The sequence below is a fragment of the Aliirhizobium sp. YIM B11859 genome, assembly GCF_057163345.1.
Genome location: NZ_JBXHAY010000006.1, coordinates 228356 through 284612, shown reverse-complemented (window position 1 = coordinate 284612; position 56257 = coordinate 228356). Strand labels below are relative to the sequence as shown.

The 56257-nt window shown below is 59.1% G+C and carries 56 protein-coding genes and 3 pseudogenes (2 of these 59 cut by a window edge); 27 read left to right on the top strand and 32 right to left on the bottom strand.

Features of this window, described 5'->3' with window-relative positions:
• Positions 1 to 1413, top strand: partial view of an HWE histidine kinase domain-containing protein gene (locus AC2GXZ_RS22810; protein WP_483761500.1) — the 3' portion only. The gene continues 72 nt to the left of window position 1, outside the view; the window shows 1413 of its 1485 coding nt (coding positions 73-1485); the start codon falls outside the window, past its left edge; its stop codon occupies positions 1411 to 1413.
• Between the two features lie 283 nt (positions 1414 to 1696).
• Here AC2GXZ_RS22810 and AC2GXZ_RS22805 read toward each other — a convergent pair whose 3' ends face one another.
• Positions 1697 to 2092 (bottom strand): DUF1236 domain-containing protein, encoded by a 396-nt coding sequence (locus tag AC2GXZ_RS22805; RefSeq protein ID WP_483761499.1) that lies wholly within the window; start codon positions 2090 to 2092, stop codon positions 1697 to 1699.
• A 222-nt stretch (positions 2093 to 2314) separates the two neighbouring features.
• On the opposite strand from AC2GXZ_RS22805, the gene AC2GXZ_RS22800 reads away from it, so the two are divergent.
• The 4 genes from AC2GXZ_RS22800 (at position 2315) to AC2GXZ_RS22785 (ending at position 4525) form a co-directional block, all read left to right on the top strand.
• Entirely contained in the window at positions 2315 to 2602 is a 288-nt protein-coding gene (locus AC2GXZ_RS22800) for a hypothetical protein (RefSeq protein WP_483761498.1), read from the top strand.
• A 32-nt stretch (positions 2603 to 2634) separates the two neighbouring features.
• On the top strand, positions 2635 to 2817 hold the full coding sequence (locus AC2GXZ_RS22795; protein WP_483761497.1) for a hypothetical protein: 183 nt from the start codon (positions 2635 to 2637) through the stop codon (positions 2815 to 2817).
• Positions 2818 to 2927: 110 nt separating this feature from the next.
• On the top strand, positions 2928 to 3908 hold the full coding sequence (locus AC2GXZ_RS22790) for a L,D-transpeptidase family protein (protein ID WP_483761626.1): 981 nt from the start codon (positions 2928 to 2930) through the stop codon (positions 3906 to 3908).
• 437 nt (positions 3909 to 4345) lie between these two features.
• Entirely contained in the window at positions 4346 to 4525 is a 180-nt protein-coding gene (locus AC2GXZ_RS22785; RefSeq protein ID WP_483761496.1) for a hypothetical protein, read from the top strand.
• A gap of 191 nt (positions 4526 to 4716) precedes the next feature.
• On the opposite strand, the gene AC2GXZ_RS22780 is transcribed toward AC2GXZ_RS22785, so the two are convergent.
• The 11 genes from AC2GXZ_RS22780 to AC2GXZ_RS22730 all read right to left on the bottom strand — a co-directional run bounded on the left by AC2GXZ_RS22780 (position 4717) and on the right by AC2GXZ_RS22730 (position 13906).
• On the bottom strand, positions 4717 to 4875 hold the full coding sequence (locus AC2GXZ_RS22780; protein WP_483761495.1) for a type II toxin-antitoxin system RelE/ParE family toxin: 159 nt from the start codon (positions 4873 to 4875) through the stop codon (positions 4717 to 4719).
• Positions 4872 to 5189, bottom strand: coding sequence for a type II toxin-antitoxin system RelB/DinJ family antitoxin (locus AC2GXZ_RS22775; RefSeq protein ID WP_483761494.1), 318 nt, complete (start codon positions 5187 to 5189; stop codon positions 4872 to 4874). Before AC2GXZ_RS22775 ends, AC2GXZ_RS22780 begins: the two co-directional genes overlap by 4 nt.
• On the bottom strand, positions 5110 to 5598 hold the full coding sequence (locus AC2GXZ_RS22770; RefSeq protein ID WP_483761493.1) for a LysR substrate-binding domain-containing protein: 489 nt from the start codon (positions 5596 to 5598) through the stop codon (positions 5110 to 5112). Before AC2GXZ_RS22770 ends, AC2GXZ_RS22775 begins: the two co-directional genes overlap by 80 nt.
• Positions 5586 to 6284, bottom strand: a complete 699-nt coding sequence (locus tag AC2GXZ_RS22765) for a D-lyxose/D-mannose family sugar isomerase (RefSeq protein ID WP_483761492.1) — start codon at positions 6282 to 6284, stop codon at positions 5586 to 5588. Before AC2GXZ_RS22765 ends, AC2GXZ_RS22770 begins: the two co-directional genes overlap by 13 nt.
• Positions 6285 to 6303: 19 nt before the next feature.
• The gene (locus AC2GXZ_RS22760) at positions 6304 to 7089 is read right to left on the bottom strand and encodes an SDR family NAD(P)-dependent oxidoreductase (protein WP_483761491.1); all 786 of its coding nucleotides are present in this window, start codon (positions 7087 to 7089) and stop codon (positions 6304 to 6306) included.
• 62 nt (positions 7090 to 7151) lie between these two features.
• Positions 7152 to 8045, bottom strand: coding sequence for a sugar phosphate isomerase/epimerase family protein (locus AC2GXZ_RS22755; protein ID WP_483761490.1), 894 nt, complete (start codon positions 8043 to 8045; stop codon positions 7152 to 7154).
• An 84-nt stretch (positions 8046 to 8129) separates the two neighbouring features.
• Complete coding sequence (locus AC2GXZ_RS22750) at positions 8130 to 9068, bottom strand: ABC transporter substrate-binding protein (RefSeq protein WP_483761489.1); 939 nt, start codon at positions 9066 to 9068, stop codon at positions 8130 to 8132.
• 84 nt (positions 9069 to 9152) lie between these two features.
• A complete protein-coding gene (locus AC2GXZ_RS22745) occupies positions 9153 to 10148 on the bottom strand; it encodes an ABC transporter permease subunit (protein WP_483761488.1) in 996 nt (331 codons plus the stop codon).
• Positions 10149 to 10152: 4 nt separating this feature from the next.
• Positions 10153 to 11718 carry a sugar ABC transporter ATP-binding protein gene (locus AC2GXZ_RS22740; RefSeq protein ID WP_483761487.1) on the bottom strand — a complete coding sequence of 522 codons (1566 nt, stop codon included), beginning with the start codon at positions 11716 to 11718 and terminating at the stop codon, positions 10153 to 10155.
• A complete protein-coding gene (locus AC2GXZ_RS22735; RefSeq protein WP_483761486.1) occupies positions 11715 to 13115 on the bottom strand; it encodes an FGGY-family carbohydrate kinase in 1401 nt (466 codons plus the stop codon). Before AC2GXZ_RS22735 ends, AC2GXZ_RS22740 begins: the two co-directional genes overlap by 4 nt.
• Positions 13112 to 13906: a DeoR/GlpR family DNA-binding transcription regulator gene (locus AC2GXZ_RS22730; RefSeq protein WP_483761485.1), complete on the bottom strand. Its 795-nt coding sequence runs from the start codon at positions 13904 to 13906 to the stop codon at positions 13112 to 13114. The genes AC2GXZ_RS22735 and AC2GXZ_RS22730 overlap by 4 nt, the downstream gene beginning before the upstream one ends.
• Positions 13907 to 14107: 201 nt before the next feature.
• Here AC2GXZ_RS22730 and AC2GXZ_RS22725 point away from each other — a divergent pair, with 201 nt between their 5' ends.
• The 9 genes and pseudogenes from AC2GXZ_RS22725 to AC2GXZ_RS22685 all read left to right on the top strand — a co-directional run.
• Positions 14108 to 15181, top strand: coding sequence for a class II aldolase/adducin family protein (locus tag AC2GXZ_RS22725; RefSeq protein ID WP_483761484.1), 1074 nt, complete (start codon positions 14108 to 14110; stop codon positions 15179 to 15181).
• A 3-nt stretch (positions 15182 to 15184) separates the two neighbouring features.
• Positions 15185 to 16450: an FGGY-family carbohydrate kinase gene (locus AC2GXZ_RS22720; protein WP_483761483.1), complete on the top strand. Its 1266-nt coding sequence runs from the start codon at positions 15185 to 15187 to the stop codon at positions 16448 to 16450.
• Entirely contained in the window at positions 16447 to 17280 is an 834-nt protein-coding gene (locus AC2GXZ_RS22715; RefSeq protein ID WP_483761482.1) for a TIGR01459 family HAD-type hydrolase, read from the top strand. The genes AC2GXZ_RS22720 and AC2GXZ_RS22715 overlap by 4 nt, the downstream gene beginning before the upstream one ends.
• A 321-nt stretch (positions 17281 to 17601) precedes the next feature.
• Positions 17602 to 18492, top strand: a complete 891-nt coding sequence (locus tag AC2GXZ_RS22710) for an N-formylglutamate amidohydrolase (RefSeq protein ID WP_483761481.1) — start codon at positions 17602 to 17604, stop codon at positions 18490 to 18492.
• Positions 18489 to 20378 (top strand): flavohemoglobin expression-modulating QEGLA motif protein, encoded by a 1890-nt coding sequence (locus AC2GXZ_RS22705; protein ID WP_483761480.1) that lies wholly within the window; start codon positions 18489 to 18491, stop codon positions 20376 to 20378. Before AC2GXZ_RS22710 ends, AC2GXZ_RS22705 begins: the two co-directional genes overlap by 4 nt.
• Entirely contained in the window at positions 20378 to 21424 is a 1047-nt protein-coding gene (locus AC2GXZ_RS22700; protein ID WP_483761625.1) for a glutathione synthase, read from the top strand. Before AC2GXZ_RS22705 ends, AC2GXZ_RS22700 begins: the two co-directional genes overlap by 1 nt.
• Positions 21425 to 21836: 412 nt before the next feature.
• The gene (locus AC2GXZ_RS22695) at positions 21837 to 22424 is read left to right on the top strand and encodes a DUF6088 family protein (RefSeq protein ID WP_483761479.1); all 588 of its coding nucleotides are present in this window, start codon (positions 21837 to 21839) and stop codon (positions 22422 to 22424) included.
• Between the two features lie 96 nt (positions 22425 to 22520).
• Positions 22521 to 23345, top strand: coding sequence for a nucleotidyl transferase AbiEii/AbiGii toxin family protein (locus AC2GXZ_RS22690; protein WP_483761478.1), 825 nt, complete (start codon positions 22521 to 22523; stop codon positions 23343 to 23345).
• A 411-nt stretch (positions 23346 to 23756) separates the two neighbouring features.
• Positions 23757 to 23840, top strand: a pseudogene (locus AC2GXZ_RS22685) (IS6 family transposase); the annotation flags it as partial.
• A 53-nt stretch (positions 23841 to 23893) separates the two neighbouring features.
• Here AC2GXZ_RS22685 and AC2GXZ_RS22680 read toward each other — a convergent pair.
• Positions 23894 to 24907, bottom strand: coding sequence for a 2-keto-3-deoxygluconate permease (locus AC2GXZ_RS22680; RefSeq protein WP_483761477.1), 1014 nt, complete (start codon positions 24905 to 24907; stop codon positions 23894 to 23896).
• 367 nt (positions 24908 to 25274) lie between these two features.
• Between AC2GXZ_RS22680 and AC2GXZ_RS22675 the strand changes: the two genes are divergently transcribed.
• The 7 genes and pseudogenes from AC2GXZ_RS22675 (at position 25275) to AC2GXZ_RS22645 (ending at position 28922) form a co-directional block, all read left to right on the top strand.
• The gene (locus AC2GXZ_RS22675) at positions 25275 to 26138 is read left to right on the top strand and encodes a GntR family transcriptional regulator (protein WP_483761476.1); all 864 of its coding nucleotides are present in this window, start codon (positions 25275 to 25277) and stop codon (positions 26136 to 26138) included.
• An 83-nt stretch (positions 26139 to 26221) separates the two neighbouring features.
• Positions 26222 to 26347 (top strand): annotated as a pseudogene (locus tag AC2GXZ_RS22670) (IS6 family transposase); the annotation flags it as partial.
• Between the two features lie 338 nt (positions 26348 to 26685).
• Positions 26686 to 27219 carry a hypothetical protein gene (locus AC2GXZ_RS22665; protein ID WP_483761475.1) on the top strand — a complete coding sequence of 178 codons (534 nt, stop codon included), beginning with the start codon at positions 26686 to 26688 and terminating at the stop codon, positions 27217 to 27219.
• Between the two features lie 36 nt (positions 27220 to 27255).
• Positions 27256 to 27900: a GGDEF domain-containing protein gene (locus AC2GXZ_RS22660; RefSeq protein ID WP_483761474.1), complete on the top strand. Its 645-nt coding sequence runs from the start codon at positions 27256 to 27258 to the stop codon at positions 27898 to 27900.
• 31 nt (positions 27901 to 27931) lie between these two features.
• Positions 27932 to 28216, top strand: a complete 285-nt coding sequence (locus AC2GXZ_RS22655; RefSeq protein WP_483761473.1) for a hypothetical protein — start codon at positions 27932 to 27934, stop codon at positions 28214 to 28216.
• A 125-nt stretch (positions 28217 to 28341) separates the two neighbouring features.
• Positions 28342 to 28542 (top strand): type II toxin-antitoxin system VapB family antitoxin, encoded by a 201-nt coding sequence (locus tag AC2GXZ_RS22650; protein WP_119944977.1) that lies wholly within the window; start codon positions 28342 to 28344, stop codon positions 28540 to 28542.
• Positions 28539 to 28922: a type II toxin-antitoxin system VapC family toxin gene (locus AC2GXZ_RS22645; RefSeq protein ID WP_483761472.1), complete on the top strand. Its 384-nt coding sequence runs from the start codon at positions 28539 to 28541 to the stop codon at positions 28920 to 28922. Before AC2GXZ_RS22650 ends, AC2GXZ_RS22645 begins: the two co-directional genes overlap by 4 nt.
• 448 nt (positions 28923 to 29370) lie before the next feature.
• On the opposite strand, the gene ssuE is transcribed toward AC2GXZ_RS22645, so the two are convergent.
• Positions 29371 to 29919 carry an NADPH-dependent FMN reductase gene (ssuE, locus tag AC2GXZ_RS22640; RefSeq protein WP_483761471.1) on the bottom strand — a complete coding sequence of 183 codons (549 nt, stop codon included), beginning with the start codon at positions 29917 to 29919 and terminating at the stop codon, positions 29371 to 29373.
• 271 nt (positions 29920 to 30190) lie between these two features.
• On the opposite strand from ssuE, the gene AC2GXZ_RS22635 reads away from it, so the two are divergent.
• From AC2GXZ_RS22635 to AC2GXZ_RS22625, 3 genes are read left to right on the top strand one after another with little or no spacing between them, the layout of a single operon-like run.
• Positions 30191 to 31519 (top strand): Bcr/CflA family efflux MFS transporter, encoded by a 1329-nt coding sequence (locus AC2GXZ_RS22635; RefSeq protein ID WP_483761470.1) that lies wholly within the window; start codon positions 30191 to 30193, stop codon positions 31517 to 31519.
• The gene (locus tag AC2GXZ_RS22630) at positions 31516 to 31902 is read left to right on the top strand and encodes a RidA family protein (RefSeq protein WP_483761469.1); all 387 of its coding nucleotides are present in this window, start codon (positions 31516 to 31518) and stop codon (positions 31900 to 31902) included. The genes AC2GXZ_RS22635 and AC2GXZ_RS22630 overlap by 4 nt, the downstream gene beginning before the upstream one ends.
• Positions 31903 to 31959: 57 nt before the next feature.
• A complete protein-coding gene (locus tag AC2GXZ_RS22625) occupies positions 31960 to 34272 on the top strand; it encodes a molybdopterin-dependent oxidoreductase (RefSeq protein WP_483761468.1) in 2313 nt (770 codons plus the stop codon).
• A 22-nt stretch (positions 34273 to 34294) separates the two neighbouring features.
• Here the strand turns inward: AC2GXZ_RS22625 and AC2GXZ_RS22620 are convergent, their stop codons facing one another.
• The 16 genes and pseudogenes from AC2GXZ_RS22620 to AC2GXZ_RS22545 form a co-directional block, all read right to left on the bottom strand.
• Entirely contained in the window at positions 34295 to 35299 is a 1005-nt protein-coding gene (locus AC2GXZ_RS22620) for a LysR substrate-binding domain-containing protein (protein ID WP_483761467.1), read from the bottom strand.
• The gene (locus AC2GXZ_RS22615) at positions 35299 to 36366 is read right to left on the bottom strand and encodes an LLM class flavin-dependent oxidoreductase (RefSeq protein ID WP_483761466.1); all 1068 of its coding nucleotides are present in this window, start codon (positions 36364 to 36366) and stop codon (positions 35299 to 35301) included. Before AC2GXZ_RS22615 ends, AC2GXZ_RS22620 begins: the two co-directional genes overlap by 1 nt.
• 28 nt (positions 36367 to 36394) lie before the next feature.
• Positions 36395 to 37795, bottom strand: coding sequence for an aminotransferase (locus tag AC2GXZ_RS22610; protein ID WP_483761465.1), 1401 nt, complete (start codon positions 37793 to 37795; stop codon positions 36395 to 36397).
• 9 nt (positions 37796 to 37804) lie between these two features.
• Positions 37805 to 39511, bottom strand: a complete 1707-nt coding sequence (nikE, locus tag AC2GXZ_RS22605; RefSeq protein ID WP_483761464.1) for a nickel ABC transporter ATP-binding protein NikE — start codon at positions 39509 to 39511, stop codon at positions 37805 to 37807.
• Positions 39508 to 40311 carry an ABC transporter permease gene (locus AC2GXZ_RS22600; protein ID WP_483761624.1) on the bottom strand — a complete coding sequence of 268 codons (804 nt, stop codon included), beginning with the start codon at positions 40309 to 40311 and terminating at the stop codon, positions 39508 to 39510. Before AC2GXZ_RS22600 ends, nikE begins: the two co-directional genes overlap by 4 nt.
• Positions 40312 to 40370: 59 nt before the next feature.
• Positions 40371 to 41399 carry an ABC transporter permease gene (locus AC2GXZ_RS22595; protein WP_483761463.1) on the bottom strand — a complete coding sequence of 343 codons (1029 nt, stop codon included), beginning with the start codon at positions 41397 to 41399 and terminating at the stop codon, positions 40371 to 40373.
• A gap of 27 nt (positions 41400 to 41426) precedes the next feature.
• The gene (locus AC2GXZ_RS22590) at positions 41427 to 43037 is read right to left on the bottom strand and encodes an ABC transporter substrate-binding protein (RefSeq protein ID WP_483761462.1); all 1611 of its coding nucleotides are present in this window, start codon (positions 43035 to 43037) and stop codon (positions 41427 to 41429) included.
• 23 nt (positions 43038 to 43060) lie between these two features.
• Positions 43061 to 44797 carry a hydantoinase B/oxoprolinase family protein gene (locus AC2GXZ_RS22585; RefSeq protein WP_483761461.1) on the bottom strand — a complete coding sequence of 579 codons (1737 nt, stop codon included), beginning with the start codon at positions 44795 to 44797 and terminating at the stop codon, positions 43061 to 43063.
• On the bottom strand, positions 44790 to 46874 hold the full coding sequence (locus AC2GXZ_RS22580; protein ID WP_483761460.1) for a hydantoinase/oxoprolinase family protein: 2085 nt from the start codon (positions 46872 to 46874) through the stop codon (positions 44790 to 44792). Before AC2GXZ_RS22580 ends, AC2GXZ_RS22585 begins: the two co-directional genes overlap by 8 nt.
• A 53-nt stretch (positions 46875 to 46927) precedes the next feature.
• Positions 46928 to 48031 (bottom strand): LLM class flavin-dependent oxidoreductase, encoded by a 1104-nt coding sequence (locus tag AC2GXZ_RS22575; RefSeq protein WP_483761459.1) that lies wholly within the window; start codon positions 48029 to 48031, stop codon positions 46928 to 46930.
• 434 nt (positions 48032 to 48465) lie between these two features.
• Positions 48466 to 48987 carry a DUF2569 family protein gene (locus AC2GXZ_RS22570; protein WP_483761458.1) on the bottom strand — a complete coding sequence of 174 codons (522 nt, stop codon included), beginning with the start codon at positions 48985 to 48987 and terminating at the stop codon, positions 48466 to 48468.
• Between the two features lie 38 nt (positions 48988 to 49025).
• Positions 49026 to 49346, bottom strand: a pseudogene (locus AC2GXZ_RS22565) (HipA domain-containing protein); the annotation flags it as partial.
• 131 nt (positions 49347 to 49477) lie between these two features.
• The gene (locus AC2GXZ_RS22560; protein ID WP_483761457.1) at positions 49478 to 49846 is read right to left on the bottom strand and encodes a DUF6481 family protein; all 369 of its coding nucleotides are present in this window, start codon (positions 49844 to 49846) and stop codon (positions 49478 to 49480) included.
• Between the two features lie 31 nt (positions 49847 to 49877).
• On the bottom strand, positions 49878 to 50102 hold the full coding sequence (locus AC2GXZ_RS22555) for a hypothetical protein (protein ID WP_483761623.1): 225 nt from the start codon (positions 50100 to 50102) through the stop codon (positions 49878 to 49880).
• 133 nt (positions 50103 to 50235) lie between these two features.
• Entirely contained in the window at positions 50236 to 50445 is a 210-nt protein-coding gene (locus tag AC2GXZ_RS22550; protein WP_483761456.1) for a cold-shock protein, read from the bottom strand.
• 620 nt (positions 50446 to 51065) lie between these two features.
• Positions 51066 to 51875 carry an alpha/beta hydrolase gene (locus tag AC2GXZ_RS22545; protein WP_483761455.1) on the bottom strand — a complete coding sequence of 270 codons (810 nt, stop codon included), beginning with the start codon at positions 51873 to 51875 and terminating at the stop codon, positions 51066 to 51068.
• A 284-nt stretch (positions 51876 to 52159) separates the two neighbouring features.
• Here AC2GXZ_RS22545 and AC2GXZ_RS22540 point away from each other — a divergent pair, with 284 nt between their 5' ends.
• The gene (locus AC2GXZ_RS22540; protein WP_483761454.1) at positions 52160 to 52405 is read left to right on the top strand and encodes a hypothetical protein; all 246 of its coding nucleotides are present in this window, start codon (positions 52160 to 52162) and stop codon (positions 52403 to 52405) included.
• A 25-nt stretch (positions 52406 to 52430) separates the two neighbouring features.
• Here AC2GXZ_RS22540 and AC2GXZ_RS22535 read toward each other — a convergent pair whose 3' ends face one another.
• Both AC2GXZ_RS22535 and AC2GXZ_RS22530 read right to left on the bottom strand, forming a co-directional pair.
• Positions 52431 to 53420, bottom strand: a complete 990-nt coding sequence (locus AC2GXZ_RS22535; protein ID WP_483761453.1) for a TIGR03571 family LLM class oxidoreductase — start codon at positions 53418 to 53420, stop codon at positions 52431 to 52433.
• A 3-nt stretch (positions 53421 to 53423) separates the two neighbouring features.
• Entirely contained in the window at positions 53424 to 54416 is a 993-nt protein-coding gene (locus tag AC2GXZ_RS22530) for a LysR family transcriptional regulator (RefSeq protein WP_483761452.1), read from the bottom strand.
• A gap of 128 nt (positions 54417 to 54544) precedes the next feature.
• On the opposite strand from AC2GXZ_RS22530, the gene AC2GXZ_RS22525 reads away from it, so the two are divergent.
• Together AC2GXZ_RS22525 and AC2GXZ_RS22520 are read left to right on the top strand one after the other, a co-directional pair.
• A complete protein-coding gene (locus AC2GXZ_RS22525; RefSeq protein ID WP_483761451.1) occupies positions 54545 to 55201 on the top strand; it encodes a DsbA family oxidoreductase in 657 nt (218 codons plus the stop codon).
• A 23-nt stretch (positions 55202 to 55224) separates the two neighbouring features.
• Positions 55225 to 56257, top strand: the 5' portion of a protein-coding gene (locus tag AC2GXZ_RS22520; RefSeq protein WP_483761450.1) for an FAD binding domain-containing protein. Its footprint extends 140 nt past the window's final position; only the first 1033 of its 1173 coding nucleotides appear in the window; the start codon lies at positions 55225 to 55227; its stop codon lies beyond the right edge, outside the window.

Sequence of the window (56257 nt, the reverse complement as noted above, 5' to 3'; positions counted from 1 at the left end):
CGCGAGCAGGATTTCGATGATCTCGCCAAGGTCGCGTCGGAGTTTTGCGCAGCGCCGATTGCAGTGGTCAATCTTGTCGATAGTACCCGCCAGTTCTTCAAGGCGGAAGTCGGGCTCGGGGTTCGCGAGACGCCACTCGAAACAGGCTTCTGTCAGCACGCTATTTTGTCTGAAGATATCCTCGTCATTCCCGACGCCACCAAAGACCACCGTTTCGATTGCAATCCGCTGGTCACCGGCGAGCCGGGGCTGAGGGCCTATGCCGGCGCTCTGCTGAAATCACCTGAAGGCTTGCCGATCGGTACGGTCTGTGTCCTGGACTACCAGCCGCGCGAGTTCACGCAGGCCCAAGTGGAAATGCTGCGCTTCCTGGCACGCCAGGCAATGGCCCAACTCGAGCTGCGCAGAACCGTCGCCCAGCAGAGACAGCTGTTGCGCCGTGCTCGCTCAGCCGAGCGCGAAAAGGCTAATTTCGAGCGCGTTGTCCGGCAGGCCTCGGATTTTATAGGCATGGCGGATGCGCATGGTCACGTGCTGTTCTTAAATGATGCCGCACGCGCTTTGGTGGGGCTGGCCGCTGACGAGGTGCTCCGCACCTCGATCTGGGACTATATTGCCGAAGAACATCACCAGATCTTCAGAGAAGAAGTAATCCCGTTGATCCGCGCTGGTGATAGCTGTGAGCGGGAATTAAGGCTTCGCCATTTCGGGTCAGGTGCCAGCGTTCCCGCGCTTTACTCGATATTTCCGATGCGTGACGAAATCGGCGATCTCTTAGGCTATGGTTTCGTCAGCAAGGATATCTCGGAACGGAAGGTCGAAGAGCAGCGCCGAGCAGAGGTCATGGGCGAAGCGGCCCATCGCATCAAGAATACCCTTGCGGTCGTCCAGGCAATCGTCTCCCAAACGTTGAAAACGGCGACGTCACTTGATCAGGGGCGGGAAAACATCTCAAAACGTGTTGCAGCACTGGCAAGCGCGCAGGATATCCTGACAGCCGCAGAGGGCTCTGTGGTCGACATCGTCGACTTGATTGCCAGCGCCATGGCACCGCACGACGGAGGTTCCGGCCGCGTCACAATGGGCGGACCGTCGCGCCTCCTGGCTGCATCCCAGGCATTGGGCCTGTCGCTCGCACTTCACGAGCTTGCGACAAATGCCGCAAAATATGGCGCTTTGTCGGGCGACAGCGGGAATGTCGGCATCGAATGGACCGTATCTCCGGAGGGTGCGTTCATTCTCGAATGGATAGAGAGTGGTGGACCGGCGGTTGCTACGCCCTCTGGCACGGGCTTTGGGTCGAAACTGATCAAGAAAATGGTTGCGCCTTATTTCCAGGGTGCCGCGACCTTGGACTTCCACGCAGAAGGCGTTCGGTTTCGCCTGGAAGGCAAGCTATCCGAAATGGTGTGATTGCGCTTGGTCCGACCGCAGTTCACCTTGAGGGGCATCGAACCTTCGAGCTAACTAGGGCGAAACCTGTCCAACTTATACAGATGGTCAGGGAAACAAAAAGGCCGGGGCGAGACCGCACCGACCTTCCTGACCATCGCTTGTTCACCCCTGCCAGTACATCCGTGGTCAGAAGCTGGTAAGCAACACGACGCCGCAAGATGCACCTCTTGAGCAGTCTTCGGCGCGGGTCTCTACCCCAAAGCCGTGTAGCGGCCGGGCCAAAGCCCGGCCATCGATCAAATCACTCGATGACCTGCACGACCCGGCGGGACGAAGGTTCGACGATGACCCGCTGTTGGTTCACGACAGCGTAGCCATATTTCGGATCCTCTGGAATCTGCTGCACGACAACTGTCTGTGGGAGAGGTTCGCCGACAACAACTCTTTCCTGTACGACCACGCGTTCGACCGGCGCCGGGGCCTGGCGGACGTAGGTAACGACGCGCTCCGGCGGAGGATCAATTGCGGTACCAGCAATGGCGCCGACAACGCCGCCAACGGCAGCTCCGATCGGTCCGCCAACCACAGCACCAGTCACCGCACCGCCGGCAGCACCGGTCACGGTCGAGTTCTGAGCAAAAGCCGAACCTGCGGCAAGAACGGCCGCCATAACGAGCACAAGACGTTTAACTGACATAAATCTCTCCCTTGGCGCTTTAAGCGCGCTCAACAACGCGGCTCCGACAAGTCGGTTCCGGTATCGGCCGAATGGGCGCTGCTTTTTCCAGGAGCGGGAGGTTGTGGTGTCGACCCCGTTCCGCACGGTCGTATGCGGCGGGAAACACGGGGAACCGGATGAGGCTCGGAGCATTAGAGCTCCATTCTGCGATACTTTTATTCCTGGAAGTTGAGGCATTGAATGACAGCACCCCCTTCGTTCATCGACTTCGTAGAGGAGGTCGTCGACAGCCTGCGTGATATGACGCCCCGGTCTAGCGTCGAGCTTGGCGTCCTGCATGGATTTTGCATTGATGCTGCCCAAGAGAGTCGAAAGAACTTCGTGGATTTCCTGACGAGCCCCGCAGGGCTAACCGCGCTGTCTGCAGCCCTTGGGCAGATGCCCGACAAAGTGCTTCAGGCCGATATCGAGGGAAAGACCTGGAAATTCGTCCGTGAGCGATCAACGGGCGACGCTGGAGAAGGCTAGCGAAAGCATTTCTCAGCGGCAGCAATCAACTGATGTTCGTCACGGCCGCAATCTCGGACGACGCGCATCAACAGCTTGCCGAGGCCGATGTCGCCGTGCTGTTCATGACCAGCAATCCCGGCGCGCTGTGTGGCGGCTTTCCAGGTGCGCTGGGTGTGATGAGAAAGCCGGTCTTGGATCTGGAGCTGGTTGAAGCAATCCAAATATGTGGCTGATCGCCGAAGCGATCGTGGCAGGTCCCCGCTCCAAAATTACTGATCAGTTTGGCTGCCCCAGCAACCTGACGCCCGCCGGAACAAGTCGAGGTCTGGCGGGTTCAGCGTCCATGAAAAAGCACAGCCTCGTCGCCCTCGCCTTTGCCTTCAGCAGCACATTAGCTTACGGGCAGGATATCACTGCCGACATGATCAATTCAGCTGATTTAGAGGCGATATCTGCTGAGCGCCCGGCTCAAGCCCCTAAGGATCCCAATCCCGCAATCATTCGGCTTCAGGTTCTGCTCGACCGGGCCGGGTCTTCACCAGGGGTGATTGACGGCTTCTACGGCGAGAATGTCAGCAAGGCTATCGCTGGTGTCGAGGCGATGAGCGGGCTACAGGTCGACGGTAAGCTCGATCCCGAAGTCGTTGCCCGAATTGAGAATGGCCAGCCTCTCGTCGGGAGCTATGAGATCACCGCAGACGACGGCAAGGACATTGTGAAATCCATTCCTGCGGATTACGCCGAGCAAGCCGCAATGGACCATCTTGGTTTTACCAGTGTGGCCGAAAAGCTGTCGGAACGCTTCCACATGGATATAGATCTGCTGAAGAGACTCAATCCAGGGTCTCTGTATGCTGCGGGTGATACCGTTTTCGTCACGGCGCCAGATCGTCCGCGAGAAGGTAAGGTGAAGCGTATCGAAGCCCATGTCAGATCAGGCCAGGTCTTCGCCTATGACGAGGCTGACAAGATTATCGCCGTATACCCGGCGACCATCGGCAGCGATGACAATCCATCGCCCTCGGGCACCCACAAGGTCAACGGCGTTGCACGGATGCCGAAGTATACCTACAACCCGAAGCTCAATTTCCAGCAGGGGCAGAACAAGAAAATCCTCAACCTGCCAAGCGGGCCGAACAATCCGGTCGGCACCGTCTGGATCGACCTTTCCGAGCCGACTTATGGCATCCATGGTACGCCGGAGCCCAACAAGATCGACAAGGCCGGATCACATGGTTGCATCCGCCTTTCGAATTGGGATGTGGAAGAGCTGGCCGCCATGGTGAAGCCTGGCGTCATGGTCGATATTGTGCCGCAGGAATGATGCTCAGGTATCGCCCAAAAGGAACCCGCGCCATAAATCGCGAATTATTGGTCAATGAAAAGTATTGCAGCCCTCAGTTGTCCCAAGCCATTCAGAGTGCAGACGTCGATGTAGGAAGCCATGACGCGCGCCTGCGAAGCAATTACGCGGGGGATAGTTTCAAGGCAAAAACGGCTCGAGCGGTAACGTTGCTCCTCAAGTTCCCTAACGAATCGATTGCCGGGATTGGACGGTACTTTCCAGATCAGGACGGGGTGAAAAGCGTGTCGGAAAAGCGAGATTGCAGCCACTTTTCCAAAGCCGACCGCTTGAAGGTTATCAGCACTCTGACGGCCGGGCAGCGACAACTATTGCTTTTTAGAATGATTCCACATTACTCAAGGCGCGACCATGAACCGCTTATGCGGTCAAATCCGATAATATATCCGGAGCAAGAAATGAGCGATGATCAGCTACAAACTGACCGGGTACAGCAGGCGCTGAACCAAGCCGCTGAAAAGAAGCGGGATAAACTGGCCAGCCGCGGCAAAGGCCGGGGATCGCGGTCTTCTAAGAACCAGGCCATCGACCGAAAGGCGCAGACTGTTCGTAAGAGCTCCGAGGACAGCGATCAGTAGATTTATAGCTAAGGTTTTGATGGGAATCGAACCGTCGCACGCCGCGCGAACGCAGTCTTCAGCCGAGCCGCAGATCTTCTGGCCATTCCTGCGCGCCTTGGAGTACGCGAAGAATTCGAACGGTCGCCTCGGTAATGGCGTCGGCGGCAACGTAAGGCGTCCTATTGAGGATGAGTGCGTGTCCTGGCAATTCAACCCACGCGCCCACTGGCAGGAAGATCGAGCAAGCGGCGGGCGGCGGCTGCGATCCGTTCATTGATCAGGACGGCGGCGGCGAGATTATCTGCCTCGATGTATGTGAAAATGGCGTCACGGTCCGACAAAGCAAAGTCAGACCAAGTGAATTTCACGATTCTGGCACACCAGCTTTAAGGCGGGCCGCCGCTCGACGTTTGGCAAAGTCCGCCTCGGCCTCGTCGTCCGATAAATCCGGTCGAGTATCTTTTAACGCTTCGAGCACCGTGGTCCGAAGCCAGGCATCATGCGCTTCAATGCCAGAAAGAAGCTCAAGACGCCGCGCCACCTCGTTAGCAGTCCGGGTGAGCATGATACGAACCGCATCAGATACAGTAAGGCTCATGCCTTCAAGCACGGCGGAAGCACGGTTCGTCCTGCAATAAGTCTGTAAAAATGCGGTCGATGCGTGATCGTGGCCTGCGGGCATCGATCGCCAGGCTCACTGTCTGCGGCTCGGCACCCTTGTCGCGTAAGGGCAGTAGACCGAGCAAGTCCTCGACGATTTCCGGAGCGGAATCGAGCTCCGATGTGAAGGCAATGTAGTGACCGCTGCGGGCGAGCTGCAGCAAGTTGATGACAACCGCCTTCTGGGGTTCGGCGAACAGCCGTCCGTATCGCGCATCGAGATAACCGCGGATGAACAGCGCCTTGCTCTGCAACGCGATCGGGTGCTGCATCGCTTCCTGCAAGGTGGTAGTCTTGCCGCGCGCCAGCTCGTGCTCTGGCCACACCACGCTGCCGAGCGGCAGCTCGGCGCTACACAGGACATGTACATCTCGCCGCGGCAACAGCTCGAAGGCCGCGATGGAGCGGCCTACGCTTATCACGAAAGCCACTCCGCATAATCCGCCACAAGAAGGCGGAAAGGCTCTTCATCCTCCTCGATACCGGAAAACCGGGTAACATTTGCATCCTCGAAAAGATTGTCTGTTGTGTCGTCATTGACGGTGGAGACTTCGGCCACAAAAACGTCGGCGTCTTCCGCCCAGAACGAGTGCCAATCTCCGGGCATAAGCGTAACGCTTTCGCCTGGCCGCAACCGCACCCGGCCACCGGGTGGCAGTTTTCTCTCCAGGCCATCGCAAACGACTGTCGTGCCTTTGTTACGGTCGCATCTGCCATCGCTGTCGCCGAAGAGTTCGATGACGAGCGTACCACCTCCGCGGTTGATGATATCTTCTGTCTTCAGAACATGGGTATGGTTGGGGGTGACCTGGTTAAGCCGGGAAATCATAGCCTTCTCAGCATAGAGCATACCGCCACCGAGTTTCAGGTGCTCCAGTCGGCCGTTTCGAGTGGTAAAAAGCAGCAGTCCGGTTTTGCCGATATCGCCGAGACCGAAATCGGTGAGATCCCAGCCGAGATTGGCACGGGTGATATTGGCGATTTCACTTCTCCGGGCCTGCATTTCGCCTGGTGTCCAATTGGCGAAGGGCGGCAGGATATAACCAAATGAAGCCATGAAAGCCTGCGCCTCACGCAAGGTCCGGTTAACATCGCTTCTCAACATCTTGGTTGTCATTCTGCCTCTCCCTTCAGTCTCAGCGAACGCCGATGCCGGCGGTCAGGCCGCCATCGATGCGGTGGTCTGTTCCGGTGATGAAGCCGGCTTTGTCGGAGGCAAGAAACGCGACGAGGCTGGCCACCTCCTCGGGTTCGCCGATCCGCCCCAGCGGATGGGCCGCGCCGAAACGCTGGAATACGGCCTCGATATCCACATCCGGTCCTTCGAAAGTTCGTGCCGCCAGCTCGAGAATCGGTGTGCGCACCGAACCGGGGCTTACCGACACGACCCGGATCCGGTCTGCCGCAAAATCAAGCGCCATGGCGCGGGTCATTGCATGGATCGCGCCTTTTGATGCGACATAGGCCGATACGCCGCTCTGGCAGGCATGGCCCTGAACGCTTGAAATATTGACGATGACGCCGCCGCCGCGTTTGCGCATCTCGGGCACTCCGAATTGCGCCGTTAGATGGATGGAACCGACATTGACGGCCATGCAGTGCAGGAATGTGTCGAAGGGTGTCTCCGTCGCGTCACCATAGGGATGCACCGCCGCCGAGTTGACGATGATATCGATCCCGCCGTCAAGCGCCGCCGCCTTGCCAATGGAGATGCGGACAGCTTCGGGATTGGACACATCGGTCTCCAGAACCGAGACCTGCAGGTCCTCGGTCTCGGCAAATCCTTCAAGTTCGGCATTGGCCGCCACATCGATGCCAAGTGCGACGACGCGTGCGCCCTGCCGGGCCAGATTGAGCGCCACGGCGCGGCCGATACCGGTCGTGCCGGTCACGACCGCTATTTTATCGGTAAAATCACCCACGATCTCTATCCCTTGTCAGTCCGTTGAGAGGCCTGCCCTTTTCCATGCGGCTCAGGCCCACCTCATGGCAAATGGGCCTTCCTTGTCAATTCGGCTTTCAATTTTGCCGTTTCCAGGCCAAGGGCGATAAATGCTCTTGCATGGCGCGCCAGCGATACATTGTCTGTCCATAGGTCGCGCCAAATGCCGGTCTTCAGCGAAAGGTCGCGATCGACGATGGCCGAGGAGAAGGATTCAAAAGTCACGTAATCCTGCCACCCGATCGCCACCAGTGCATCGAAGATCGCAGCAAAGTCGATATTGCCTGTGCCGAGATACCCGCGATGGCTCTCGCCGATATGGACGTAACCGATCTTTTCGGCGGCGTGCCGAATGGCCAGTCCGACATCCGCCTCCTCAATATTCATATGGAACGTGTCGAGATGCAGGAAGACGTTCGAGGCGCCGACATCGGCAATATAGGCCATGCCCTGCGCCGCCGTGTTCAGCATGTTGCTTTCGAAGCGATTGACGATCTCGAGGTTGAGCGTCACGCCTGCCGATTTCGCTGTCTGGGCGGTTTTGGTAAAAGCGGTGACGCTGGTGTCCCAGGCTTTTTTGGTGAGCGCTGTTTCCTGCTTGCCGTGAGCGGACGAGAGGATGCCCGCAAGTTTGGTTCCACCGAGATCGCGGGTGAGCGCGATTGCCTTTTCGAGGATCTGGCCACCATTTGCGACGGTCGACGGATCATCGCTCGAAATGTCGCCAGCAGGCGGAAGGCCCATGCTGATCGCAACGTCGAGCTTCAGTTCCTGGAGCCGGCTGGCCAGCCATTTCACATCGACCTGGGCCGGATCGAGATAGGAAAACTCGATCAAATCGAATCCCAGCTGGTGAGAATTGACCAGGGCCTTTTCGATCTCGTCCTTCGACGAGCCGGCGCTCCAGACATAGGAGTGAACACCAATTCCAGACATGGAAAATACCGTTTCTTGAAAATCTAAACAGGTAGGATGGTCCCGGGCCGATATTGTCCGGCCCGGGGTCAAACGAGGCAAGGATCAGCGAGCGGCCGTCCAGCCCTTGTAGTCCTTGATGTTGTCGGCAGTGATCAGCTGCGGATCGAGCAGCACGACCGGTTCCGACGGCTTCTTGCCGTTGAGGACGTCGACGCCAAGCTGCAGCGCTTGGCCGGCCATCGTATAGGGATCCTGCGACGCGGAAGCCTTGATCAAGCCCTTACCGCCGGACAGCGCCTTTTCGATGTCAGGAGCGCCATCGACAGCGGTGATGATGAACTCGTTGCGGTTCAGCTGTTTGGCGGCAAGATCCGCACCGATACCGGTCGGGTCGTTGATGGCGAACACGCCGTCGATCTTCGGGAAGCGGGTCAGCAGGCCCTGCATCACGGCAAGACCGCCGTCGCGCGAACCCTGGCCGTTCTGGTCATCTGACAAGATCTTGATGCCGGATGCCTTGCCGAGCGCATCCTTGCAGCCCTTGACCCGGTCAACGATCGAGGACGAGGCCGGGCCGTTGATGATCACAACGTCACCCTTGCCGCCGAGCTTGTCTACGAGATACTGGCAGGCCTCTTCGCCAGCCTTGACGTTGTTGGTCATGACGGTAACGTCGGCGCCGGGTGCAGATACGTCGAAAGCCGCGACGACGACGCCGGCAGCGGTCGCCTTCTTGACGGCCGGTGCGATTGCCTTGGCATCGACGGCATTAAGCATGATGATGTCGACGCCGGCGGCGATGAAGCTGTCGATCTGGGAAACCTGCTTGTTGAGGTCATAATCCGCCGACACCGAGGTCACCTGGACCTTCGGGTTGATCTTCTTGGCCGCGTCCTCGATACCCTTGATGGTCGCAACGAAAAACGGGTTGCCAAGCAGGCCGACGGAGATGCCGATCTTGTTCAGGTCCTTTGCCGAAGCCGGCATGGCGAGAGCCGCCGCGACTGCCGTGCCGAGCATGAGTTTCGAAAGCATGCGCATGTTAACTCCTCCTTGTTCATGACGCTCCCCGCGTCACCGTTGCCGAAAATTTCGGGTCGAAACTCCGGATTTCTTCATGTCCGCTCAGGTGCGGCTCAGCCCCTTCAGCCGATAGCGATCGAGCCCGACCGCGACGATGATGACGAGACCTTTGATGATGTATTGCCAGATGTCGGAGACACCGACGAGAATGAGGCCATTGGACAGGACGGCGATGATCAGCGCGCCGATCAGAGTGCCCCAGATCGATCCGACACCACCGACGAAGCTTGTGCCACCAAGAATGACCGCCGCGATAGCGTCCAGCTCATAGGCCTGACCAAGCTGCAGGCCGTTGGCCGCATAGAGGCGGGCGGCTGACATGGCGCCGCCGAGACCCGACAACAGGCCCGACATGGCGTAGACGAAGAGCAGCACAAGCGGCACCTTGATGCCGGTCAATCTTGCTGCCTCGACATTGCCGCCGACTGCATAGATCCAGGTGCCAAGCACCGTGCGCTTCAGAATGAACCATGACACCAAAATCGTGACGATTGCGATGATCGCCAGCCATGGAATGCCGAACAGGCTGCCATTGCCGATGAAATCGAAGGGCAGATCCGGGTTGAACACCGTCGTATCGCCACCGAGCAGGCGGGCGATGCCGCGCATGGCGGTGAGCGAGCCGAGCGTTACGATGAAGGGCGGCAGCTTCAGGAAAGCGATGATGATGCCGTTGGCCAAGCCGCAGAGCAGGCCGACGCCGACAGCCGCGGGCACGCCAAGCATGCCGATCTCGGGATATAGCGAGACGATCACGCCAACCATGGCGGAGGCTGCCAGGATTGAGCCGACCGACAAGTCGATGCCGCCCGTGAGGATGACAAAGGTCATACCGGCCGCCAGAACCGTGTTGATCGATGCCTGCTGCATGACGATCGACAGATTGTTAACGGACAGAAAACGTCCGCTGAGAAGATGGAAGCCGATCGCCAAAATGATCAAAACCGGCAGCATTCCAAGTGCGGTGAAGGTGGAACGCAGCTTCGTCCTGTCCTTCGACTTGTCCGCGGGCGTGTTTTCGGTCTGGGTCGTTGCCATGATCTCAGGCCTCCTCCTGCCCTGTTTGTTCAGCGACTGCGCCGGTCGATAAGGTCATGATCGCCTCCTGGGCGATCGGTGCGCCAGGCGCAGCCTTGACCTCGCCGGCAAAACGTCCCTCGCGCATCACGAGGGCACGATCGGCAATGCCGACGATTTCCGGCAGGTCGCTCGATATCACAACGATGGCAATCCCCTCGCCGGCTAGTTCATCGATGATCCGGTAGATTTCCGACTTGGCGCCGACATCGACACCGCGCGTCGGCTCGTCGAGAATGATGACTTTAGGGGTCGTTTCGAGCAGGCGGGCGATCAGCGCCTTCTGCTGGTTTCCGCCCGACAGAGCGCCGACATTGATGCTGGTCGACTTGGTGCGGATCGACAGATCCGAGACCGCCTTGTCGGCCCGCTTGCGGGCCCTGGCGAAATCCAGCACGCCGCCGGAGCGGGCGTCGTTGCCAATCACCGCAACATTGATATTTTCGCTGATCGACATGTCGAGGAAGAGGCCGAGCCCCTTCCGGTCCTCGGTCAGATAGGCGATGCCGGCATCCATCGCATCGCGCGGCCCGCGGATCGACAGTTCGCGGCCTTCCAGCGTTACGCTCCCCGTCAATTTTTGGTCGGCTCCAAAGATAAGACGCGCAAGTTCCGTGCGGCCCGAGCCCACCAGACCGGCAATGCCGAGAACCTCGCCGGCATGAACGTCGAACGAGCATCCATGCACGCGCCTGTTATCGCCGATATCGCGCACCGACAGCACGATCTTCTGTTCGCCGGCCGATGCGCGGTGTTCCTTCTTGTAGAAAGAAGACAGGTCGCGACCGACCATCATCGACACGAGCTTGGAGGCGGAGAGTTCCGCCCGTTCGAGCGTACCCACATAGGTGCTGTCGCGCAGCACGCTTACCCGGTCGGCCAGGTGGTAGATCTCTTCCATCCGATGGCTGATATAGATGATCGCGATGCCTTGCGCTTTGAGGCCGGCAATCACCTGGAACAGCCGGTCGGTTTCACGCGTCGTCAGCGATGTCGTCGGTTCATCCATCACGATGATACGAGCATTGGTGGTAAGAGCCCGCGCAATCTCCACCATTTGACGCTCGCCGAGCGACAGTGTCGCGACCAGCTGGCTGGAATCGAAGCCGAGGCCGAGCTGCTTCAGGATCGGCTCCGCCCGCTTACGGGTGGCGGCGCGGTCGAGTATGCCGAAACGTGACGGTTCGGCACCGAGGAACATGTTCTGCCCGACTGTAAGGTTGGGTGCGAGCGACAATTCCTGATAAATCACGGCGATGCCGTTTTCCTTGGCCTTGATCGGATCGCCGGTAACGACGGCATGACCGTCGATCAGCACCTCGCCGCCCGGATCAGCGCGATAGGCGCCCGACAAGACCTTCATCAGAGTCGATTTACCGGCACCGTTTTCGCCCATCAGAGCATGTACTTCGCCGGCGTGAACCGTCAGCGAGACATTTGCCAACGCGCGGATCGTGCCGAAAGTCTTCGAGATGTTGCGCATCTCCAGAACAGGCGCGCCAATTGTCTTTGCTTGTGCCTGTGCCGTCATCCCCTCGCCTCCCGATATGCTGGTTGAGAGATACCGCCGCGCCTGCTCTCAGCAAGTGCCAGCCAGCGATGGCGATAGTCGTCCAGCGCCGCGATCAGCAGCGGCTCGGCCGGCCGGCATTCGCTGGAGAATGGCGAGGGCCCGTTCTCGTCGAAGACGAGTGCTGCGGCGCCGAAGGCGCTTCCCTCGGCGTTGGCACTGGTCAGCACGGTCTGTCCCGGCCGAAGGGCAGCGAGCAGGCCGGCATAAAGCCCGGTGCGAACCAGACCGCCGTCGATGACGATGTCATTGGTCGAGCGGATCAGGCCAAGCGACAGGTCTGTCATCAGCGTCACGTAGAGAAGCGCGGCCGCGGCGCGCTCCTCGTCGCTCGGCGCCGGGCCGACGAAAGCGCCGTCGGCCCCCGGCATCGGGCCGCCGGGCGCAAAGGATGGCAGCGCGAAAATCCCCTTGACGATCACCGCCTCGATAGCCTCGATCGGCACCGGCTTTACCCAGCCGCCGCTGGCGAGCTCGTATTCGCGGCCCCCCATGAAGCGAATGGTCGCGGCCGGCTGATGATCGACCGTGACATTGGCAAGCATGTCGCGGTCGCGGTCCAGCGCATCGAGTGGGCAGGCCGAATTGAAGACGATGACCCAGGTGCCGGTGGAGACCAGCGTGAAATCGGAAAAGCCGACCGAACGATAATAATAGAGCGCCGAATTGCTGTCATGCACGCCGTTATAGACGGTTATGTCCCGACCGGCCTTCGTTTGCCATGTGCCGATCGCCGCACCGGCCCGAGCGAGGTTCGGCATTTTCTTGCGCCAGCCTCGATCATCAACGAGGCTGCTGTAGTCGTCGGCAAGCGGTGCCCAAAGATGAGAATGACAACCGAGATAGGAGACTTCCGAGACCGCGACGCCGGAAAAACGCCAGGACCAGAATTGCGGATAGGCAAGGATCGTATCGACGCTGTCGAGAAGCGCCGGATCACGATCCTCAAGCCAGAGAATATGCCGGCCGTAGTTGAAGCCGAGCGGCAGGCGGGGCGAAAAGGTTTCGGAAAAATCCGGGATCAGTGCATCGATCCTGGCCGCGGCATCGGCCGGCGGTTCCTGCTCGTAGTCGAGGATCGGGGTTGCCAGCCGGCCATCACGAAGAAGCGCGAAGGTGCAGCCGTGCCCCGAAAACATCACACCGGATATGTCGTGCGTTTCGACAAATTCCTCCAGCTTTTCCTGCATCCAGGCCAAAAGACGCCGGTCATCGAGCACGCGCAGCCCATTCTCTTCCTGCCACTCGGGTTTCGTCCGGGCCTCGGCGACGATCCGGCCGTCGGCCGAGAAGACCACAAGCTTGGAGTTGGTCTTGCCAAGATCGAAGATGGCTATGGCCTTGGGAGCAAAGGTCAATTTGCGCCTCCACTGCCAGAGGTACCCGCATGCGCGATCATGATGGTGACGCCGGCATCCTCCAGCATCTTGGCATTGGCATCAGACAGACCGTCATCGGTGACGATGGTGCCGATGCGCGACAGGGGCAGGACGAGATTACGCGGCTGAATCGACATCTTGCGGCTGTCGGCAAGCAGGACGATCTCGTCCGCGCAGGCGGCAAGCTCCGAGATCACCTTGGCCAGGAGCGGATGCGATTCCAGAAGTCCGTCGGCAGCGATACCCTGGGTGCCGACGAAAAACCGTGAGGCGAAAAAATTGGGCGACCCCGCAGTCGGATCATGGATGATCCGCGGCTCGCGGTAGAGTTCCCCGCCGGCAACCGTCAGCTGGCAGGTGCCGTTTTCACCGAGATAGGCGGCAAGCGGCATGGAATTGGTATAGAGCCGGACATTGCGGCGGGCCAAAAGCAGGCCCAGCTGGAAGCAGGTCGATCCGGCATGCACGATGATGCTATCGCCATCGCGCACCAGACCTGCCGCCATTTCGGCAATCGCCCGCTTGGCTTCCACGGCGATGTCGCGGTTTTCGTCATAGGAGCGTGCGGCGATACGGCTGGGGCTGCTGCCGTCGCTGGCGGAAATGCCGCCATAGACTTTCCGGGCCTTGCCGATCTCGTCCAGCTTGTCGATGTCGCGGCGGATCGTGGCCGCCGAAACGCCGAGGCGCTCCTGCAGATCGCGCACCGAGGCAAAGGGGCGTTCCCTCAGCAGGTCCGTGATGATCTTGTGCCGATCCGCGTCACTCAAGTGATAACCCTCCCCCAATGTTCCTCATGCATCGGTGAGTGACTATAATCATATGATTTTACCATCGACAAGCGTGGCGACGTAAAAACATCAAGATTGACGTCATTCAATCATCGAACTAGGTTTCAAGCTAAAGTTACATCATGCACTGCAGCATTTCTGGGTCTTGGATACGCTGCCGCATGGACACGGGAGGATGGAATGCCAGCTGTGATCTCTCGGCCGGAGGACTTCGAGCAGTTTCTCGATCTGTCCCGCCGCATCGGTACCGACATCCTGAAGACGCAGGGCGCGGGCGGCAACAGCTCGATCAAACAGGATGGCGTGATGTGGGTAAAGGCGTCCGGTACATGGCTATCGGAGGCCGGATCCAAGGAGATCATGGTGCCGGTCGAGGTCGCACCATTGGTCGAAGCCCTGCGCGCCGGCGATCCGCGGGCCGAAAAAGCGACCGACTTCGTCGTCGGCTCGCTCAATACCGGCAATCTGCGCCCGTCGATAGAGGCCAGTTTTCATGCGGCGCTGCAAAATCGCGTCGTGGCCCATTATCACTGCGTCAATACGCTGGCACATGCCGTGCTTGAAGACCGCAAGGAGCGGCTGAAGGCGCGCATGGCAAGCGTTCCCGACCTCACCTGGGCGACCATTCCCTACCGTCGCCCGGGCGTGCCGCTGGCGATTGAAATCGAGAAGGTCACCGACAGCGGCCCTGACGTATTGGTCTTGTTCAATCATGGCATCATCGTCTGCGGCGACACCGTCGAGCAGGTGGCGGAGCGCATCGAGCGGGTCACGGCAGCGCTTGAGATCGAGCCGCGACAGGGCGCGCTGCCGGATATGCGGGCGCTTAGCAGGCTTGCCGAAGGGTCGGGCTTCAAGCCGGCCAAGGATCCCGTCAGTCACCGTGCCGCACTCGATCCGATCTCGGCGAAGATCGCCACCGGCGGTTCGCTTTATCCCGACCATGTGATCTTTTTAGGCACGCAGATCGGCATCCTTGCCGATGGCCGCGGATTTCCCGACCTTGTGCGCGATTGCGAGCAGCGAAAGATGCCGTTGCCGAAAATGGTGATCGTGCCCGGCAAGGGTGTGCTGATGTCTGAAACGCTGACGCCGGGCGGCGAGGTCATGGCCCGCTGTCTCGCCGACGTCGTGACCCGGATCGGCGAGGATGCAAGCGTCGCCTATATCGGTTCCGACGCCGAATACGAACTCACGCACTGGGAGGCGGAGCAATACCGCCAAGCGCTGGATCGCAAGGCTGCGGGGCTCTGACGCATGAGCCATCCTGAGCCAGCCATTGCGGTCGGCATTGATCTTGGCACGTCAGGCGTACGCGCCGCCGCACTTTCGGCAGCTGGCGAGGTCGTCGGCTTTGCCGAGGCGCCCTTTGCCGATCCCGGCCAGACCCGCGATCCGGCGGCTTGGTGGAACCGCGTCTGCAACTGCCTGTCCACACTCGGCAAGACCACCTCACTTTCCGCCGTTGTAGGCCTCGCCGTCGATGGCACGTCCGGCACGGTTCTGTCCGTCGATGGCGCGGGACGGCCGCTGGGCGGCGTGCTGATGTATAACGACCCCTGCCCCGATGCCGCGATCGTCGCGCGGATTGCAGCGGTCGCCCCTGCCGACAGCCCGGCGCGCGGCGCCAATTCCGGACTGGCGAGGGCGATCCATCTTTCGACGATATCGCCTGGTGCAACCGTCCTGCACCAGGCCGACTGGATTGCCATGCAGCTGGGCCTTACCAACCCTGCCAGCGACGAGAACAATGCGCTGAAATCCGGTTACGATCTTGCGTCCGAGTGCTGGCCCGACTGGATCGTCGCGGCCGGAATGCCGATCGAACACTTGCCGCAAGTATACCGGGCCGGCGCGCCGGTCGGCCTTGTCGGCCCATCCGCGATCGCCTTCGGCCTTCCAGACACCTGCCGCATCCATGCCGGCACCACGGATGGTTGCGCCTCCTTTTTGGCAACGGGTGCAAGCGAGATTGGCGACGGCGTCACGGCGCTCGGCTCGACCATGGTGCTGAAGCTTGCCTCGCACCACCCGGTCAATGCGGCGGAATACGGCATCTACGCGCATCGCGTCCTCGGATTCTGGCTGGTCGGCGGCGCCTCGAATACGGGCGGCGCCGTCATCCGGGCGCTGATCGGCGACGATAGGCTGCAAGAGTTGACGGCACGTCTGGGACAGGATGCAACCGGTCTCGATTATTATCCCTTGCTCAAGCCGGGCGAACGGTTTCCGATCAACGATCCGGCCTATCCGCCACGGCTCACCCCAAGGCCCAGCGATGACGCGGTCTTTTTCCGGGCCATTCTCGAAGGCATGACGGCAATCGAGAAACTCGGTTATGCCCGGCTTCAGACACTGGGTGCCCCGTCACTGAAATCGGTCAGGACGGTCGGCGGCGGCTCTCGCAACCCGGTATGGACGTCGATGCGCCAGGCAATGCTTGGCGTCGATTTTCCGCCCGCACGTTCGGTCGAAGCAGCCGTTGGTGCCGCGACATTGGTTTTGGCAAGGAGACAGGCGTGACCGACATACCAACCATCAGCCTGACCGAGCTGATTGCTCGTTACGACGTGTTTTTCGTCGACCAGTTCGGCGTGCTCCGGGACGACGAGCGGGCTTATCCGGGTGCATTCGAGGCCCTGCTGAAACTTAAGGATGCCGGAAAGACGGTCGTCATCCTTTCCAATTCCGGGCGCAGCGGCGAATACAATGCCGAGCGTTTCACAAGGCTCGGTTTTTCCCGACAGAGTTTCGATTTTTTTGTCACCTCGGGCGATACCGCCTATGCGGTTCTTTCGCAGCAGGCGTCTTATCCAAAACCCGGATCGCGTTGCCTGACGATATCGAGCGGCAATGACCGCAATCTTGCCGACCGGTTACGGATGCGAAGTGTCGACACCGGCGAAGAGGCGGATCTGGTCATCATCTCGGGAAGCGAGGCAGAACATATCCCGATGGATACCTATCGCGATCTCTTAAAGCCCGCGGCGGCACGCAATATTCCTGCAATATGCACCAATCCCGACACCCACAAGCTTTCCCATGGCGCGACAGTTCCAGGCGCGGGAAGCATTGCCCGACTTTACGAAACACTCGGTGGGGAGGTACGTTGGTTCGGTAAACCCTTTAGTGATATCTACGAACAGGCGCTGCAACGCACAGGCAATCCCATCGCGAATGCGGTTATCTGCGTTGGCGACAGCATCGATCATGATATCCTTGGGGCAAGCAATGCGTGTCTGGATTCAGTCCTTGTCCGGACCGGGATCCTTGCCAATCTGCCTGAGGCTGTGATCGGCGACATGATAACTGTCGATCGAAGGCCGAGTTTTCTGATGGCACACTTCGGATAACTGATGTGGACTTCACGTTGTCGGGTCACAGGCCCTTGAGGTGCGTTTCATGAACAAAAACGGGCTGGCGAGGAGGTGATCCAATGACTTTGTTTTGGTTACCAACAGAGAGCGTTTTTCACTGGTTCGAACCCAGCAATCCGCCTCGCGCGAACCCAATCTGAAGCAATCGCCAGGTTTAGCTGTTGAACGGAATCGAACCACCGACATCGTCGATATCTGGTTAAAGTGCCACCAAATCGCTTCGGCGATCAATTTCTGACTGTCGTTCGTAACAAACGATGGGCGTGCGCGTTCTCCAGTCGCACTGGAGAACTCACTATGCAATCCGCAAGGTCTGCCGATCAATTCAAGACTGCGTCGACAACTGAAGTCGAGATCGAACGGGCGTTCTCGCAGAAGACTCTGATCATACCCCCAGTTGCCCCTACAGCGCTGTGGACCGTCGAACGGGGCATGTCGCCTGTTATCGCGACCGCAATCCATGAGGGACACTCTACGCGACTGAACCTACAGTCTATATTCAGCTTGGATCATCACGAGCGTTTACGTGAGGAAGATCCCTTCACCGAGTTCACCATACGCGATGTTCCCAATCGCATCGTCTTTCATCGCTCGCGCTTCGAGGTGGACATCAACCGCAATCGCGAGGGCGCCATATATCTGACGCCCGAGCAGGCATGGGGTTTGAATGTGTGGGCGGGAGCACTTGCGGACGACCAGATAGAAGCCTCCCTACGAACCCATGACGCCTATTACGATATGCTGCTGGCTTTCCTGAAGGGTATCGAGCGCCAATTCGGCCGATTTGTCGTTCTCGACATCCACAGCTACAATCATCGCCGTGACGGGCCAACGGCTCGGCCTACGCCGCCGTCGCAGGCACCGGACATCAATATAGGCACATTCTCAATGGACCGCGGTCGCTGGGCGCCGGTAGTCGATGCACTCATCGCTCATTTCCGATCGCATACGATCAATGGCAGCCCTCTGGACGTGCGCGAAAACGTCGCCTTCCAGGGCCAGGGCGAGCAGACGCGGTTCATCCACGAACATTTTCCCGAAACGGGCTGCGCAATCGCGGTCGAATTTAAGAAGTTTTTCATGGATGAATGGACAGGCGAACCAGACAAAGGTGTCCTCGATCAGCTTCGTCAGATCGTTGCAACAGCGATCCCGATGCTGGAGATGACGCTCGCGAGGCAGCCATGACCAATGCTTCGTCGCAGACTCGCAGCAATGACGATAGCTGGCTCGACGAGATCGTATCCTGCCTTGCCGATGGCAAGTCGATCCGACGCGACCTGCCCGGCGGAGGGCGGCTGCATATCGATCGGCCACTCCCCTTCCTGTGCGTCCATATCGCCGAGGACGGAGCAGAGCCGGCCGCCCGCGACATCGCACAAGCGAACGCGTCCTATCTCATAACTGCTCATGCGGCATCCGCGATCATGGTGATCGAGGCTATAGAGGTTCCGTTACGTAAACGGTTTGGAGCGTTCATCCTTTTCGATATCGGCGAATTGAAGCAGGATCGCTTCCTGACCGACGACGCGCCTTTCCTACCGCCATTCGAGATCGCCACATGGGCGAGTGCCGACATGGCGGAAGCGGCTGAAATCTTCTCCGCCGCGATCAGCGACAGCGAGACAAAGTTTCGAACGCCGCGCGTCGAACGCGCGGCAGCGCCTCCGGCGCGAGAAGACAAGGCGTTGGGGCGTGACCTCGGCTGTTCGACACTCGCCGTCAGGTTTGCCCCCATCTACCGGCAACCCGGCAGCGACCAAAGCTATCCGGAACTGCACGATCAATTGGTGTCGATCCTTTTCGACGCCGGTCTGCGAGCAATCGGGCGTTTCGTCGAAGCCGGAAAAATTCTCCAGCCGAAGACGCATCGGGCACTCGGACGCAGGGCCTTCGTGGATGCGGTCTCACGTGTCGACCGAAGCATTGACGAAGTGGCCTCGACATTCGATTTCCTGCTGGCAGTCACGCCGATCAATGCCGAGGCGGCCTTCGAAGCGTTCAAGCAAGAAGGCCGTCAACCCGTCTTTCTGTACCGTCCTCTAACCCTGCAGGCCGAGGCGGCAAAACGGAAGCTTTTTTCGATCTCCTTCGACCATCTCGAAGACCCGGTTCTGCACAAGCTTTACCGCGAAAAACAACAGGAACTCGATCTACAGCTCTCGCTCCTTTCCTCTCGCGAGAAATCGCAGTTCGTCGAATTCGGGCGGGCGCTATACGGTCCGGTTGAACCCCATCTGCTGCGCGAGGCGCAGATTATTCTGTCGCAGCTCACCATTACTGAACCAGGCGGTGATGACGATGGCAGTTCACGGGGTCCGATGGCCGACTGTTTTCAGGTGGAACGACATGCTCGCACGATGATTGCAGCCTATAACCGTCGGCTGAAGGACTTTGACGTCTCCGTCGAGCTTCGCGACGACCTTCCGTCCGGCCTCATGGTATCTGGCCATCGGTTGTTGATCGCACGCAGCACGGTGATGGACGAGAGCCGGATCGAGCCGCTGCTGTCGCATGAGATCGGTGTCCACTTGCTGACCTACTTCAACGGATCGGCACAGGGCCTGCGGCTGTTTCGCTCCGGTCTTGCAGGATATGAGGGCATGCAGGAAGGTCTGGCCGTTTTTGCCGAATACCTGTCGGGCGGCATGACCCCGGCGCGGTTGAAGCTGATTGCTGGACGGGTGGTCGGATGTGCGTCCATGTTGGACGGAGCGACCTTTTCTGAAACCTATTCTCTTCTTGTCGAGCAACATAATTTCACGCCTTCGGCCGCGTTCAATCTCGTTCTGCGGCTCTATCGCGGCGGCGGCCTTGCAAAGGATGCGATCTATTTGCGCGGTCTGCTCGCCCTGCTCGATCACCTGCGCACCGGTGGCGCACTCGAACCCTTCTGGATGGGAAAGATAGCGGCCTCGCATTTCGGGGTGATGCAGGAGCTGGCGGAGCGTGGCCTGCTGCGCCTGCCGGCGGTTCGTCCCCTCTTTCTCGAAAGCGAAGAAGGTCGCACCCGACTGGCACGCGCCCGAGACGGCATGCGCCCTCTCGATATGGTTCAACAACAGGAGACGTGATGCGGATTGCATTATTTGTGAACTCGATTGCTGATGAGGCGGCATTCTATACGACCACCGCGCTTGCGCTTGCCGCAATCGCCCGCGGCCACGAGGTGTGCTACCTGACACCCGGCGATTTCGTATTACGCCCTGATGATAGCCTGATGGTGCGCGCGACCACTGTCAAAAAAGGCAAAACCAGGAAGCCGGATGCATTTATAGCAGCGCTGCAGGGCGAGCAGGCTGAGGTCCAGACGATCCCAATTGAGGACATTGACGTCCTGTTCCTGCGGAATGACCCTTCGCAGGACGCTGATGAGCGGCCTTGGGCAGCCCATGCAGGCATCATCTTCGGTCGTTTGGCTGCCGAACGCGGCGTGCTTACGCTCAATGACCCTGACGGCCTGGCCCGCGCGCAGAACAAGCTCTATTTCCAAGGCTTCCCTGAGGCCGTTCGCCCAACAACCCTTATCTCGAAAAGCATCGAGGAGATCCGCGCCTTTATCGACGAGCAGAAGCAGGGCGCCATCCTCAAGCCGCTGCAAGGTTCCGGCGGAAAAAACGTTTTCAAGATCGCTTCCAGCAAGGAAGCCAATCTCAACCAGATATTCGAGGCCGTCAGCGGCGAAGGGTACCTGATCGCGCAAGGCTATCTTCCGGACGCGACGGCCGGCGACATTCGTCTTTTCCTGATGAATGGTCGCCCGTTGCAGCGGGACGGCGCCTACGCGGCGCTGCGTCGTGTGCCGGCGAAAGGCGAGGTGCGCTCCAACATGCATGCCGCTGGCACTGCGGCAACCGCCGAGATCACCCCCGAAATTCTTGCGGTGGCGGAAATGGTTCGCCCTAAACTCATAGAGGACGGCATGTTTCTCGTCGGGCTAGACATCGTCGGTGACAAGATTCTCGAGATCAACGTTTTCACTCCGGGCGGCCTTCCGGATATTGCCGGGCTTCACGGAGTGGACCTTTCGGTCGACGTCATCATTGCGCTGGAACAGAAGGTCGAGATCCGGAAAAATTATGCAGGTCAGATCAAAAACTGTGCTCTCGCCACGCTGTAAGGTGCCTGAATTCTTTCGTAGATCGGGTACTGGGGTCTTGAACGGACACGAACCTATGACCCTTCTTGGATAGAACAACGCGCTGATTATCCATCATGATAGCGTAGCACAGATGCAGTGGGGTCTCAGACTTACATCAAATCGAGAATGCGGGAGGTGATAGGCACGTGCCAAACTGTACTTTGCTTTGACGAGGACACGTCATATCGGCGCTATCGTCCGTGACCTTCCGGAGGGCAAGTCAGTTCCGGGATTTTCGGTATTCGAGTAGTAGAAACCTCCGGAACGGCCTCTTATATAATTCAACTATTTCATTAATCTAGATGCTGATCCGCCGCCGCAATTTGCATGACTTTTGGAAAAAATTGCATTCACGACAATAGGTCGCTATAGTGAGTGCAGGAGCTAATCCATGACGAAGTTACAGGAATTGAAAAAGCATCTGCGGTCCGGCAAGGTCTACCGTCGGGAGGATCTCGCCCAATGGTCGTCGTCTGTCGATCGGCATCTTCAGCAGTTGCTGGCAGAAGGATACTTGACCAAGCTATCGACCGGCGTCTATCACCGGCCGAAGCAGACCGCATTCGGCAAAGCCCCCGCCGAGGATGGCGCGCTCGTCGAGGCTTTCCTGAAGGATGACCGTTACCTCGTCACCTCGCCCAATGCCTATAACAGCCTGGGTGTCGGCGCGACGCAGCTCTATAACAAGACCGTCATCTATAACCATAAGCGCCACGGCAACTTCATGCTGGGGGGTCGAGAGTTCGAGTTCCGCAAAAAGCCAGCCTTCCCCAAAACCCTGACCAAAGAATTCCTACTGGTCGACCTGGTCAACAATCTCGACCAGCTGGCCGAGGACCGCGATCAGGTGCTGGCCCGCGTGAAAGAACGTGCCCTGCAGAGCAATCACGGTGCCCTCGCCCGTGCCGCCAAGGATTACGGCATGGTGCGCACCCGCAAATTCTTCAACGGTCTCGTAGCGGGTGCTCATGCCAACTGATTTCCTGCATAACCATAAGGATTTCGGGGCACTCCTGCGCATCGTCGCCGAGGAGATGACAGTAGCGCCAGTGCTGGTCGAAAAGACTACTGGATCATGCACTGCCTCTACGGCCTGCAGCAGCTGGAGATGCAGTTTGAGCTGAAGGGCGGCACCTCGCTCTCCAAAGGCTACCGCTTCTCGGAAGATATCGATATCCGCATCGAGCCTCCCGAGGTGATGGGCGTCAAGACCGGTCCAAATCACGACAAGCCCGCGCATCGTGAAGGCCGCAAGGCCTTCTATGATTGGTTGGCCGAGACGATCACGATCGACGGCATCAAGAGCATCGAGCGCGATACCAAATTCGACAACGAGAGTTACCGCAGCGGCGGCGTCCGCCTCTATTATCCGGAGACGATAGGCGTATGGTCGGATCTGAAGAACGGGGTGCTGCTTGAAGCCGGGTTCGACACAGTGGCTCCCAATATCGACAAGGATATCAGCTCCTGGGCCTATGATTACGCTGCATCGCGCGTCGAGCTGATCGATAATCGCGCACTAGCCGTTCCCTGTTACGAGCCCGGCTACACGCTGGTCGAGAAGCTCCAGACCATCTCCACCAAATATCGCAAGCAGCAGGAAACCGGCCAGTTTCCCGCCAACTTCCTCCGGCATTATCACGACGTTTACTGCCTGCTGGACCAACCAGACGTGCAAGCTTTCCTCGGCTCGGACGCGTATGGTGCCCACAAGCAGAAGCGCTTCCCGAAGGACGACAATCAGGAAATCGGCAGCAATCCCGCTTTCAGCCTATCCGACCCAGAGACTCTCGGACTTTACGAGCGCGCATACGAGCGGACGTCGGCGCTCTATTATCATGGCCGGCCCACCCTGAAAGAGATCCTTGGCCGCATCACCTCCTACGCAGATCGACTTTGACGACCCAGTTCCATTTGGGCTGATCGTAAGCGGATCAACTGGTACACGCGTCAAAGGGATGGCTTGGTTGTCCGGTGCACGGCCGAGTTCATATCGCAAATCCACAGCGGAACACAGGTCACAACTCAGATCGACGCCATTGCCAAGCGGCCTTTTGCCTAGCTCTTGATGGGAGAATAACCAGTGGCCCGTTGTTAAATTTCAAATCTCACTGAAAATTCCTACTTTTCACCTACAACGTATCGATATGCAATTCCTCACAAACATATCCCGACGGGCTAAAACCGACCTCTACTTATCCTTCGGATCGGGGCCGCCACCATGGGCAGACTCATCCCCCCTGCCCGCCGGGAGTTTAAATTCCGCGTCCCGATCGGCCATCCTGAAAATCAGCTTTCCATCTTCATCGAACATCTGACCGCCGCCGATCATCGCCAACTCCGGGCTCACGCCTGCGCCATCTGGCGTGAGATCGCCCTGTCGATCGAAGAGTGAAATTCTCGCCGAAGCAACGATCGCGTGTTCTGCTCGGTTAAGGCGACGCTCGGTCAATCAGAGAAGCTTAATCGTTCTGCGGAGTAGTCATTGGCATCCCTATTGTGTTCAGCCGCGTTGTCGCCGAATTTCCGATACCACAGCCCGGTAATGATCGGAACGACAAGGGACGTGACGATGATGCAGATCGCCACTAGTACGGTGGCACTGCCGACGGCCGGGGCGAATTGTGGCGCCACGGCTGCAATGGCGATCGGGTTGGCTGCGGCCGCGCCGGCAGTAGACGAGGCAGCCAGTCCGGCGGTCCCGTTGCCGCCACCGATATATTTGTCGGCAAGTATGAGCGGAATCCCAGTCAGTATGATTACTGTCAGTGCAAGCGCGACGCCCAATCCGGCAAGCGGTGACAGCAAAGTGCTGAGATCAATCGTATTGCCGAGAGAGAAGGCAAAGAAGGGAATCATCATCAAACTTCCCGGTGCAAACAGTGCCCGCAATTTGGGATCCAGGTTTCCCAGCGCGAAACCGACGATGAAGGGAAGAATAGCTCCGACGAAGATTTGCGGCTCGAAATGAGCAACGCCCGAAGCGCCGAGGATGATCATACTCATCAATGGCCCGGATTCGATGGAAGTCAGGACGAAGGCACCTGCCTCTTCTTTCGTTCCGTAGCTTTGCATCAGCGAGGCGTAGAGGCCTCCATTGGTCATATCCATGGCACATACAACGGCAAGCACGGACAGGCCGGCGAAAATGCCTGTCTGGATGCCCTCCGGCGGAAGGAACAGCGATGCGATCACGGTGATAACCCAGGCCGTCACGAATTTGGTGACGACAATGGTGCCAGATTTCCGCAAAACAGTCCCGGTAGAGCTGAACTTGATTGATGCGCCCATACAGAAGAACCACACGGCGAGGATGGGGACAACGCCGGTCATGATCCCCTGCGTGAAGCCTTTGAAATACGCCGGCGCGTCCGGCGCAAACGTCTTGCACATGGCCCCTAACAGCAGCGGCACGAGCATCAATCCGCCGGGAATGCGGTCGAGAGTATCCTTGATTTTCATGTAATCTCCTCCCCTGAGTGCCATGCGCCCAGGTCATCGTTCCAATCCGGTTTCCGACAGCGCAAGCTCCTCCCGCGCTCGTCGATACTGTTCATGCAGGCAACAAATTCCTATTTCGATTCCCTATGTGATAACGGCATCCTGGTTTTGCGCTTCAAGCTCGGAGGCTGGGTTGCCAGCGCAGGCCATCCGAAGCGTGGTGAGCAGCCGGTAAAAGCGATAGAGATACCGGCTACCAACCTTAGATCTTCCCAAATTCTCTAAGCGGACATGTGGCAATGGCCGAAGTCAACCAGAGTCGGAATGCGCAAGGCTTAAGCGGGACAGGACGTCACCGAAATCATTATAATCATTGAAAGAGGCGTGAATGCCCGGAATTCGAGCGCATCAGCGTCAGGTTACTCCTCCATTCGTGCGACTGGATGGCGGGCAGTTTGCGTCGAAAGGACATGTGTTAAGCTCGTACCTGAAAATCGAAATGTCAAATATTTTCGAAAATTTTACGATTTTCGAAAATCGGAAGGCACGGATGGCCATTCGTTCAAAACCCTCAACCTTGGCGGATGATGCCTACGACATCATCCACACCGCCATTATCGACGGTACCCTTTCCCCTGGGCAACGCCTACGCTCTGCAAATCTTCAAGCAATCTGCGGGATGAGTGTTTCTCCTGTGAGAGAGGCCCTGGTGCGCCTTACCGCCGAGGGATTCGTAGAGGGCGACAATCACCGTGGTGCACGCGTTGCCCCGGTTTCAACCGAAGAACTCTTTGACATCGTTCGAAACCGGCAGATGCTTGAAGGTGAAGCGCTTCGCCTCTCCATCCTGAACGGCACACCGGATTGGGAGGGCCGACTGGTTGGCGCGCACCATCTTCTTCTCCGAATACCTCGCGAACGTGATGACATCCCCTCGGCGATGCGCGACGATTGGGAACAAGCGCATCTCGCATTTCACCGGGCTTTGATCGCCAATTGTGGATCCCCCACTCTGCTTGGTCTTTGCCGAACTTTGCAGGCACGGTCTGAACGCTACCGTCGATTGTCAGTCGGCAATACCGGAGAACAGCGTGATGTGATAACCGAGCACCGAGACATTCTTGATGCAGCCATCGCTCGCAAGGTTGATGCTGCTGTAGAGGCATTGAGGGTTCATTATCAGATCACGGCCGATATGGTCGCAAGGCTGCTGCATGCTCCCGTCCAACGCAGGCCTGACGAAACGACGTAAAACGCACGCAATCCGTGCAGAGCTTCTTGTCAGCAATCCCGGTGGTCCTGGTCTGGCATCTTAAACTCAACGAAGCTGGGACCTTGATTTGCCGCAATACGCTATTTCGACGTCATCGCTTTCCGGCTGAAGTTATTGCTCGCGCCGCGTGGCTGTATCCCCGGTTCCTTCTCAGCCTGCGGATGGTCGAGGATTTGCTGGCGGCCCGTATCCAGGAATTTGTTCCCCTCTCAAGATGGTATCATCGCCTATATTCGGTCGTGCCTACAGACGTTGTGAACCGCGACATGGCCCGTTGCTTGTGAATACTGTTTATAAAAATGCGATAGCGTGTGAGCGACAGAGATGCGCTTCCAGACCTTGAACGGCTGCAGCTACCGTCGCATTCGATCGGTCGGCACGCCCTTTCGCGGAACGCACCCCAGATTTAACGCCGGCACTCAACAGCACGCTTAAGGTTACGCCAACCATATCGGCGACATCAGAGGCGACGTAAAGGATCTTATAAAGACCACCCTGTAGGCTTTGACGTAAGGCAGGCAGAGCAATGCAGATCGATTTACAAACCCTTTGGTACTTAACCGTCGGAACGCTGCTGGTGTCAGCGTCGCTTCTCCTTTGGGAAAGGCAGGCACATCCAGGTCGCGCACGTGTGCTCGGTGTTCTGGCCGCGGCACTCTTCGCTTTCGTTGTCGGTTGCGTGCTTGCAATGAACCGCAGCCACTTTCCGGTCGCGCTCGGCATGGGGGCGGTCAACATCCTAATGATGTTGGGCTACCTTCTTGTCCTTAACGCTATCGCCGGCCTCGACGGTCACCGGTATATTTGGTCGTCCGTCGCAGCCCTAAGCTTCCTAGCCATCGCCTGGGCGATCGCTGGCACGCACTTCCCGGCCGCCTTCTGGAACCATATCTCGTCTATCCCCATCGCGCTGACCTGCGGCCTGACAGCATGGATACTTCTGCGCAGCCGCACGGCCCAGCGATTGCGCTCACGTCCGATCGCAGTATCGATCTCGGCCGTCCATGCTGTGTTCTACCTCGGCCGAGCGTTCATCGCCCCTGTTCTCCTTCAGCGGTAAGGGCAAGATATTATCTCCATCGTCGGGAAGGCGACGATGTACGAGGCCGTCTTGTACTCGGTAGCGATGCCGATGTCCTTTCTGATGATTATTCGAGAGGAGGAAAAGCTCCATTTGCTCCGCATGTCACAAACCGATCAGTTGACCGGGCTTGCAAACCGTCACGCCTTTTTTGAGCAGGCATCTCGGATTCTCCGGGAGCGGCATGGTTACCCCGTCTCCCTGCTCGCCTTCGACCTCGACCACTTCAAGGCGATCAACGACCGTCATGGACATTCAACCGGAGATAAGGTTTTGCAGCTGTTCGCCGAAACCGCCCGCGACCAAGCGGGGCCAGACGCGCTTATTGTCCGGCTGGGCGGTGAGGAATTCGCTGCGCTTCTGCCACGGTGCGACCATTCCCAAGCTCTCAGTCGCGGCTCGGCGATCGCAAGCCGGTTCGCCAAAGCAGCCGCTCGGGCAGAGGGCTTGAAAACCGGGGCCACCGTCAGTATCGGCCTTGCTGCACCGGACTGCCACGACCTCGCCGGGATGCTTGCAAGCGCCGATGGCGCGCTGTACCGGGCGAAAGCCCTTGGACGGAATCGCGTTGAGACTGCACGGCCAAACGAATTGCTGCTGCACTCCTCAGCCGATCACTTGCCTCATCAGTTGCGGGTAGTGGCGATGGGGGCGTCCTGATTCGATGTAGCGTTTTTGGACGAGAGCGCTCTTGATCGGTCTTGACCGATCAGGCTCGATCTCCCATATCGGCGCCGCAAAGCAGGGGAAGACTATGCGCGCGTTTCTGGAAACGGCATTCGGACCAAAAGAGCTCGACAAAATTGATGAGGCTTTCCAAAATTGGCTGGACGCGCACCGAGTTCTAAAAGGCAGCCCGGAAGCCGAGCTCGCCGCAGCAATCATTATAACCCTTTATCGAGAGGGCCATGATACCCTCGCTGCGCTGGAGACTGCCATGTCCAAGCATCGCGGGCTAAGTGATCTTGCCGTTTAGCACCTAAGGTCTTGATGGGAATGGAACCGGCGACCCGCGATAGGCATGGTGGCAATGGTCTGCTTGAGAGGCGTAGATTATTGCACCAATTGGTGCTATGTGCGTTTCAACATCTGGAGCTACCTATGCGATCTACTATTAGTCTCGACGACAACCTCATGGAACGGGCCAAGTCCCTTACAGGCACAAAGGAGACGGCGGCTCTTGTGCGTCAAGCACTCGAGACTTTGGTACGAGTCGAATCCGGCAAACGGCTGATCGCCCTTGGCGGGACTATGCCCGAAGCCGAGGTAGCACCTCGCCGCCGGAGCGAAGTGAGCAAGTGATCCTTGTCGATAGCTCGATCTGGATTGATCATTTTCGACACGGCGACTCGGAGCTGACCAAAATCATCGGAGATGATCGGTTGCTTTGCCACCCTTTCGTTATCGGCGAACTGGCCCTAGGCAGTCTACGAGATCGGGATGCGGTATTAGCGTTTCTTGCAGCTCAGCGTGAGGCAGTGGTCGCGACCCATGCTGAGGTAATGACCGTCATTGACCGCTATTCGGTATTCAGCATGGGGATCGGCTATACCGATGCACATCTGTTGACTTCAACCCTCCTCGATCGACGATCAAGCTTGTGGACGAGGGATCAACGCCTGTTGGCTGCGGCTCAGAAGGTTGGCGCGGCGGTTTATCCTTCTGCGAATATTCCTCACTAGACATCCAGCGAGGAGCTTTCGAGCGGTGATAGCTTAAGCTCTTGAACGGATTGGAACCTATGACTCGTAAATATGAGCGAAGCTCCTGCTGACGATCCTACGCCTTCACTGTCTGCGTATCGATATGCGATTCACTTACGACCATTTCTCTCTGCTTTAGGCTTGGCCCGCCGCCACTGTGAAATCATGGCCTGTGTGTTCATGCGAAAGCGCGACTTGTAGCTCTGTTCAAGATGATCCAAGTGCCGCATCTGGGCGGACAGTCGTTGAAGAAGACCAATCCCGGCGTTCGATAGCCAAGGCGATTGGGTGGCATTGGGTTTATCGGACGTCGCGCCATCGAGCCATTACCCCAGCTTTGCAACGTACCACGATCGAACAACATTGCACTTTAGGCTCGTATACTTCGCAGTCATTATACTTTCACCTCGATAAATGTCGAAGAGCGTTAAACCCTATGGCGCCGTTTGACCCGCGCGAAAGCATCAAGCCCATCGCGAAACGCAGTGACGCAGATATCGAGGTTTTCGCGGGCGCGGGCGTCCGTCAGCGCCGCTTCGCTGTCCATCCAGTCTTGCCAGACGAAGAAGCCCTGGGAGACATGTGTGCATCCCATCGACTGCAGCACCGGCCGCAATCCGTAGTCGAGAGCCAGGACATGTGCGAGGCTTCCGCCTGTGGCGATCGGCAGTGCAACCTTTCCGGCAAGGGCAAATTGCGGAAGGACGTCGATAAATGTTTTGAGCAGGCCGGAAAACGAAGCCTTGAAGATCGGCGTCGCAAAGATGACGCCCTGAGCGTTCATCACCAAATCGATCGCCGAGGCCAGAGCGGGATGGCCGTTATCGGCCTTCAAAAGCGCGTCCGGCGGAAGGCTCGCCAGTGACAAGGCGGTGACGTCATAGCCTGCATCGCGCAATGTCGTATTGATGCGCGCGCAGAGTTTTTCCGTTCGCGAAACTGGCGATGGACTGCTGGATATCGAGACAATTCGCATGGAGCACACTTCCATTCGTGGGTATGTACCAAGTGTCATCAAGGCTTCGCCTCGCACAAACGCCAATTTCTTCAAGATCGATTATTGCAGCTAATGCGCGCCCACGGCGCTTTCGGCCATATGGGGGCTACGGACCACGAGCGGTAGCGAAGCGGATATGCGACGCACCGATTGGCTGGATTCCCCGCAATACGATTAAGCTGAGCTAATCGTCCGAACCGTGATTATCTGGATTTACGCATGCAGGAGAAATGGTGGTTTGTGACGGCTGTTGGCAAGCACGTATCCTGCGGCGCAGACATTCCCGATCAAGCGCCACATCCGCGCCGGCTTTCACATCAACGGCCTTACCATGCGTTCCGACATCGAAGCCCTTAAGACCCGCGGCTCCACCACGCAAATGTCACATCGACGCGTCACCTTGTGTGGGGCGCTTTTCGTCTCCCTAGGTCCCGTTTCGCTGGGACTTTTTACCCCGGCAATGACTTCGATTGCAACGGATTTCTCCGTCGACAAGGCCTGGGTTCAGGCATCGCTGATCCTCTATGTTGCAGGTTTTTCCTTTGCACAATTGGTCAGCGGCCCGCTTTCGGATGGCTTTGGACGACGCCGGGTTCTGATCGCCTTCATCGGCATCTATCTGCTCGGTTCTGTCATGGGGGCGCTGTCGCCATCGATCGAGATGGTCCTGATTGGCCGACTGGCACAGGGCATCGGCGCGGCGGCGGGAGTTACCATCCTGCGTGCGGTCGTACGCGACCTGTTCACGGGCAAGGCTGCCGCCGAAATTCTGGGCTCGATCGGAACGATGCTTGCGATCAGCCCCGCCATTGCGCCGGTGGTCGGCGCGCTCTCCGTCGAGGCTCTGGGATGGCGCGGCGTCTTTATGGCGATGAGCCTTGTGGGCATCGTCCTCATTGCCGTTGCGGCCGTCGTGCTTGCCGAAACCCATCCTCGAAGCCACCGTCGGCGTCCTTCGCCGCTCCATGTGGCACGTGTCTATGTCGAGCTTCTGACGACATCCAGGGTGTTTGTCGCCGCGGTGACGGCTGCATGCTCGATCGGCGGCATCTATATGTTCGCAGCATTCATGCCCTTTGTGCTGATCCAGTATGCGGGACTAAGTACGCTGCAATTCGGTCTTGTCATGCTGATACCATCCAGTTTCTACGTCGTGGCAGCATTGATCACCAAAAGACTGTTGCACACGAGAGCCCATGAGACGCTGATCCTGCCGGGTCTCGGCATATTGCTGCTGGCGTCTTCAGGCCTCTCCCTCGTCCTGCTTCTCGGCCCACCGAATGCTTTGCTGATCATTGTCCCGACCGCGTTCTTTTCGTTCGCGCTGCCTTTGATAACACCCGCCATCACCGTTCAGGCGATGGAAGGCCGGGCGGAACAGGGCGGTGCAGCGGCAGCGGTTCTCGGGTTCTTTCAATTCGGCGGCGGCTTTGCGTTTGCCGTCCTAGGCATGGGCTTTCCCTCACCGGTCATGGCCGTGGCCGTCCTGCCGGTCGTCATGTCGCTGATCGCGATCCTGGCGCAGATCCTCATGTCACGCCGCCGCCTGCAAACCATCACCCCCCTGGAGATCGCATGAAAACCGTACACAACCCGTCCAACAAACCGCAGCCGGCTGGCTACAGCCACGGTATCGAAGTCTCTCCTCCGGCAAGGACGCTTTATATCGCCGGCCAATTGGGCCTTGCGGCAGACGGAATTATTCCGGACGATATGGCAGCCCAAACCGCGCTGGTCTTCCAGAATATGAACGATGTGCTCTCCGCAGCAGGCATGACGTTTGAAGATATCGTCAAGACCACCGTCTTTCTGGTCGATCCGGCAGATCGCGCGGAATATGTGCGCGTCAGGCGGGAAGCGGTTGGTGAGATCACGCCTGCCTCAACGCTGGTCTACGTCAAGCAGCTGGCCCGGCCCGAGTTCAAGCTGGAAGTCGAAGCCATTGCCGTGCAGGCAATCTGATCGCGTCTCAAAGGGCGTGTCGGCGCAACAAGGAACCAGCGGCATGATGAATCGGCGATGAGCATCCGCAGAGTTTCGCATTGCAGCCATTGGGGCGCCTATACGATTCTGGTCGAAGATGACCGGATCGTCGGCGTCGAGCCGTCGCCCCATGATCCACACCCATCGCCGATCATCCACTCGGTGCGCAACTGGGCCGATCCCGCCCGTCGGGTGCTTGCACCGATGGTGCGGGAAAATTGGCTCAGGCATCGTGATGGCAGCGATACGACAAGGCGCGGCACGGACCGGTTCGTCGAGGTGAGCTGGGACGAGGCCAGCGAACTTGTGGCAAGCGAGATCGACCGGGTGCGGTCAGATTTCGGAAACCGCTCCATTTTTGCAGGCTCCTATGGCTGGGCAAGTTCCGGCCGCTTCCACCACCCTTCCACGCTCTTGAAGCGCACGCTCAACCTTGTCGGCGGGTTTACCGGACATGTCGATACCTACAGCTATGCCGCAGGCCCCGTCATCCTGAAACATGTGCTGGGCAGCGACGACGCGCTCAAGGGCAAGGCGAGCACGCTCGACACGATCGCCGAAAACACAGAGACCTTGCTCGTTTTCGGCTCCCTCAGCCCGAAAACGGCACAAAACGAAGCGGGCGGCATTACCCGCCGATCCTTCGAGACCAGTCTTAGCAAGATCGTAGAGCGTGGCATCAAGATCATCCATTTCTCGCCGCTGCAGGACGACATGCCCGCATGGGCCAATGCGGAGTGGATCCCACTGCGGCCCAACACCGACACCGCGGTGTTGCTGGCCATGGCTTGCGAGATCGTCAACGCCGATGAGCACGACAAGGACTTTCTCGACCGGCACTGCAGCGGCAGCGAAACGTTACTCGCCTATCTTGCAGGGAAGACCGACGGCATCGTCAAGGACGCATCCTGGGCGGCACGGATTGCGGATGTCGATGCGGACGTGCTGGTGAAATGCGCGCGGCTGGCTGTTTCCAGCCGCTGCATGATCACCATGAGCTGGAGCCTGCAGCGCGCCCATCACGGAGAGCAGCCCTATTGGGCCGGCATCGCGCTTGCGTCGATTGCCGGACAGATCGGGCGTCCAGGCGGAGGGATCGGTTTCGGCTACGGCTCGACCGCCGGCATCGGCGGCCCGATCGGCATCGGCACCAATCCCGCCATCAAGGCCGGCAAGGCAGCTCTCGACAGTTTCATCCCCGTTGCCCGCGTCGCCGACATGCTGCTTCAGCCAGGCGCTGAATATAGCTACAGGGGTGAACGCCGCACCTATCCGGATGCGAGGCTCATCTACTGGGCGGGAGGCAATCCCTTCCATCATCACCAGGATCTCAACCGGCTGCAGCAAGCTTGGACGCGGCCCGAGACCATCATCGTCCAGGATCCCTATTTTACCGCGACGGCAAAACGGGCGGATATCGTCCTGCCCGCCTCCACCTCGATCGAGCGGAACGACATGGCGGCAAACAGCCATTCCGAATTCGTTGTCGCCATGCAGCAAGCCATACGCCCGCTCGGTAAGGCCCGTTCCGACTTCGATATTTTCCGCGACATCTCCTCCCATCTTGGCGTCGAACACGGTTTTGCGGAAGGCCGCGACGAGATGGCCTGGCTTCGCCACCTCTATGAGACCGCCCGCGCCGCAAACCTGGCACAGCACGATTTCGACATGCCGGATTTCGACGAATTCTGGCAGCGTGGCTGGACGGAAATGCCCGTCAAACGACACTTCACCTATCTGCAGGACTACCGAGCCGATCCGCATAGCAATTCGCTGAAAACCGAAAGCGGCCGCATCGTGCTGGGTAGCCTCGAACTGGAGCGCCTGAATTACGATAGCTGCAAGGCGCATGCGGCCTGGCTGGAGCCGGCGGAATGGCTCGGCCGCCAATCGACAGGCGACCTTTTCCATCTTCTGTCGCACCAGCCCGCCGGTCGGCTGCACAGCCAGGTGGAGACGGAGGACAGCCGAAAAGCCCGGAAACAGGGCCGCGAAACGGCAATTCTCAGCCCGGCCGACGCGGAACACCTGACGATCACCGAAGGACAGACCATCCGGCTGTGGAACACCCGCGGTGCATGCCTTGCGACGGCGTCCATCTCGCCGAATGTTCGCCGCGGTGTCGTGGTCCTTCCGACCGGCGCTTGGTTCATGCCCGTCGCAGACGGCATGGACATTTCGGGAAATCCCAACATTCTCACCCCGGACATTCCGACATCGGAATTCGGCCAGGGCTGCGCTGCCCATACCTGTCTCGTCTCTGTCGAACGATATGAAGGCAGCGCCGACGATGCCGCCATCCGTTACGCGTCCGACCTCGCATCGCTGACGGCAGGCGAAAGAGCCTAGCCGGTTTGCATTCGGAACTGCTCTAGTCCCGGCGGATGTCGGATATGAATGCGGCTGTCGTCTTTCGTGCCTCCGCCTGCAGCCAGTCGCGCACCTTCGCGACGGCGGGCTTGTTTCCCAGCGCTTCACTGGACAGGACGTGAAAGCTTTCTTCCAGCACGACATCGGTATCGAAGAGCCGTTGAAGGCGACCGCCGCGAATGTCGTTTTCAGCCAGCAAGGCGCTTGCCAGAACGACGCCCTGCCCGAAGACGGCAGCCTCTAGCATCAGCGACGTGTCGTTGAAATAGACGATATTGCGGGTTGGAAAAGCCCCCTGCCAATTGCTCGCCTTGAACCATGTCGTCCAGGGAATGCCCTGTTGCAGCTGGAGAAGCGGGACATTTGCAAGATCGGCGGGGCTTGCGACACGCTGTGCCAGTTCCAGATTGCAGACCGGAAAGATGATGTCTTCCAGCCGTTCGGATCGCATGCCAGGAAAATCGTCTATCCCCCAGCGGATCCCGATATCGACATCCTGCCGCTCGAAGTCGAGCGGATCCGTGGAGGCAAGCAGCGAAACCCGGATGTCCTTGTTGGTGTCGGAAAAATTCTTGAGCTTCGATACCAGCCAGCGCACAGCCAAGCTCGTCTGAGCATTCAGACAGACGACGACTGGAGTGGAGGGATCGCGCATGTTGTCGCACGCGGTTGCCAGCATGGCGAGCACTTCATGAACCGTCGCGGAAAGTTCTATCCCCTCTTTGGTCAGCTCAACCTTGCGGGTGAGACGCCGAAAAAGTCGGGTATCGAGAAACTCTTCGAGCTGCCGAATCTGCTGACTGACGGCGGAGGGCGTGACGCAAAGCTCATCGGCGGCGAGCTTGAACGTGCTATGACGGGCCGCCGCACTGAACGTGCGGAAAAGGCCAAGCGGAGGAAGGCGAGCTGCTGCACGCGAAATCGTCGCATGCGCTTTGTCCTCGAATTTCACGCCGCTTTCTTCAGGGTTGGATCGCTGAAACGACGACGCATTTCTATCGACCATCAGGCCTCCTCTAAAACATTCGGAGCCTCCAACACCTCCGATAGTTTTGGCATTACTTCAGACCCGAATCGTTCGAGAGACGCCAAAGTCTCGCTTCGCCCGATCCCGGCCGGCCCCATCAAGCAGCAAAGATGCGAAGGGCGCAACACAGAAATCTCCTCAAGCAGCTTTTCTGCGCAGTAGTCCGCAGGACCGATAACGGCGCTGCTGAGGAAGTCCTCCAGCGGCCGTTCGTCATTAAGCGGCATCAGCCGGACGAAAGGTCCGTTTCGAGGAACATCCTCATCCTGAAGGGTGATCCACGCACGCGCCAGGTTGCGAACACAGCGCGCCGCGTGCTCGGCATCGTTCTTGTCTTCGGTGATATAGATAAAGCGTTGAATGGCGAGCGGCATGCAATCGGGATCGCCGCCGCCATTGCGCCAGGACGCTGCGATCGATTGACGGGTCGACAGGGCGGAAGCGAGATCGCGATTGCCGAAACTGTAAAACGGCGTATGCCCGCCGCGCACGCATCTTGCGACCATGTCCGGATTTCGGCTGGTGATGAAGAATTCGGGCGGTTTGGGGCTAAAGGCGCGCAGCGGAATATGGGTTTCCGGGATCTGGTAGAACTCACCAGAATATTCGATCCGGCCTTCACGCATGCCCTGTTCGAGAATGTCCCAGATCTCCATGGTGCGCTGGACCTTGGTCGAGGCATCGATGCCGAAACGGCTGAATTCGTAGGGCTGGTAGCCGGTGCCAAGCCCGACGACCAGACGGCCGCTCGTCAGAAGATCTGCAAAAACGACCTCCTGAACGAGCCGAAGCGGATCATGAAACGGCGCCGCGATCACCGCGGTACCCAGCTTGATGCGCGTCGTCACCGGCGCGCAATGGGCGATCATCATCAACGAGGCAGGGCATATCGAATGGTTGGTGAAGTGATGTTCGGCAAACCATGCGGTATCGAAGCCGAAATCCTCAGCCATTCTGACCATGTCGACCGTCGTCCGCAACACCGATGCGGGCGACGTGTTTCTATCGTGCAGGCCCATGAGGCTGAACAGTCCAAGCGTCGTCATGGCGTCTCCCTTGCGTGGCTGATCGATGTCAGGCAGCGGCCTCCGACATGCTTTCGGCTGCAGTCACCGTTTCGATCGATGTCCGCAGCAGGCCAACGAGTTCACGGATTTCATCCGGCGTGATGATTAACGGCGGCACGAGCGCGATCCGGTCGCCGATCGCGCGGACGATCAGTCCGTTGCGGGTGCATTCGTCCTGAACGCGAACGCCAAACTTCAGGTCCGGATCGAAGAATGTCCGCGTTCTCTTGTCTTTCATCAGCTGGATGCCAGCAAAAAGACCGACGCTGCGCACGTCGGCGACCACGGCCAAATCGAGCAGCGATCCGAGCTCCTTTTCGAAAACCGGAACGACGGAACGGACATGGTCGATCGTCCTGTCCTTCTCGTAGATGTTCAGCGTTTCCAGCGCGACGGCGCATGCGACCGGGTGTGCCGCGAACGTGAAACCATGCGAGAACATACCGATCTTTTCGCTCTGGCTGACAAGGGCATCGTAGATGTGCTGGCGGAACATCAGTGCCGAGATCGGCTGGTAGGAGGCCGACAGCGCCTTGCCGCAGGAAATGAAGTCGGGCTGCAGCTTGTAGGTCTCGCAGCCCCACATATTGCCGGTGCGACCAAAGCCGCAGATCACCTCGTCGGCCACGAACAGGATCTCGTATTTGCGCAGGATTTTCTGGATCTTCTCGAAATACCCAGCCGGCGGCGTGATTGCGCCACCGCCGCCCTGAACCGGTTCGGCGAAGAAGGCACCGATGGTTTCCGGCCCCTCAGAAAGGATCATGGCTTCGAGATTGGCGGCCATGCGGTCGGAAAATTGCTCCTCCGTCTCGCCGTCCTCGTGGAAACGGTAATAGTCCGGGTTGTCGGCATGCAGGAAGCGTGGCAGGGGCAGATCGAAATCGGTATGCATCATCGCATTGCCGGAAAGGCTGGCCGTCGCGATCGTGCTGCCGTGATAACCGCGCAGACGACCGATGATCTTCTTCTTTTCCGGCTTGCCGATGGCATTGTGATAATACCAGACCAGCTTGATCGCGGTATCGTTGACTTCCGAACCCGAGTTGAAGAACAACACCTTCGCCATCTTGCCGTCTTCGGTACCCGACACGTTGGGCGCGATTGACAGCAATTTTTCAGCCAGATCGACGCTTGGAATGTGACCGCGGGCATTGAAGATGTGGTAGAAAGGCAATTCCTTCATTTGCTTGTAGGCCGCTTCCGCCAGACGCATCTCGCTGAAGCCGAGCGATGCGGACCACATGCCGGCCATCGCTTCCAGATAGCGCTTGCCGTCCTCGTCATAGACATAGACGCCATCGCCCTTGGTCATGATCGTTCCACCGTTCTCATCGAACGATTTCAGGTCGGTCATCTGGTGAACGACATAGGCCCGGTCACGGCCGCGCACGGAATTGTGGTGCATGGTTCTCTCCTATTGACGATGAATGGCAGGGCGCTGGCCCGCCGAAACGTTGGATTGGGCGTCGCCAGCCTCAGCCACCAGATCGAAGTCGAAATGGGCAACGGCTGCGAGCAGCTCGCGCGTATAGGGTTGTTGCGGATTGACGAAGATTTCCTCGGTCGGCGCGTTTTCGACGATCGCCCCGGCCCGCAGCACAATCGTCTGGTCGCACATCATCTTCACGACGTTGAGGTCATGGCTGACGAACAGGTAGCTGAGGCCGATCTCCCGCTTCAGCCGTTCCAGCAAGGTCAGGATGATCGCCTGGACCGAGACGTCGAGAGCCGCCGTCGGCTCGTCGAGGATCAGCAGCCGCGGTTCGACCGCAAGCGCCCGAGCAATCCCGACACGCGCCTTCTGTCCGCCGGACAGGTGATGCGGCAAGCGGTCGAGCAGGTCGCGCGGAAACTCCACCTGGTCGGCCAGTTGCTCGACCCGCTCGCGCAGCGCCCGTCGACGCAGCGGCGTCAGCCGCTTCAGCGGATCGGCGATCGATTGGAGCGCGGTGAAGCGCGGATTGAGGCTGTCGGTCGGGTCCTGAAAGACGATCTGGATTTCGCGCCGCAGCGGTGATTTGTAGAAGTCGCGCGCCTCGATGCCGCCGATATCCTGGCCGTCGAAGAGGATCTCACCCGATGTCTGGTCGATCAGCCGGCTCAACAGGCGCGAGGTGGTGCTCTTGCCCGAACCGGATTCCCCGACCAGACCCAGGCTTTGTCCCCTCTGCATCACGAAGGACACGTCGTTGACGACGGTCATTCCGTCATAGACCTTGGTGAGATTGCGCACGTCGAGGATCGGTGCGGTACCGGGCGGGATCCTGCCCTCCGGTTTTGCCGGCAGCGCCGCACGCCCGTCGATCGACGCAAGCTGCTCGATGCTGCCGCCGCTCAAAGGCGTCGCGGCGATCAGCTTGCGGGTATAATCATGGACCGGCTGCAGGAAAAGCTGCCGGGGTGCCGCCGTCTCGACAACCTCGCCGCGTTGCATGACGGCGATGCGGTCGCAATATTCCGCCGCAAGACCGAGATCGTGGGTAATCAGGATCAGCGACATGCCACGGCTTGCGGTCAGTTCCGCAAGCACGTCCATGACCGCTTTCTGCGTCGTCGCGTCGAGGCCGGTCGTCGGCTCGTCGGCGATCAGCAGCTGTGGTTCGCAGGCGATCGCGATCGCGATCATCGCCCGCTGGCACATGCCGCCGGACAATTCGTGCGGATAGGCATGGATGCGCCGTTCCGGTTCGCGGAAACGGACCGCATTCAGAAGATCGAGCGCCTGCGCCAAAGCCTGCTTGCGACCGACCTTCTTATGCGCACGGATCGCATCGACGATCTGGTCACCGATCCGACGGATCGGGTTGAGGGCCGCACGGGAATTCTGGAACACCATCGCCATCGACGTGCCGCGCACGCTGCGCAGCGTCGCCTCGCTGGCATGGGTGATATCCTTGCCCTGAAGCAGAATGCGGCCGTTTGCGACTTTTGCATTGTCGGGTAACAGCCCGATCGCCGCCATCACGCCGGTGGTCTTTCCAGACCCGCTCTCGCCGACGATGCCGAGCGTCTCGCCACGCCGGACGTCGAGACTGACTTTGCGCAGCGCGGCGACGGGGCCGTTTTTGGTGTCGAAGGATATGGACAGGTCGTGGAATGCAAGGATCGGCTCTTCCATCATTTGCCCCTCGGGTCGAAAATATCGCGAAGGCTGTCGCCAAGCAGGTTGAAGCAAAGCACGGCGAACATCAGGGTCAGGCCGGGAAACGCCACCAGCCACCACCGGCCGCTGGAAATGTAGCCGGCACCCTCCGCCACCATGATCCCCCATTCCGGGGTCGGCGGCTGGATGCCGAGCCCGATGAAGGACAGGCCGGCAGCATTGAGGATCGCCCAGCCGAGATTGAGCGATATCTGCACCATCATCACCGGAATGATGTTCGGCAGAAGAAAGAACAGGACGATGCGTGCATGGCTGTTGCCGGAAAGCCGGGCAGCCTCGACCCAGCCGGCGCCCCTTCGTGCATTCACCTCGGCGCGAGCAAGCCGGATATAGAACGGCAGATTGATGATCGCTGTCGCGTATATGATGTTGATATAACTGTTGCCGAGTGCGGCGATCAGCGCCATTGCCAGGATGAACAGCGGAAACGCCATCAGCACATCGACCAGCCGCCCGATGACCATGTCGATCTTGCCGCCGATATAACCGGTAAACGCCCCGACCACCGAGCCGATGGCGAAGGAAAGTGCCACCGAGGCGACCGCGATCATCAGGTCGAGCCGGCTGGCGACGATCAGGCGGGAAAAGATGTCCCGGCCGAGCTGGTCGGTACCGGCCCAATGCGCGGCACTTGGCGGCTGCAGCGACTGCGCAGCATCGGTGGCCAGCGGATCATAGGGCGCGAGGTAAGGCGCGAAGATGGCTGCCGCGGCGAGCAGCATGACGCCGGTTGCCGACAATACTGCCGCCGGCCTCATGGTTCGTATGCGCTTGTTCCATCCGCCACGGTGCGTTTCGCCCGCTGCTGCGCTCTGCGTCATAGGCTGACCCTCGGATCAAAAATTCGGTACAGGATGTCTATGGCAAGGTTCACGAACACGTAGATCGTCGCCATGAACAGCACGAAGCCCTGGACAGGAGCGAAATCGCCGGATGCGAGCGCATCGGCTGCATAAGAGGCAATGCCGGGCCAGGCGAAAACCTTCTCCACCAGCACGCTTGCGCCCAGCAATGTCGAGATCACCGCACCCGAGACCGTCAGCACCGGCAGCATCGCGTTCTTCAGCGCGTAGGTGACGATCACCGAGTGGTTGCTCAAGCCAAGCGAACGCGCCGTGCGGACGAAATCGCTGTTGAGCACGCCAAGCATCGACGCCCGCGTCACCCGCGCCAGAGGCGCAAGCACGAAGAGTGCGAGCGTCGCAGCTGGCAGGACGAGCTGCGACAGCGCAGCGACGAAGGTCTCCATGTCGCCGGCAATCAGCGTATCAAACAGTAGGAAACCCGTCACGGTCGGCGGCGGAAGCGCAAAGACATCCAGCCGTCCTGTCGGATCAGGCGCCCAGCCCAGCTCGAAATAGAAAATATAGACGAGCAGCAGGCCGGAGACGAAAGTCGGGATCGACACGCCGATCGTGCAGATGATGCGCACGAGATGATCGAAGGCAGACCCGACCCGCAGCGCTGCGATGACACCCAGCGGCAAGGCCAGGACCAGCGCCACCAGAAGCGCCAAGCCGACCAGTTCCAGCGAAGCCGGCAGGCGCTGCATGAGATCGGAGAGAACCGGCTGACCGGTTCCACTTGACGTGCCGAAATCGCCCTGTGCGACGTCCTTCAGATAGATCCACAATTGCTGCGGCAGGCTCTTGTCGAGGCCGAGATGCTGGCGGATTTCGCTCAGCTCCGCCTCGCCTGCGGAGGGCGAGGAGAGCAGCATGCTGGCAGGATCACCGGGCAGGACCCGCATCAGCAAGAAGGTGATAACCAATATGCCGAACAGGACAGGCAATGCCGAAAGCAGGCGCTTCGGCACGTCCCGGAAAAACAGGTGTGTCAGGTTCATCCGGTGAACTCCCCTCTGCAGACGGCGCTATTCGCGGGACAATTCCCGGAAGTCGGCGCTGCGGTGATACCAGAGAGTGAAGCCCTTGAGGCTTGGCGACATCGCAATATTCAGTGTCGGCGCCCAGAGCAGAACCATCGGCTCTTCCTCGGCCATGATGCCGATCAGACGCTTGGCCTCGGCATCGTATTTCGCCGCATCCGGCTCGTAGCGCAGAACCGGAAGGCTCTTGTCGACATCCGGATTGGCCCAGCTCGAAAAATTCCAGCGTGACGGACCGGACAGGAAGACGCGGAAGAAATATTCGGTCGACGGGAAATACGCGAGCGACTGCTGGAAGGTCAAAGGCTTGGTCTTCTGCGTCATCGCCTCGGCAAACTGCGGCGCCGGCATTTTCTCGATCTTCACCTTGACGCCGATCTTGGCCAGCGCCTCCTGGATCAGCGGAGCGGCAAGGTCGGCGAGTTCGGCGCGGTCGGCACCGTAGGAGAGTGTCGTCTCGAACCCGTTAGGGAAGCCCGCTTCGGTCAGCTTCCGCTTGGCAAGGTCGAGATCGAGCCTGTTCGGCATCGGTTGCGGGAATGCGGCATTGTCGGGCTGGTTGGTCCAGCTTGCATCATAGAGTTTTCCGCCTCGACCGTTGACGACGCCCTTGATCAGAGCGTCATAGGGCATAGCCGCCGCAAGCGCCTGACGGACGAGCACGTTGTCGAACGGCGCCATCTTGGTGTTGAATACGAGCGCCGTAAAGGCTGTCGGCATCGGCAGTGCCGCGACCTTCGCCTTACCGCCCTTTTCCAGCGATTCGAAATCGGCGGTCTGGACGGCAAGCGTCAGATCCGCATCGCCGCGTTCGATCAGGTTGCGACGCGTCGATGCATCGGGCACGGTCTGCAGGATGATCCGCTCCATGGCCGGCTTCTTGCCGCTGACCCAGTCTTCGTAACGCTTGAGGCTGACCTGCTGGCCGGGAACATAACGCTCCACGGTGTAGGCGCCGCCGCCGGCCGTGTTGGCCTGCAGCCAGGCATTCGCCCAGGGATCTTCCGGCGTCGCATGCTGCTTGGCAAGCGTGCTGTTGTAGATCGGCGCATAGATGGTGGCGAGGTTTGCCAATGCCAGACGGTCGGCGCGCGCCAGCGTCATGCGGAATGTCAGCGTGTCGATGACCTCGAATTTCGCGTCGGCGGTGATCGATCCGGTCTCCATCTGCGCCTTGGACAGGTTGCCGCCGGAGACCGCACGTTTGAGCGACCATTTGACGTCATCCGCAGACACGCTGGTGCCGTCATGGAACTTGGCGTTCTGGCGCAGGTGGAAGGTGAACACGAGACCGTCGGCAGAGACCTCGTAGCTTTCAGCAAGCTCGCCCTTGATCTTGTTGAAGTCGAAAACGCCGTAATCACCCTTCTGGATGCGGTCGAATACCAGCAAGCGGTCATAGGTGTTGACGCTGAGTGCCACCGATTCCTGCGTTGCCGTCAGCATCACCGGATCGAGCGTGTTCACCTGGTTCGGCGTGACGTAGCGGATGACGGAACGGCGGTCCTGTGCGGATGCGCCGTTGACACCGGTTGCCAGGACAGTGGCGGCAGCAGCCGTCCCTGCCAGGAATTGCCGTTTCGTGATTTCGAGCATGCGAGTTCCCCTTATTTTATGGTTTATTCTGCTGCAACTCTTGTCGTTCTCAATTCCCAGTCCACGCCGTAATCACGGGCCGCCGCCTCCGGCGTGACATATCCCCAGTCGATATCACGCCGGATCGAGACCGGATCGCGTTCCATCGGATTGCCATAACCACCGGAACCCGCAACCTTAAACACGATCTGGGATTCAGCCGGCGCGATGAATGCGCCCTTGCCCAGAAGCGGCCTGACGGTTCCATCCGCCAGTTCGAGGCTGAGCTCGGAAGCGGCACCATTGAGGCCGCCGGCCAATCCGTTCGGTGGCGTCATGGTGCGCTCTGCGCAGGTGGCGCAATGGGTATCGTTCTTCAGCACCCGCCAGACGCGTTTTGCGCCCAGCCCGCCGCGCCATTTGCCAGCACCGCCGGTATCGGGCAGCAGGCAGAATTCCTCGACCCGCAACGGAAAACTCATTTCCAGCATTTCGACCGGTGTATTCAGCATATTGCCGACCGGGTTCGAGACAGCGTTGATACCGTCCTTGGTCGGCCGGGCACCATGCCCACCGCGGGTGATCTCGTAGCTGACGAAGGTCTGGCCGTTGCGGTAATCGGTGCCGCCGAAGATCACCACGCCGCCGGTGGAATGCGAACCGGCGATCGTCTGCTGCGGCGTCATCGCGAACATTGCGGTGAACGTCATGTCGGCGATGCGGCTGAACATCTCGTGGTTGGCATAGGTGACCGCCGCAGGCTCCTGCGCATTGACGACGCAGCCGACCGGAGCGGTGACCAGAAACGGACGCCAGGCGCCGGAATTCGGCGGGATCTGGTTGCCGGGATCGAGAATGACCTTGAGCGCCGCATAAACGCCAGAACGGGTGACCGTCAGCGGCGCGTTCATCGGGCCGGCGACACGCGGATCGCTGCCGTCGAAATCGATCTCGACGCTGTCATCCTTCTTGGTGATCTTCATCTTGACGCGGAACTGTGCGTCCTCGGTGGCGCCGGCTTCGAGAATGCCGTCACCATCGATCGTATCGGTATGGATGGAGATGCCGTCCGGAATGCGCCGAAGGGCCGCACGCATCATCGTTTCGGAATAGTCGAGGATGCCGTCCATCACGGCGATCAGCTGCTCGATACCGTATTTTTCGGCAAGCCCCTGAAGGCGGGTAACGGCCCGGCGGTTTGATGCCACCTGCGCACGCAGATCGCCCAGTCTTTCCGACGGTGCCCGAACGTTTGCCATGATCAGGGCTTCGACGTTGAGATCCGGCTCACCGTTCACATAAATCCGGGTGGCGGGCATGCGCAGGCCCTCGCCGAAGATCTCGGTAACGGCGCCGTAGCTGCCGGGCGTGGCGCTGCCGACATCCGGCCAGTGAGCCCGCACGCAGCAATAGCCGAGATGGGTTCCCTTATAGAAGGCCGGCAGCACGACGTTGACGTCCGGCAGATGCGAGCCGCCCTGATAGGGATCGTTATGAATATAGACGTCGCCTTCGTCGGCGACCGGAAAGGTCTTCAGCACCGCCTTGACACTATCCGGCATGGAGCCGAGATGCACCGGAAGATCCGGTCCCTGCGCTACCATGTTTCCCTGTCGGTCGAAAATTCCGCAGGAATAGTCGCCAGCCAGCTTCAGTACCGGTGAATAGGCGGTCTTGGCCAGAACGATCTTCATTTCTTCGGCGGCGGACAGGAGAGCGTTTTTGACGATCTCGAACCGTGCGGCGTCAAGCCCGGCCGCAAGCGTTGGCTTATCAAGCATTTTTCTGCCCCAGTTCAGCGACGATAAATCCGTTGTGATCGACCGAAACATTCCATTCCGGCGGCACGACGAGCGTGGAATCGAGGGATTCAATGATGGCAGGTCCCATGACCGTCTCGCCGACGGCCAAGGAATTGCGCCACACGACTGCTGCCCGGATGAGACCCGTCGAGTGGAACCAGACGTCGCGCTCGCCGGTACGGACCGGTTCGGACTGGGTCGGCTGAACCAGCGTCAGCGATTTCAGCTTGCCGATCGCCGTCAACCGTACATTGACGAGCTGAAGCCCCTCGTTTTCGTTGAAGTGACCATAGGTCTGCAGATGTTTCTGGTTGAACGCCTGTGCGAGTGCATCAAGCGAGGCTTTCGTAATCGGTCCGCCGGCGAACGGGATCGTCAGCTCATAGGACTGCCGTTTGTAGCGGATATCGACCATGCGCTGCAGCGAGCGCCGTTCGGCCGGGATACTTGCGGCCTGCAGCATGGCTTCAGCTTCCGCCTCCATGGCGCCGTAGGACGCTTCCAGCTTGGCGATGTCGAGCGTATCGAGCAGCGAATAGAATGTGCGGGAGTAATCCCGTTTCAGGCTGGTCGCCGCCAGCCCGAGCGCCGAAAACGTGCCCGGCGCCGGCGGAATGACGACTTTCGGGATCGACAGTTCGGAGGCCAGCGACAGGGCGTGGATCGGTCCTGCACCGCCGAAGGCGATCATCGTGAATTCCTGCGGGTTGAGGCCGCGCTCGACCGACACGATGTTGAGTGCGGCACACATATTGGCCGTCACCACGTCGATAATGCCGGCTGCCGCATCGGTTACCGACATGCCGAGCGGCGTGGCGAGATGCTTGTCGATGGATGCCACCGCGCCGGCATGGTCGATCTTCAGCTCGCCGTCGAGCAGATAGTCCGGATTGAGATAACCGAGCACGACATTCGCATCGGTGACCGTCGGCAATGTGCCGCCGCGACCATAGGCGACCGGACCGGGAAGCGCACCGGCGCTATGGGGGCCGACTTTTAGGGCGCCGCCGGCATCGATCCAGGCGATGCTGCCACCCCCGGAGGACACTTCGGCGAGGTCAATCACTGGCACACGGATCGGATGACCGGTGCCATTGACCCATTTCTTGGCATTGGCGGCACCACCGACCTCATATTCGGCGGTGACGGCGATCTCGCCGTCGACGATGACGCTCGCTTTTGCAGTCGTGCCGCCCATGTCGAAGGAGATGACATTGTTGATACCCATCTGCTCGCCGACAAGAGCCGCGGCGATGACGCCGGCAGCCGGTCCCGATTCCACCGCCTGCGCCGGCATGCGCAAGCATTCCTCGATATCGACGACACCGCCGCTGCTGCCCATGACATGCAGCTCCGGCATGCCGATCTGGCCAACGGCTTCCTGCAGCCGTTCGAGATAGCTCTTCAACAGCGGTCCGACATAGGCGCAGACAGCCGTTGTGCTTGCCCGTTCAAACTCGCGTATTTCCGGCAGGACTTCACAGGACAGGAAGACCTGAACGTCGGGAAGCGCGGCGCGGAGGCGTTCGCCGAGGATCTTTTCATGGCTGTCGTTGAGAAAGGAAAACAACAGCGACACTGCGATCGTCTGGCAATCGAGTTTCTTCAGCTCTTCGATCAACCCGTCGATTTCATCGAGGGCGAGCGGCGTGACGATCTCGCCCTGCGCATCGACGCGTTCGGTGATCTCGAAACGGCGCGGTCTGTCGACCAGAACCGGCGGAGAATCCTGAAACATGTCGTACATGTCGATGCGGACGCTGCGGCGAAGCTCGAGAATATCGCGGAAACCGCGTGTCCCGATAAAGGCCGTGCGGGCCCCTTTGCCTTCCAGCAGCGCATTGGTGACGATTGTCGTCGCGTGAGACAGCAACGAGACGTCGTCCGACTTGATGCCGGCCCGGGTCAGGGCGGAGCTGAGGCCGTTCAGAACGCCTTCCGCAAAATCGAGCGGGGTTGTCGGCACCTTGGCGATGCCGATCTGCCCCGTATTTTCTTCCACCATAGCAACATCGGTGAACGTTCCACCGATGTCGACGCCGATACGCCAGCTCATAGCAACTCCGCTCTCGTCATAGTCCTGAATTGATCTGCAAGTTCGAAAAGGGGTCAGACCTGCGCCCTTGCGGCGATGTGATTTGCTGTCGACCGATGGCCGATATCCGAAAGCGGCCCGACCTCGCGCTCGACCAGCGGCACGACTTCACCGATGAAACGTTCCATTGTTTTCATCACCCGGCCGGCCGGCATCCCGCCGAACTGGAAGAAGCAATTGTAATGGATCGGGTCGACCTGCCTGATTTCCTCGACCATCCGCTCGGCAACCGCATGCGGATCGCCCATCACCAGATTCTGCTCGAACTGCTCGAGCGTCGGTTCGCTCGGCAGTGGCTTCGATGCGAGCGACGATCCGTTGAGATCGAGTGCCGATACCCGCAGCGAATTGAACATCCGGTAATAGGATTGGGCCCGCTCAGCCGTATCCAGCGCTTCGCTTTTGCTGTCGGTAATGTGGATATACTGCATCATCGCGACCGGCATGGCCTGCGCATCGAGGCCGGCCTTGGTCCAGGAGCCGAGAGCCTTGTCGCGTGCAGCCACCATGACCGGGGTCTGTCCCTTCAGTCCGCCGGCGATGAATGGTGTCACGTCGTAGGGCGCAAGCTCGGCCAGCAGTGCCGGATCCATCGACGTCAGATAAAGCGGCGGCATCGGCTTCTGCAGCGGCCGCATGGCGAAGGCCGTATCCGGCACCTGGATGTATTTGCCGGAGAATTTGACATGCCCCAGCTCCAGGGCATCGCGCAGCACGGTCCAATATTCCAGGAAGACCTCGTTCTTCCTGGCGGTCTCGACGCCGTAGCGCACGAATTCATATTCCTGGTAGCCGCTGCCAAGCCCGAGCACGGCTCGACCACCGGTCTGCTGATCCAGAAGCGCGATTTCCTGGGCAATGCGCAAAGGATTGTGCAAGGGAAGGACGATGACGCAAGGCCCGAGTTTTATTGTCTTGGTAATGCCCGACAGCTGGGAGGCCATCATCATCGGAGATACACTGAGCGAATAATTGGTGAAATGATGCTCGGCGAACCAGGCGATATCGAAACCAAGCTGGTCGGCCAGTTGTACGATCGCTTTTGTATCAGCGAGAACACCGGCGATCCCATCAGCATGGTCTCTGTTGGTCATCAAGTTGAAAATGCCGAACTTCATGCGTCCCGTCCTGCTGAGCTCAATTGACAATCATCATTCAGCGGCGGGGTGTGAACGACAAACGGTAAAATCTTCCGAACCGAACAGCCAAACTAACGATGGCATCCATGATTAAGTGATACTTATCTGTGCAGCTGATAATGCAGCCCATTTTTGAGGCGAAATCTGTTCACACCGTCTCTTTTTGACTCCAGTGCATTGATCGCACTTGCCACTTAAGTATCTACGTTTGTTGGCAAAATCAGGAGATGATGGCTTTTACACAATGGCGGAAAGACGCAATGCTATCGTCGCGGAAACCATGCGCGTATCACGGTTCGATGAAAGTCAAGACCGAATCCGGATAGGTTCGACGGAGATTGGTGATTGGCGTTTGAACCCGAACTCCGGCAGCGATGTGCTGCACGTAGCGGCTATGCGGCCGGAGCTTAACCTTATCGAACAAAAGTGTTTCGGACCCTGACAGATTTGTTGACGTAAATTATCCAGATCACAGACCCCTCGATGGCCGCCAACAGGGTTCTCAAATCGTCAGGCCCGACCACTTGATCAAGCGGGATAGCCAAGGAAGTCGAGACCAATCCCCAATCCAAGATGACGTAGCCTACCAGCGCGAGGCATTGCCACATGAAAAAGCGCGGGAAGGCCCGGGACTTGCGGTACATCAAGGTAAGCGTGGTAACTTGCAATAAGATTAGTGCCACAGAGAGTATGATTTCTCCACCGACCGCTACAGGCCCACCTGGAAACGCTGCAGCCGCTGGATACCCCTCGGCGCCCTTTACAAACGCGGCAAGTGTCCGGAGCGGCGCGATGGTCTGGATAAACGCCAGCAAAATCAGCCAGCCGCCAAAGCCCGAAATCTCTTGGCTGTCTACAGATTTGGAATACTCCTGACCTTCCGTATGAGCAGCCCAATAACCACTACCACCAAGAGCAAAACTGCCCAGTGCCATACTGAAAGCGAACCCATTTAGCCCTCCGAAACATACCTGACAGCCAACAGAGCCAGTCGGCGTACGAACTCGAGCGCGGCGTCTGACGAAATGGCAACGCTCAAAGCCGCAGCGATATCATGATAGGCGGCTCCTTCGTGTTTACGGGAAGGATAGATGCCAAACACCTGCGCGAAATCTTCGATATGGATCCGCTGGCCGCCAAGATTACGATCAAAGCGTTTGACGAGCAGGACTTTGCCGTCCGACAGGGTCTCGAACTCTTTTGGAATTCCTTCGAACTCCGATTGCTCGACAAATTCCCGTTCCGGCACCTCCATGCCGATCGCTTCTGCCAAAGCAAGATTGGCATAAAGCAGTCTCGAGATCGCGGGCCACGGATTTTAAATCCAGATCACCCCAGATAAAGCTCCCGTGGTCGCTTACACGCAGTGCGGCGTCGACCAGTCTTGAGTGTTGGATCGGTCACGCGTGTGGCCGATCCAAGAGCCTAGGCCTGTCGTGCTTTGCGACTGGCATAGCGCCGATCGCGCTCAGCCTTTCGCGCCGCTTCATCCTCGATCACCCGTGCGATGATGCTTTTTTCGCGTGTATCGCGTGCGTCAGCCTCGGCGGCTGCGGCTTCCAGCTTCTCGGCTTCCTCGGCCACCAGGCGCGCCGCCTCCGTAAGTTTTACCCGTTCGCGCTCAAGGCGACGCTCTTCCCTGGCAGCAACGACGGCCATACGTTCCGCCCGCCTTGCCACATTGGTTGGCTCGGATCTGGTCTTTGCACTGCGATAGGCATTCAGGAGAGCAGCCTTTGCCCCGGCTGCTGCGGCGCGGCGATCGGTGAGTTCATCGTTTCTAGCGTTCTTCAAATGTTTGTCCTTGGGTGGATTGGGGAAAAAATCAGCCGGTTTTCGCGCGCTTGGCGAGAAGTGAGGCAGTTGCTGTCGTGCGGTCGTGCACTTCTTTTGCCAGCCGTGCTTCGCGAAGCCGCAGTGTCTTTTCCTCGCGGGCACGAACGAGAGAGTCGAGCTCTTCGACAGCGCTGTTGCGCGCGAAGAACTGTGTTTGAGCATCGCCGAAGGCGATCTCGGCCTGCTGGCGAGATTTGCTGTGTATCTGTGACATGGGGTTCCAGTTCAGGCCGCCAGAATGTAGCGGCAACAAAAAAGGCCAGGCAGACTGCCTGACCTTGTTGGGTATCATGCTCTCGACAGTGCCAGTACATCCGTGGTCAACGAAAAGCAGATACCCGGTTGGTTCAGGCAGCCTGCAAATTGCAAGCCGACATCTTGCCCGACTTTACGTCGCGCTCGAGTTCGTAACCAAGCTTCTGGCCTTCGACGATTTCGCGCATTCCAGCACGTTCGACCGCCGATATGTGGACGAACGCATCAGCGCCGCCATTATCAGGCGCGATGAAGCCAAAACCCTTGGTGGAGTTAAACCATTTTACTGTGCCTGTGGTCATGATGATGAACCCTTTCAAAGCATGTTTGATCGACCGCGCAACAGGTGCCACGCAGATGGAAATAGCGATGTTTTTGAAAGGAAGGTTCGTTCAAAGCACGGTACTAATCGCGCGGTAACCAAAGCTCAGCAAGCAAAATATCGATAAACCACAAATAGAGGCGAGTGGCACGAAAGTCAACCTTTGGTTCAGAAGGCCTATTGGGGCCCTACTCTATTGCGCCATATCAAGCCTTTGAAAAAGCTCAGATCGACGACATCAACGCCCAGATCCTCAAGCTTCGCGCCGCCTTCCCGATCGGAGTGTCGAGGCAAACGATCTGGTCGAGCTTGCCCAGAATGCCGAGCGAGCAGCGATCCAAGTAGAGGGGTAGTTCCCACCCATACCAGAGTTGGAAGCGCGAAGGTGGCGGTCTTTCATCTTCTGCGTCATATCTCGTCTAAGCTGCGCCAATGCTCTTTTCGGCTTTCTTAACGAGCTCCTTACGGTAGCTGCCCGCATCCTTCGTGGATTTGTGCTTTGCTCTCCATAACAACGGAGCCCATCCTCCACCAAATCCCTTGTCGAACGAGCCGTGGGTGTAAAGCTCAACCGATCCGGCCAAATCCCCAAAGGATGCGTCACTGCGCAAGGATTGCACTCCCGAACCTGAACGGTGCCGAGATCGCGCCGCCCACCCCGTTCAGCACGATGGCGCCTGTTCCCGCCACCGGGTTGGAGAACCCTTGCCGCAGTCGTGGATAGACCGCTGCCAGCGATGCAAACCGATCATGGTTGGTGCCGTTCAGTGACGGGATTTTCGAGATGTCGACGATATCGAGATTTTCCTCGATGGCGAGTTCTCGCGTTCTTGGATCATCGATATCCAGGGAGCCCGCAGTTGCGGCAGAGCCTGCAAGTCGTTTGGAGAGGGCAAGCGCGATATCGTCCTTCGACGCCAGCAAGACAATCGGCTTGGAAAGCCTGTCTGTCACCGATAACTGCTTGCGCAAAAGATCAATGTCTATGTCAGGTGCTGCGAGAACGAGCTGATCGATTGACCGGACGACGTCCCTCTTCCCCATCAGCGACAACTGCCGGATCGACTCGACCGCCAACCATGCACCCATGCTGTGCGCCATGACCGTGGGGCGCACGCCGGCAGCCGAAAGATCGGAGAGGACCTGAGCAAAATCGTCCCGCGCGAAGGCGGCTGAATCCTTGTCGGCGACATATCCTGTCACCTCTGCCTGCGACGGCCAGTCGAAGAGAATGGCCCGCTCCTGGACCTTCGAGTCTGCAGCCATCTGGGCCAGCCGGAAAAGCGCCTCCTGATGGCTGTAGTTGTAGCCATGAACAAAGATTCCGGCGTGACCGTAGACGGGTGACCTGGCCGTTCCCCGCGCAAGCGTTACAAACTCCCCAGCCGTCAGGTCACGTCGGCCGATCACCGCGAAGGATGTCCGCGGATCGGGCTTGGAGACTGGCCACTCGATCTTGGACGGCCGATGTGTTGGGGGGATCGAGATGGTGACTTCGGAGTATCTTACTCGATTATCTCTCCCAGCGGTGAAAGCCCCGCTTCTGCTGTCATCGGGAACACGATCGGTCGCGAGGAGGATTGCGACACGCGTCGCCTGGTCAACAGGAGAGACGACTATCAGGGTCTCAGGTCCCGGTCGGGCACATGAGGAAAGCGCCGAAATGGCAATGAGAATAAGAAAGGTGATGCGCAATGGAAGGAACTCTTGACTCGGGTGGCGGGAACTTAGTCCCAATCGACATTCCCGGAAGAGCTGGAGAATCGGAAGACGAACAATATTCAACCGTGTTGCCTCACCACAACAAGTCTATCAACCTGGACCTGTTCGCCCCACGTCATGCTCGAAAAGCCGAAACAGATTTTAACTTTGATGCGCCGGGTAGGCACGGGGCTTTCGTCGCGCTTGATAAGATTCGAACCAACGACCCGCAATTCTAACGGCCTAGCCAACGACGTGCTAAATTCACCAATCCCGAACAACACGCAACACATCCTCAGAAAGCTGAGCCATCATCTCGCTTACCGGACGCTCTGTACCGTTGAGATTGAGCAGCACGTGATGGGCGCCAAGCCCGTGCAGACGTTGCAGTTCAATGATCAGGTCCGCACTGCCAAGTCGCAGGCCCAGTGGCAGCGGGCTTGCAGATGGTCCGGCTTTCAAGAAGTTCCAGCTGGAAGGACTGTCCCAAACCGCGAAACCTCCTGCCTCCAATCGTTCGGTTGCCTGATGCCACAACGCAAAACGATCTTTCTGGACTTCGTGGGGACGATAATAGGTTACCCAGCCAAGGGCGTTACGGGCGATCCAGCCGAGCGACTGATGCGACGAGCCGATCGCCACCATCGGGATCGGACCATCGAATGGCTGCGGGCGGAGTTCGAAGGCCGGCGCGGCCGCATCGGCTGTGTCCGTCATCACCGTTTGCGGCACGGCAACCGCCGCCGCCACGCGCGCCCATTTCTCACGGAACGCCCGATCGCGATTGCTTGGGTCCTGCCCGAAGGCCGCAAATTCCGGCAACCGATCACCCGATCCCAGGCCGAGAATGAAACGTCCGCCCGACACGAGGTCCGCCGAAAGTGCGGCTTTGGCGATGTGCAGCGGATGGCGCACCGGCGCCACGATCGCAGCACTTCCCAGGATGATGCGCCGCGTTCGGGCTGCGAGTGCGCCGAGAAAGATCCAGGGGTCGAGGTGGCCCTGTGGATCGGGATAGTCGCGACTGTTGAGGGGCACATCCCGGACCCACAGTGCGTCAAAACCGAGATGATCGGCGAGCTCTGCCAGCGACAGCTGTTCCTCGACTTGCGTGTCGCCGCCGCGCGTCTGCGTCAACGGCAGAACCAGGCCGACGCTGAGCCGGCCCGCCCGAAAGACCCGCGTGAAGGCCGATGAAGCCTGCACTTCGGCGTGGCTGTCGTAGGGGGAGAGATCGTGCTGGCGGTGATCCATGCCTCATCCCTTTTTCAACTTCGGTGGGGAGCTAGGTAAAGCTGTATCCTCCATCACACCGTACCCCTTTTCCCAATAGGGTGGAGAACCGAACCGGCCGATCAGGAAGTCGAGAAAGGTCTGCACCTTCCTGGAGGACTTCTTGTCCGGCAGATAGACGGCGTGAATGCCGCTCACGTGGTTTGTCTGACTTTTTCCCGCGGCAGCATCGGCCTCCCAGTCGCCAAGCACCTGAGACAGCCGCCCTTCGGCCAAATCCCGGCCGACGAGCCATGTCGGCATCAGGATCACACCCACCCCGTCGATCGCCGCTTGGACGATAGTTTCGGAATGATTGGCGCGCAGGTTTCCCCGGACACGAACCTGCTCGCTGCGGTCTTGTCGCCGCAATAGCCAGGTCCTGTCCCCCGCGGCATAGGAGAACGTCAGACAATTGTGGTTGCCGAGCTCGGCTGGCAGGGACGGAATTCCATATCGATCAAGGTAGGCAGGGCTGGCGCAGATGACCCGTCGATGCGGTGCAAGCCGTCGAGCGATCAGGCGCGAGGAATCTAGACTGCCGAGCCGGATGGCAACATCGATCCGGTCCTCGACCAGATTCACGACACAATCCGTCATCATCAGTTCCAGTTCGATCTCCGGGCATTGTTCTAGGAACACCGAGAGGAAAGGCGCCACATGCAGCCTTGCAAAGGCGACAGGCAGGCTGACCCGCAGACGCCCACGCGGCGGACCATCGCGTTCGCTGACGCTGCGATTGGCAGCAGTTAGATCTGACAGGATATGGACGGCCTGTTCCAGATAGGTCTCCCCTGCCGGCGTCAATGTGACGTTGCGAGTCGAACGATTGAACAAAGCGACGCCCAGATGGGCTTCCAGGGCATCGACCTGGCGCGTTACCGACGATGTTGCAAGCCCCGCCTTGCGGGCAGCCCCTGCAAAGCCACCCTCATCCGCAACAGCAACGAAGGCTTTCATCGATGCAAATATATCCATGCCATCCTCGTTGCGTATGACGCAACAAACTTACCCAAAAAAACCTGATTATCAATCCCGTGAGACAGGATCATATTCTCCCACAGAAAGACGACAGAGATGTTCTAGAGATCAAAAGGAGCCTTCCCATGACCATTTCGATCAAGGTCGCATCCGACTTCATCTGCCCCTGGTGCTATATCGGCGAGAGGCGGCTTGCTGCGGCGATCGCCTCGCTGCCCGTCGGCGTCGATGTCGCCGTCGAATTCACACCCTACGAACTCAATCCGACCATGCCGGCTGAAGGCGTCGACCGGAAAGCATACCGCTCCGCCAAGTTCGGCAGCTGGCAGCGCTCCCAGGCCATGGATGCCCACACCGTCGATACTGGCCGTGCCGATGGCGCCACCTTCGCTTATGACCGCATGGAGAAAACGCCCAACACTTTTCTTGCCCATCGCCTCGCATGGTTTTCAGCGCGCTACGGCAAGCAACGGAACTTCATCGAGGCGGCGCTGAAAGCCTATTTTGCCGAAGGCCGTGACATCGGCTCCTTAGACGTTCTCGCCGACGTCGCGTCCGATATCGGATTGAGCCGCGAAGCAATCGCCGATTTTCTCGCAACGGATGAGGGCGCGAACGAGGTCCGCGCTGCGGAACAGGCCGCTTATGAAAGCGGTGAGGTCCAGGGCGTTCCTCATTTCGACATCGATGGGATCGTCATATCCGGAGCACAGTCCGTCGACGTATTCCGGCAGGCCATCATCCGCGCGGCGGCCCGGCAAGTGCCCTCTTCGGCAGCGTGAAACAGCGATCAGGAGCTAGAACCATGACAATGACATCCTCTTCGAAACCCCGTGCCCTGGTCATCGGCGGTTCACTCGGCGGACTGTTCGCCGGCAACATGCTGCGCAGTATCGGCTGGGACGTCGACATCTTCGAACGCTCAGCCCGTGATCTCGACAGTCGCGGTGGCGGTATCGTGCTCCAGCCCGACGTAGTCGAAGTCTTTCGCCGCGCGGGCATCGACACGGCCCATATGCCGCTCGGCGTCCGGTCCCGGCACCGCACGGTGTTTCGTCCGGACGGCTCCATCCAGTCCAAGCAGATCGCGCCGCAGATCCAGACCTCCTGGTCACTGATCTACACCACGCTCAAGGCCAGCTTCGGGGCCGATCATTACCACCAGTCGAAGACGCTGGCACATATCATACAGGACGAGGCGGCCGGAACCGTGACCGCCATCTTCGATGACGGCTCGGAGGAAACCGGCAATCTTCTCATCGGTGCAGATGGCGGCAATTCAACCGTGCGCCGCCAGTTCTGGCCGGAAATGCAGCCGACCTATGCCGGCTATCTCGCCTGGCGTGGCCTTGTTGCCGAAAACGACATGCCACTGATCTCGCGCGAGATGCTGCACGGCGATTTCGGCTTCGCCAACAATCGCGGCTCGCACATTCTTGGCTATCTGGTGCCGGGCGAAAACGGCGATACCGAACCCGGCCGACGCATCTATAACTGGGTCTGGTACCGGGTGGTCGACGACCACATGCTCACCGAGGTGATGACTGACCGCCAGGGCCTGCAGCGCGGTTACGCCGTGCCCGAAGGACAGCTCGCCGAGCGCTGGATCGACCATATCCATCGCGATGCCGATAACCTCCTTCCATCAGGTTTTCGCGAGATCGTCAAAGCCACCACACAGCCCTTTGCGCAGGCCATTCGTGACCTTGCCTCGGATCAGATCGCGACGGGCCGTGTCGTGATACTGGGGGATGCCGCTTCGATCCCGAGACCACATACCGCCGCCAGCACATCGAAGGCCGCCGCCAATGCCATCGCGCTCGTCGACGAGTTGCAGG

Bases quoted from the DNA above. Each gene is read 5' to 3' on its own strand.
- AC2GXZ_RS22805 (WP_483761499.1), bottom strand. From the start codon at position 2,092: ATGTCAGTTAAACGTCTTGTGCTCGTTATGGCGGCCGTTCTTGCCGCA.
- AC2GXZ_RS22800 (WP_483761498.1), top strand. From the start codon at position 2,315: ATGACAGCACCCCCTTCGTTCATCGACTTCGTAGAGGAGGTCGTCGAC.
- AC2GXZ_RS22795 (WP_483761497.1), top strand. From the start codon at position 2,635: ATGTTCGTCACGGCCGCAATCTCGGACGACGCGCATCAACAGCTTGCC.
- AC2GXZ_RS22790 (WP_483761626.1), top strand. From the start codon at position 2,928: ATGAAAAAGCACAGCCTCGTCGCCCTCGCCTTTGCCTTCAGCAGCACA.
- AC2GXZ_RS22785 (WP_483761496.1), top strand. From the start codon at position 4,346: ATGAGCGATGATCAGCTACAAACTGACCGGGTACAGCAGGCGCTGAAC.
- AC2GXZ_RS22775 (WP_483761494.1), bottom strand. From the start codon at position 5,189: ATGCCCGCAGGCCACGATCACGCATCGACCGCATTTTTACAGACTTAT.
- AC2GXZ_RS22765 (WP_483761492.1), bottom strand. From the start codon at position 6,284: ATGACAACCAAGATGTTGAGAAGCGATGTTAACCGGACCTTGCGTGAG.
- AC2GXZ_RS22755 (WP_483761490.1), bottom strand. From the start codon at position 8,045: ATGTCTGGAATTGGTGTTCACTCCTATGTCTGGAGCGCCGGCTCGTCG.
- AC2GXZ_RS22750 (WP_483761489.1), bottom strand. From the start codon at position 9,068: ATGCGCATGCTTTCGAAACTCATGCTCGGCACGGCAGTCGCGGCGGCT.
- AC2GXZ_RS22745 (WP_483761488.1), bottom strand. From the start codon at position 10,148: ATGGCAACGACCCAGACCGAAAACACGCCCGCGGACAAGTCGAAGGAC.
- AC2GXZ_RS22740 (WP_483761487.1), bottom strand. From the start codon at position 11,718: ATGACGGCACAGGCACAAGCAAAGACAATTGGCGCGCCTGTTCTGGAG.
- AC2GXZ_RS22725 (WP_483761484.1), top strand. From the start codon at position 14,108: ATGCCAGCTGTGATCTCTCGGCCGGAGGACTTCGAGCAGTTTCTCGAT.
- AC2GXZ_RS22720 (WP_483761483.1), top strand. From the start codon at position 15,185: ATGAGCCATCCTGAGCCAGCCATTGCGGTCGGCATTGATCTTGGCACG.
- AC2GXZ_RS22710 (WP_483761481.1), top strand. From the start codon at position 17,602: ATGCAATCCGCAAGGTCTGCCGATCAATTCAAGACTGCGTCGACAACT.
- AC2GXZ_RS22705 (WP_483761480.1), top strand. From the start codon at position 18,489: ATGACCAATGCTTCGTCGCAGACTCGCAGCAATGACGATAGCTGGCTC.
- AC2GXZ_RS22700 (WP_483761625.1), top strand. From the start codon at position 20,378: ATGCGGATTGCATTATTTGTGAACTCGATTGCTGATGAGGCGGCATTC.
- AC2GXZ_RS22695 (WP_483761479.1), top strand. From the start codon at position 21,837: ATGACGAAGTTACAGGAATTGAAAAAGCATCTGCGGTCCGGCAAGGTC.
- AC2GXZ_RS22690 (WP_483761478.1), top strand. From the start codon at position 22,521: ATGCACTGCCTCTACGGCCTGCAGCAGCTGGAGATGCAGTTTGAGCTG.
- AC2GXZ_RS22680 (WP_483761477.1), bottom strand. From the start codon at position 24,907: ATGAAAATCAAGGATACTCTCGACCGCATTCCCGGCGGATTGATGCTC.
- AC2GXZ_RS22675 (WP_483761476.1), top strand. From the start codon at position 25,275: ATGCCCGGAATTCGAGCGCATCAGCGTCAGGTTACTCCTCCATTCGTG.
- AC2GXZ_RS22665 (WP_483761475.1), top strand. From the start codon at position 26,686: ATGCAGATCGATTTACAAACCCTTTGGTACTTAACCGTCGGAACGCTG.
- AC2GXZ_RS22660 (WP_483761474.1), top strand. From the start codon at position 27,256: ATGTACGAGGCCGTCTTGTACTCGGTAGCGATGCCGATGTCCTTTCTG.
- AC2GXZ_RS22650 (WP_119944977.1), top strand. From the start codon at position 28,342: ATGCGATCTACTATTAGTCTCGACGACAACCTCATGGAACGGGCCAAG.
- ssuE (WP_483761471.1), bottom strand. From the start codon at position 29,919: ATGCGAATTGTCTCGATATCCAGCAGTCCATCGCCAGTTTCGCGAACG.
- AC2GXZ_RS22630 (WP_483761469.1), top strand. From the start codon at position 31,516: ATGAAAACCGTACACAACCCGTCCAACAAACCGCAGCCGGCTGGCTAC.
- AC2GXZ_RS22625 (WP_483761468.1), top strand. From the start codon at position 31,960: ATGAGCATCCGCAGAGTTTCGCATTGCAGCCATTGGGGCGCCTATACG.
- AC2GXZ_RS22620 (WP_483761467.1), bottom strand. From the start codon at position 35,299: ATGGTCGATAGAAATGCGTCGTCGTTTCAGCGATCCAACCCTGAAGAA.
- AC2GXZ_RS22615 (WP_483761466.1), bottom strand. From the start codon at position 36,366: ATGACGACGCTTGGACTGTTCAGCCTCATGGGCCTGCACGATAGAAAC.
- AC2GXZ_RS22610 (WP_483761465.1), bottom strand. From the start codon at position 37,795: ATGCACCACAATTCCGTGCGCGGCCGTGACCGGGCCTATGTCGTTCAC.
- nikE (WP_483761464.1), bottom strand. From the start codon at position 39,511: ATGATGGAAGAGCCGATCCTTGCATTCCACGACCTGTCCATATCCTTC.
- AC2GXZ_RS22600 (WP_483761624.1), bottom strand. From the start codon at position 40,311: ATGAGGCCGGCGGCAGTATTGTCGGCAACCGGCGTCATGCTGCTCGCC.
- AC2GXZ_RS22595 (WP_483761463.1), bottom strand. From the start codon at position 41,399: ATGAACCTGACACACCTGTTTTTCCGGGACGTGCCGAAGCGCCTGCTT.
- AC2GXZ_RS22590 (WP_483761462.1), bottom strand. From the start codon at position 43,037: ATGCTCGAAATCACGAAACGGCAATTCCTGGCAGGGACGGCTGCTGCC.
- AC2GXZ_RS22585 (WP_483761461.1), bottom strand. From the start codon at position 44,797: ATGCTTGATAAGCCAACGCTTGCGGCCGGGCTTGACGCCGCACGGTTC.
- AC2GXZ_RS22580 (WP_483761460.1), bottom strand. From the start codon at position 46,874: ATGAGCTGGCGTATCGGCGTCGACATCGGTGGAACGTTCACCGATGTT.
- AC2GXZ_RS22575 (WP_483761459.1), bottom strand. From the start codon at position 48,031: ATGAAGTTCGGCATTTTCAACTTGATGACCAACAGAGACCATGCTGAT.
- AC2GXZ_RS22570 (WP_483761458.1), bottom strand. From the start codon at position 48,987: ATGGCACTGGGCAGTTTTGCTCTTGGTGGTAGTGGTTATTGGGCTGCT.
- AC2GXZ_RS22555 (WP_483761623.1), bottom strand. From the start codon at position 50,102: ATGTCACAGATACACAGCAAATCTCGCCAGCAGGCCGAGATCGCCTTC.
- AC2GXZ_RS22550 (WP_483761456.1), bottom strand. From the start codon at position 50,445: ATGACCACAGGCACAGTAAAATGGTTTAACTCCACCAAGGGTTTTGGC.
- AC2GXZ_RS22540 (WP_483761454.1), top strand. From the start codon at position 52,160: ATGGAAGGAACTCTTGACTCGGGTGGCGGGAACTTAGTCCCAATCGAC.
- AC2GXZ_RS22535 (WP_483761453.1), bottom strand. From the start codon at position 53,420: ATGGATCACCGCCAGCACGATCTCTCCCCCTACGACAGCCACGCCGAA.
- AC2GXZ_RS22530 (WP_483761452.1), bottom strand. From the start codon at position 54,416: ATGGATATATTTGCATCGATGAAAGCCTTCGTTGCTGTTGCGGATGAG.
- AC2GXZ_RS22525 (WP_483761451.1), top strand. From the start codon at position 54,545: ATGACCATTTCGATCAAGGTCGCATCCGACTTCATCTGCCCCTGGTGC.